General features: G+C 38.5%; 60 protein-coding genes (2 of these 60 cut by a window edge). 24 read left to right on the plus strand and 36 right to left on the minus strand.

The window, feature by feature from the left end; genetic code table 11:
- Positions 1 to 250, minus strand: the 5' end (the start) of a protein-coding gene (locus ACS125_RS16650; RefSeq protein WP_443273432.1) for a DUF3336 domain-containing protein. 1259 nt of this gene lie to the left of the window's left edge; only the first 250 of its 1509 coding nucleotides appear in the window; its start codon is at positions 248 to 250; the stop codon falls past the left edge of the window.
- Positions 251 to 428: 178 nt separating this feature from the next.
- On the opposite strand from ACS125_RS16650, the gene ACS125_RS16655 reads away from it, so the two are divergent.
- On the plus strand, positions 429 to 1310 hold the full coding sequence (locus tag ACS125_RS16655; protein ID WP_151963191.1) for an ATP-binding protein: 882 nt from the start codon (positions 429 to 431) through the stop codon (positions 1308 to 1310).
- 108 nt (positions 1311 to 1418) lie between these two features.
- A complete protein-coding gene (locus ACS125_RS16660; protein WP_443273434.1) occupies positions 1419 to 2522 on the plus strand; it encodes a DUF6670 family protein in 1104 nt (367 codons plus the stop codon).
- A 2-nt stretch (positions 2523 to 2524) separates the two neighbouring features.
- Here ACS125_RS16660 and tsaD read toward each other — a convergent pair whose 3' ends face one another.
- Positions 2525 to 3535 carry a tRNA (adenosine(37)-N6)-threonylcarbamoyltransferase complex transferase subunit TsaD gene (gene tsaD, locus ACS125_RS16665; RefSeq protein ID WP_005306952.1) on the minus strand — a complete coding sequence of 337 codons (1011 nt, stop codon included), beginning with the start codon at positions 3533 to 3535 and terminating at the stop codon, positions 2525 to 2527.
- Positions 3536 to 3680: 145 nt separating this feature from the next.
- On the opposite strand from tsaD, the gene rpsU reads away from it, so the two are divergent.
- Together rpsU and ACS125_RS16675 are read left to right on the plus strand one after the other, a co-directional pair.
- Positions 3681 to 3896 (plus strand): 30S ribosomal protein S21, encoded by a 216-nt coding sequence (gene rpsU / locus ACS125_RS16670; protein ID WP_001136722.1) that lies wholly within the window; start codon positions 3681 to 3683, stop codon positions 3894 to 3896.
- A gap of 25 nt (positions 3897 to 3921) precedes the next feature.
- Positions 3922 to 4368, plus strand: a complete 447-nt coding sequence (locus tag ACS125_RS16675) for a GatB/YqeY domain-containing protein (protein ID WP_004791284.1) — start codon at positions 3922 to 3924, stop codon at positions 4366 to 4368.
- A 91-nt stretch (positions 4369 to 4459) separates the two neighbouring features.
- Here ACS125_RS16675 and ACS125_RS16680 read toward each other — a convergent pair whose 3' ends face one another.
- From ACS125_RS16680 to ACS125_RS16735, 12 genes are all read right to left on the minus strand, one after another.
- Positions 4460 to 5887 carry a M48 family metalloprotease gene (locus ACS125_RS16680; RefSeq protein ID WP_443274014.1) on the minus strand — a complete coding sequence of 476 codons (1428 nt, stop codon included), beginning with the start codon at positions 5885 to 5887 and terminating at the stop codon, positions 4460 to 4462.
- 142 nt (positions 5888 to 6029) lie between these two features.
- Positions 6030 to 6995 (minus strand): 2-hydroxyacid dehydrogenase, encoded by a 966-nt coding sequence (locus ACS125_RS16685; RefSeq protein ID WP_144731705.1) that lies wholly within the window; start codon positions 6993 to 6995, stop codon positions 6030 to 6032.
- Between the two features lie 11 nt (positions 6996 to 7006).
- Positions 7007 to 7657 (minus strand): hypothetical protein, encoded by a 651-nt coding sequence (locus ACS125_RS16690; RefSeq protein WP_443273440.1) that lies wholly within the window; start codon positions 7655 to 7657, stop codon positions 7007 to 7009.
- Between the two features lie 100 nt (positions 7658 to 7757).
- A complete protein-coding gene (locus ACS125_RS16695; protein WP_005306963.1) occupies positions 7758 to 9647 on the minus strand; it encodes a M48 family metalloprotease in 1890 nt (629 codons plus the stop codon).
- Positions 9648 to 9725: 78 nt separating this feature from the next.
- Positions 9726 to 11267, minus strand: a complete 1542-nt coding sequence (gene purF / locus ACS125_RS16700) for an amidophosphoribosyltransferase (protein ID WP_443273442.1) — start codon at positions 11265 to 11267, stop codon at positions 9726 to 9728.
- Between the two features lie 25 nt (positions 11268 to 11292).
- The gene (locus ACS125_RS16705; RefSeq protein ID WP_107882606.1) at positions 11293 to 11880 is read right to left on the minus strand and encodes a CvpA family protein; all 588 of its coding nucleotides are present in this window, start codon (positions 11878 to 11880) and stop codon (positions 11293 to 11295) included.
- 6 nt (positions 11881 to 11886) lie between these two features.
- Positions 11887 to 12891: a quinone-dependent dihydroorotate dehydrogenase gene (locus ACS125_RS16710; protein WP_107882607.1), complete on the minus strand. Its 1005-nt coding sequence runs from the start codon at positions 12889 to 12891 to the stop codon at positions 11887 to 11889.
- Positions 12892 to 12980: 89 nt separating this feature from the next.
- Entirely contained in the window at positions 12981 to 13460 is a 480-nt protein-coding gene (gene gspM, locus ACS125_RS16715) for a type II secretion system protein GspM (protein WP_443273445.1), read from the minus strand.
- Positions 13460 to 14599: a type II secretion system protein GspL gene (gspL, locus tag ACS125_RS16720; RefSeq protein ID WP_443273447.1), complete on the minus strand. Its 1140-nt coding sequence runs from the start codon at positions 14597 to 14599 to the stop codon at positions 13460 to 13462. The genes gspM and gspL overlap by 1 nt, the downstream gene beginning before the upstream one ends.
- A gap of 23 nt (positions 14600 to 14622) precedes the next feature.
- Complete coding sequence (locus tag ACS125_RS16725; RefSeq protein WP_111854341.1) at positions 14623 to 15078, minus strand: SixA phosphatase family protein; 456 nt, start codon at positions 15076 to 15078, stop codon at positions 14623 to 14625.
- Positions 15079 to 15134: 56 nt separating this feature from the next.
- A complete protein-coding gene (locus tag ACS125_RS16730) occupies positions 15135 to 16208 on the minus strand; it encodes an NAD(P)H-dependent glycerol-3-phosphate dehydrogenase (protein ID WP_443273449.1) in 1074 nt (357 codons plus the stop codon).
- 34 nt (positions 16209 to 16242) lie between these two features.
- Entirely contained in the window at positions 16243 to 16818 is a 576-nt protein-coding gene (locus ACS125_RS16735; protein ID WP_199986748.1) for a nitroreductase family protein, read from the minus strand.
- A gap of 209 nt (positions 16819 to 17027) precedes the next feature.
- Between ACS125_RS16735 and ACS125_RS16740 the strand changes: the two genes are divergently transcribed.
- Positions 17028 to 17408 (plus strand): hypothetical protein, encoded by a 381-nt coding sequence (locus ACS125_RS16740; RefSeq protein WP_003650739.1) that lies wholly within the window; start codon positions 17028 to 17030, stop codon positions 17406 to 17408.
- 39 nt (positions 17409 to 17447) lie between these two features.
- On the opposite strand, the gene rhlB is transcribed toward ACS125_RS16740, so the two are convergent.
- Complete coding sequence (rhlB, locus tag ACS125_RS16745) at positions 17448 to 18599, minus strand: ATP-dependent RNA helicase RhlB (protein WP_004791258.1); 1152 nt, start codon at positions 18597 to 18599, stop codon at positions 17448 to 17450.
- A gap of 103 nt (positions 18600 to 18702) precedes the next feature.
- Positions 18703 to 18915: a cold-shock protein gene (locus ACS125_RS16750; protein ID WP_000126912.1), complete on the minus strand. Its 213-nt coding sequence runs from the start codon at positions 18913 to 18915 to the stop codon at positions 18703 to 18705.
- 375 nt (positions 18916 to 19290) lie between these two features.
- Between ACS125_RS16750 and ACS125_RS16755 the strand changes: the two genes are divergently transcribed.
- The 5 genes from ACS125_RS16755 to ACS125_RS16775 all read left to right on the plus strand — a co-directional run bounded on the left by ACS125_RS16755 (position 19291) and on the right by ACS125_RS16775 (position 22024).
- On the plus strand, positions 19291 to 19536 hold the full coding sequence (locus ACS125_RS16755; protein ID WP_004791256.1) for a sulfurtransferase TusA family protein: 246 nt from the start codon (positions 19291 to 19293) through the stop codon (positions 19534 to 19536).
- A gap of 133 nt (positions 19537 to 19669) precedes the next feature.
- Positions 19670 to 20536, plus strand: a complete 867-nt coding sequence (gene rpoH, locus ACS125_RS16760) for an RNA polymerase sigma factor RpoH (RefSeq protein WP_004791254.1) — start codon at positions 19670 to 19672, stop codon at positions 20534 to 20536.
- 112 nt (positions 20537 to 20648) lie between these two features.
- Positions 20649 to 21014 carry a DUF423 domain-containing protein gene (locus ACS125_RS16765; RefSeq protein ID WP_004643452.1) on the plus strand — a complete coding sequence of 122 codons (366 nt, stop codon included), beginning with the start codon at positions 20649 to 20651 and terminating at the stop codon, positions 21012 to 21014.
- A gap of 13 nt (positions 21015 to 21027) precedes the next feature.
- Positions 21028 to 21225: a sulfur carrier protein ThiS gene (gene thiS / locus ACS125_RS16770; protein ID WP_004791249.1), complete on the plus strand. Its 198-nt coding sequence runs from the start codon at positions 21028 to 21030 to the stop codon at positions 21223 to 21225.
- A gap of 13 nt (positions 21226 to 21238) precedes the next feature.
- On the plus strand, positions 21239 to 22024 hold the full coding sequence (locus ACS125_RS16775; protein ID WP_001154366.1) for a thiazole synthase: 786 nt from the start codon (positions 21239 to 21241) through the stop codon (positions 22022 to 22024).
- A gap of 198 nt (positions 22025 to 22222) precedes the next feature.
- Here the strand turns inward: ACS125_RS16775 and yaaA are convergent, their stop codons facing one another.
- Positions 22223 to 23002, minus strand: a complete 780-nt coding sequence (gene yaaA, locus ACS125_RS16780; RefSeq protein ID WP_443273458.1) for a peroxide stress protein YaaA — start codon at positions 23000 to 23002, stop codon at positions 22223 to 22225.
- A 125-nt stretch (positions 23003 to 23127) separates the two neighbouring features.
- Between yaaA and ACS125_RS16785 the strand changes: the two genes are divergently transcribed.
- Together ACS125_RS16785 and ACS125_RS16790 are read left to right on the plus strand one after the other, a co-directional pair.
- Complete coding sequence (locus tag ACS125_RS16785) at positions 23128 to 23760, plus strand: alpha/beta hydrolase (RefSeq protein WP_005306997.1); 633 nt, start codon at positions 23128 to 23130, stop codon at positions 23758 to 23760.
- Positions 23761 to 23955: 195 nt separating this feature from the next.
- On the plus strand, positions 23956 to 24912 hold the full coding sequence (locus ACS125_RS16790; protein WP_443273460.1) for a ribonuclease Z: 957 nt from the start codon (positions 23956 to 23958) through the stop codon (positions 24910 to 24912).
- Positions 24913 to 25019: 107 nt separating this feature from the next.
- On the opposite strand, the gene ACS125_RS16795 is transcribed toward ACS125_RS16790, so the two are convergent.
- The 4 genes from ACS125_RS16795 to pheA all read right to left on the minus strand — a co-directional run bounded on the left by ACS125_RS16795 (position 25020) and on the right by pheA (position 30625).
- Complete coding sequence (locus tag ACS125_RS16795) at positions 25020 to 26480, minus strand: aminoacyl-histidine dipeptidase (RefSeq protein WP_443273462.1); 1461 nt, start codon at positions 26478 to 26480, stop codon at positions 25020 to 25022.
- 170 nt (positions 26481 to 26650) lie between these two features.
- Positions 26651 to 27034 (minus strand): hypothetical protein, encoded by a 384-nt coding sequence (locus ACS125_RS16800; RefSeq protein ID WP_005068294.1) that lies wholly within the window; start codon positions 27032 to 27034, stop codon positions 26651 to 26653.
- A 127-nt stretch (positions 27035 to 27161) separates the two neighbouring features.
- Positions 27162 to 29408 carry a bifunctional prephenate dehydrogenase/3-phosphoshikimate 1-carboxyvinyltransferase gene (locus ACS125_RS16805; RefSeq protein WP_443273465.1) on the minus strand — a complete coding sequence of 749 codons (2247 nt, stop codon included), beginning with the start codon at positions 29406 to 29408 and terminating at the stop codon, positions 27162 to 27164.
- Between the two features lie 107 nt (positions 29409 to 29515).
- On the minus strand, positions 29516 to 30625 hold the full coding sequence (gene pheA, locus ACS125_RS16810) for a prephenate dehydratase (protein ID WP_003650703.1): 1110 nt from the start codon (positions 30623 to 30625) through the stop codon (positions 29516 to 29518).
- 184 nt (positions 30626 to 30809) lie between these two features.
- Between pheA and ACS125_RS16815 the strand changes: the two genes are divergently transcribed.
- The gene (locus ACS125_RS16815; RefSeq protein ID WP_174739140.1) at positions 30810 to 31754 is read left to right on the plus strand and encodes an alpha/beta hydrolase; all 945 of its coding nucleotides are present in this window, start codon (positions 30810 to 30812) and stop codon (positions 31752 to 31754) included.
- A gap of 108 nt (positions 31755 to 31862) precedes the next feature.
- Complete coding sequence (locus ACS125_RS16820) at positions 31863 to 32489, plus strand: hypothetical protein (RefSeq protein WP_174739142.1); 627 nt, start codon at positions 31863 to 31865, stop codon at positions 32487 to 32489.
- A 50-nt stretch (positions 32490 to 32539) separates the two neighbouring features.
- Here ACS125_RS16820 and ACS125_RS16825 read toward each other — a convergent pair whose 3' ends face one another.
- A complete protein-coding gene (locus ACS125_RS16825; RefSeq protein WP_004791229.1) occupies positions 32540 to 33685 on the minus strand; it encodes an acyl-CoA dehydrogenase family protein in 1146 nt (381 codons plus the stop codon).
- A 163-nt stretch (positions 33686 to 33848) separates the two neighbouring features.
- Positions 33849 to 35207 (minus strand): dicarboxylate/amino acid:cation symporter, encoded by a 1359-nt coding sequence (locus tag ACS125_RS16830; protein WP_174759360.1) that lies wholly within the window; start codon positions 35205 to 35207, stop codon positions 33849 to 33851.
- 504 nt (positions 35208 to 35711) lie between these two features.
- Between ACS125_RS16830 and ACS125_RS16835 the strand changes: the two genes are divergently transcribed.
- Positions 35712 to 36728, plus strand: a complete 1017-nt coding sequence (locus tag ACS125_RS16835) for a glycosyl transferase family protein (RefSeq protein ID WP_443273468.1) — start codon at positions 35712 to 35714, stop codon at positions 36726 to 36728.
- A 198-nt stretch (positions 36729 to 36926) separates the two neighbouring features.
- Here ACS125_RS16835 and ACS125_RS16840 read toward each other — a convergent pair whose 3' ends face one another.
- Positions 36927 to 37199, minus strand: a complete 273-nt coding sequence (locus ACS125_RS16840; protein ID WP_004791223.1) for a YeaC family protein — start codon at positions 37197 to 37199, stop codon at positions 36927 to 36929.
- Positions 37196 to 38104: an NAD(+) kinase gene (locus tag ACS125_RS16845; RefSeq protein ID WP_003650688.1), complete on the minus strand. Its 909-nt coding sequence runs from the start codon at positions 38102 to 38104 to the stop codon at positions 37196 to 37198. Before ACS125_RS16845 ends, ACS125_RS16840 begins: the two co-directional genes overlap by 4 nt.
- Positions 38105 to 38289: 185 nt before the next feature.
- Between ACS125_RS16845 and mrcB the strand changes: the two genes are divergently transcribed.
- Entirely contained in the window at positions 38290 to 40686 is a 2397-nt protein-coding gene (mrcB, locus tag ACS125_RS16850) for a penicillin-binding protein 1B (protein ID WP_004791219.1), read from the plus strand.
- A 21-nt stretch (positions 40687 to 40707) separates the two neighbouring features.
- Positions 40708 to 41256 (plus strand): tetratricopeptide repeat protein, encoded by a 549-nt coding sequence (locus ACS125_RS16855; protein ID WP_191899952.1) that lies wholly within the window; start codon positions 40708 to 40710, stop codon positions 41254 to 41256.
- Between the two features lie 22 nt (positions 41257 to 41278).
- Here ACS125_RS16855 and ACS125_RS16860 read toward each other — a convergent pair whose 3' ends face one another.
- A complete protein-coding gene (locus ACS125_RS16860; RefSeq protein ID WP_443273472.1) occupies positions 41279 to 42181 on the minus strand; it encodes an NUDIX domain-containing protein in 903 nt (300 codons plus the stop codon).
- 136 nt (positions 42182 to 42317) lie between these two features.
- Here ACS125_RS16860 and hemP point away from each other — a divergent pair, with 136 nt between their 5' ends.
- The gene (gene hemP / locus ACS125_RS16865) at positions 42318 to 42488 is read left to right on the plus strand and encodes a hemin uptake protein HemP (protein ID WP_004643472.1); all 171 of its coding nucleotides are present in this window, start codon (positions 42318 to 42320) and stop codon (positions 42486 to 42488) included.
- A gap of 72 nt (positions 42489 to 42560) precedes the next feature.
- Here the strand turns inward: hemP and ACS125_RS16870 are convergent, their stop codons facing one another.
- The 4 genes from ACS125_RS16870 to ACS125_RS16885 all read right to left on the minus strand — a co-directional run bounded on the left by ACS125_RS16870 (position 42561) and on the right by ACS125_RS16885 (position 46865).
- Positions 42561 to 43901 carry a sensor histidine kinase gene (locus ACS125_RS16870; protein WP_443273474.1) on the minus strand — a complete coding sequence of 447 codons (1341 nt, stop codon included), beginning with the start codon at positions 43899 to 43901 and terminating at the stop codon, positions 42561 to 42563.
- Entirely contained in the window at positions 43898 to 44560 is a 663-nt protein-coding gene (locus ACS125_RS16875) for a response regulator transcription factor (RefSeq protein WP_443273476.1), read from the minus strand. The genes ACS125_RS16870 and ACS125_RS16875 overlap by 4 nt, the downstream gene beginning before the upstream one ends.
- Positions 44561 to 44667: 107 nt before the next feature.
- Positions 44668 to 45027, minus strand: coding sequence for a NirD/YgiW/YdeI family stress tolerance protein (locus tag ACS125_RS16880; protein ID WP_443273478.1), 360 nt, complete (start codon positions 45025 to 45027; stop codon positions 44668 to 44670).
- A gap of 80 nt (positions 45028 to 45107) precedes the next feature.
- Complete coding sequence (locus ACS125_RS16885; protein WP_443273480.1) at positions 45108 to 46865, minus strand: GspE/PulE family protein; 1758 nt, start codon at positions 46863 to 46865, stop codon at positions 45108 to 45110.
- A 289-nt stretch (positions 46866 to 47154) separates the two neighbouring features.
- Between ACS125_RS16885 and ACS125_RS16890 the strand changes: the two genes are divergently transcribed.
- A complete protein-coding gene (locus ACS125_RS16890) occupies positions 47155 to 48426 on the plus strand; it encodes an MgtC/SapB family protein (RefSeq protein WP_174732431.1) in 1272 nt (423 codons plus the stop codon).
- A 6-nt stretch (positions 48427 to 48432) separates the two neighbouring features.
- Here the strand turns inward: ACS125_RS16890 and tsaA are convergent, their stop codons facing one another.
- Positions 48433 to 49167 (minus strand): tRNA (N6-threonylcarbamoyladenosine(37)-N6)-methyltransferase TrmO, encoded by a 735-nt coding sequence (tsaA, locus tag ACS125_RS16895; RefSeq protein WP_440202310.1) that lies wholly within the window; start codon positions 49165 to 49167, stop codon positions 48433 to 48435.
- Between the two features lie 101 nt (positions 49168 to 49268).
- Here tsaA and ACS125_RS16900 point away from each other — a divergent pair, with 101 nt between their 5' ends.
- Positions 49269 to 50048, plus strand: a complete 780-nt coding sequence (locus tag ACS125_RS16900) for a ferredoxin--NADP reductase (RefSeq protein ID WP_174732427.1) — start codon at positions 49269 to 49271, stop codon at positions 50046 to 50048.
- A gap of 55 nt (positions 50049 to 50103) precedes the next feature.
- Here ACS125_RS16900 and ACS125_RS16905 read toward each other — a convergent pair whose 3' ends face one another.
- Entirely contained in the window at positions 50104 to 50973 is an 870-nt protein-coding gene (locus ACS125_RS16905; protein WP_443273483.1) for a PhzF family phenazine biosynthesis protein, read from the minus strand.
- A 229-nt stretch (positions 50974 to 51202) separates the two neighbouring features.
- On the opposite strand from ACS125_RS16905, the gene ACS125_RS16910 reads away from it, so the two are divergent.
- The 4 genes from ACS125_RS16910 to abeS all read left to right on the plus strand — a co-directional run bounded on the left by ACS125_RS16910 (position 51203) and on the right by abeS (position 54926).
- On the plus strand, positions 51203 to 52669 hold the full coding sequence (locus tag ACS125_RS16910; RefSeq protein WP_443274016.1) for an aminotransferase-like domain-containing protein: 1467 nt from the start codon (positions 51203 to 51205) through the stop codon (positions 52667 to 52669).
- Positions 52670 to 52725: 56 nt separating this feature from the next.
- The gene (gene trhP / locus ACS125_RS16915) at positions 52726 to 54096 is read left to right on the plus strand and encodes a prephenate-dependent tRNA uridine(34) hydroxylase TrhP (RefSeq protein WP_443273485.1); all 1371 of its coding nucleotides are present in this window, start codon (positions 52726 to 52728) and stop codon (positions 54094 to 54096) included.
- Between the two features lie 2 nt (positions 54097 to 54098).
- Positions 54099 to 54362 (plus strand): YfhL family 4Fe-4S dicluster ferredoxin, encoded by a 264-nt coding sequence (locus ACS125_RS16920; RefSeq protein ID WP_151963224.1) that lies wholly within the window; start codon positions 54099 to 54101, stop codon positions 54360 to 54362.
- Positions 54363 to 54596: 234 nt separating this feature from the next.
- The gene (gene abeS / locus ACS125_RS16925) at positions 54597 to 54926 is read left to right on the plus strand and encodes a multidrug efflux SMR transporter AbeS (protein WP_004791191.1); all 330 of its coding nucleotides are present in this window, start codon (positions 54597 to 54599) and stop codon (positions 54924 to 54926) included.
- Positions 54927 to 55001: 75 nt separating this feature from the next.
- Here the strand turns inward: abeS and ACS125_RS16930 are convergent, their stop codons facing one another.
- From ACS125_RS16930 to ACS125_RS16945, 4 genes are all read right to left on the minus strand, one after another.
- Positions 55002 to 55778 (minus strand): ABC transporter ATP-binding protein, encoded by a 777-nt coding sequence (locus tag ACS125_RS16930; RefSeq protein ID WP_004791189.1) that lies wholly within the window; start codon positions 55776 to 55778, stop codon positions 55002 to 55004.
- A gap of 9 nt (positions 55779 to 55787) precedes the next feature.
- Entirely contained in the window at positions 55788 to 56501 is a 714-nt protein-coding gene (locus tag ACS125_RS16935) for an ABC transporter permease (RefSeq protein ID WP_174729584.1), read from the minus strand.
- Positions 56498 to 57187 (minus strand): ABC transporter permease, encoded by a 690-nt coding sequence (locus tag ACS125_RS16940; RefSeq protein ID WP_013197222.1) that lies wholly within the window; start codon positions 57185 to 57187, stop codon positions 56498 to 56500. Before ACS125_RS16940 ends, ACS125_RS16935 begins: the two co-directional genes overlap by 4 nt.
- A 91-nt stretch (positions 57188 to 57278) precedes the next feature.
- Positions 57279 to 57671, minus strand: the 3' portion of a protein-coding gene (locus ACS125_RS16945; RefSeq protein ID WP_443273489.1) for an ABC transporter substrate-binding protein. It continues 393 nt past the right edge of the window; only the last 393 of its 786 coding nucleotides appear in the window; its start codon lies beyond the right edge, outside the window; its stop codon occupies positions 57279 to 57281.

The following is a 57671-nucleotide window of genomic DNA, read 5'->3' on the forward strand; positions in this document are numbered from 1 at the left end:
AAATAAGATCTAGCGTTCGATGTTGCTGGCGATATCTTTTGAGTAAGGTATACCGATAAGAAATGAGCTCGGCATCGAAGTAAGGTGAACTATTATCAAATTTCCACTCTTGCACTCCTGTTTCTTCATCTAGTTTTAATGCAAAAGACTTCCATTCTTCATAAGATTCAGCCATGTCTAATTGACGTTGTAATTTTTTGATACGGTAAGCCTGATGTGGATTCATATCACTTCGTAATTTTTCAAACATATTTCGTCCTCATCTTCACAGATGATTTTACTAAATAGACATGACAACACTATGCTCGGTCTGAACATTTCAATCAATTGCAAAACCGATAAAGTGTATAGGCAATAAGTTTTTTGTCAGCCTGTTAATTTCGGTGTTAGTATCCTAGTAAATTACTGTTTAACATGATTGATTAACCATGGCTACCATTGATTTACCAGAGAATTTAGTTCAAACATTATCACTTGTATTAAATCAGCTACAGCAGGTCTTACCTGAACCTCGAGAAGAGACAGATTTTACTGCACCTGCTTTTAGATGGGAAAATCAACAACTTAAAGCCATCCACACACCGAAAAATATTTATCTTGATGACTTAAAAGGCATTGAACGTCAGAAAGAAAAAATCATTCAAAATACTTTGCAATTTTTAAATGGCTTACCAGCCAATGATGTGCTTTTAACAGGCTCGCGTGGTACAGGAAAGTCATCTATTGTGCGTGCTTTATTGACTGAGTATGCCCCGCAAGGATTACGTTTAATTGAAATTGAGCGTGATGACTTAGCAGATTTACCTAAAATTCAGAAACTCATTCAAAACCGACCTGAAAAATACATCGTGTATTGTGATGACTTAGCGTTTAATGCTGAAGATGAAAATTACCGTAGTTTAAAAAGTGTATTGGATGGTTCATTACAGTCTGGTTCAAGTAATTTTATTATTTATGCAACCAGTAACCGTCGTCATTTGTTACCAGAATTTATGCATGAGAATACGCCTGTAACCAAGGTCGATGTACCACAATATACTGAGTTACACCCACAAGAAGCGATTGAAGAAAAGATCTCTTTATCAGATCGTTTTGGCTTGTGGTTATCTTTTTACCCTATGGACCAGAATTTATATTTAGAAATCGTGGAGCATTACATTCATAAAGCAAACATGGTTTTTAATGATGAAGTTCGTGCTGAAAGTTTACGTTGGTGTCAAATGCGTGGTCAACGTTCAGGACGTGCTGCATATCAGTTTTCTAAGCACTGGATTGGTTTAAATGGCTTAAAAGAACTGTCTAACAATTAAACAAAATGTCCCGCAAAGCCTTAGCTTTGGCCTGAAAACCGCTTAGTTTTGATAGTTGTTTTTCATAACCTAAAACAAAGATAGTCCTATCCTCATTTAGGTTTATATATGAAAAAACAATTGCCCAAAATTTCTATAGGCAGCAAAGTTTTAGGTCAAAGCTTATTGCTCGCGCAAAGTGTTATAGATAAAGCAGAAAAATACTCAACTCTTCCTTTTTCTCAGTCTCATATTATCCAGCCCCGAGTCGATGGAAAATATTATAGCTGGACTCATTACGGTATCTTTTTCCCACTTTTGCCCGAGCCGCATCGCTATTTAAATATTATGATTTTATTAGGCACACCTGGTGCTCTTGCATTTGATCATGATGACATAATTTATGGAAATCCTCGAAAAACTGCGACTTTCTTTTCAAGTACAGCCGCAGTAGAAAAAGCTTTGCTTAAGGCTTATATCATTCCTGAAGATACAAAAATTAATGAAGATGGAAGCTTAATCGAACTAGGTCAAGAAATCTCAATTCAAGGAAAATTCCCAAAAATTCACATTAATGGACATTATGAGGGGCTTGATTTCGACTTTGACATTGATGTTACCTCCCATGTTTCATGGTTTATAAAAACACCGATTTATGATCATTTTAGCTTGTTGGCAAAGTTTAAAGGTTTCCTAACCTATCAAGCAGAACGTATTGAAAGTGAGGGACTCTGCACTTATGAATATGCTCGAGCAGTTGGAGCTCATTCCATCGCAGATAAACTTATTCCTGAAGCCTATAAACTGCCGCTTGATTTTTTTACTTATCAAATTATCAATTTAAATGAGACCACTCAACTTCTTCTTACCAAAGCAGATATTGCCGGTCAGACAGCAGCTTATTCTTTGCATATTAGATATCTTGATCGACCCGCAGAAGTTTATATAGATGTCAGTTTTGATATTATTTCTCACCAAGTTGATGATTACATCTCACCAACTGGGCAAAAGATGCGACTTCCTAAATTCTTTTCGTGGATTGCTCGAAATGAAGCTAAACAAATTATTTTAAATATTCAGGCAGAAATTGACTGCCCACTCCGCTACGGTCATGGGCGAGGTTATGCCAGTGGCTATATATTCACTGGCAATTATTTCGGTAAAGAAGTTCAAGGCCGTGGGTATATCGAATATATAGATATTGAAAACCAACAGGCCTTTGAAGACGAATAGTTTTACTCAGGAATAGACAATTCAGTCATTGGCCAACGTGGTGTTGTGGTTACAGCCAAACCATCATGTTGGCCTGCTTTTAAGCGTTGATAGCCTGCAAAAGCAATCATTGCCCCATTATCAGTACAAAGAGCAGGTTCTGCGTAATAAACTTGTGCCTTAATTTTAGCTAATGAAGTTTCCAACTGTTCACGTAGTCGTAAATTTGCACTTACTCCACCCGCAATAACTAAACGCTTAAGTCCAGTTTGCTTTAAGGCTTTTACTGATTTTTTTACCAAGGTATCTACAATTGCTTCTTGGAATGAAGCTGCAATGTCTGCGTCTCGGTTTTCGCCATTCAACTTTTTCAATTGCACAGAAACAGCTGTTTTTAAACCACTAAAAGAAAAATCTAGACCTTGGTGAAGCATTGGTCGTGGAAATTCAAACGCTAATGGATTACCACTTAAAGCCAATTTCGCAATATTAGGGCCACCTGGGTATGGCAAACTCATCATTTTTGCAACTTTATCAAAGGCTTCCCCAGCTGCATCATCAATAGATTCACCTAAAAGCTCATATTGACCAATACCGTGAGCTGCCATTAATTGTGTATGCCCACCTGAAACCAATAAAGCAACAAATGGAAATTCGGGCGGTTGACTTGAGAGTAAAGGTGCCAACATGTGCCCCTCCATATGGTGAACACCAATGGCAGGTTTATTTAAAGAAAAAGCTAAAGTTCTTCCAAATAAAGCCCCTGTCATTAAGGCTCCCATTAAGCCGGGACCACGCGTATAAGCAACCGCATCAATCTCTTGTTTTGTTACACCACTTTGCTCAAGCAATTGATTCATTAAAGGAATTAATTTTCGAACATGGTCACGAGAAGCAAGTTCAGGTACTACCCCACCATATTCGGCATGAAGTTTAATCTGGCTATAAAGAACCTGTCCCCGCAAGCCGAGTTCGCTATCATAAAGTGCCAACCCTGTTTCATCACAAGAAGTTTCCAAGCCTAAAACAATCATCAAAACTGCCTTTTATATGAGTCAAAATATTGCAATCGCTATTATAGACTTGTGATATGAGTTGTAAATGAGTAAAATACTGACCTTCACTTGTGATCCGGCACAATAGTGTGCTTGATCTTATCCATAATCTAGAGGATTTTACATGCCACAAGTTAAGTTGAAAGAAGGCGAACCAGTTGACGTAGCTATCCGTCGTTTCAAACGTTCATGCGAAAAAGCTGGTGTTTTAGCTGACGTTCGTAAACGTGAATTCTACGAAAAACCAACTCAAGAACGTAAGCGCAAAAAAGCTGCTGCAGTTAAACGCTACCAAAAGAAATTGGCTCGCGAATCTGTACGTACTACTCGCCTTTACTAATTAATTTGTGATTGACTGCTGAATTATGACTACTTTAAAAAACCAAATTACTGATGCATTAAAAACTTCTATGCGTGCCAAAGATATGGCAACAGTGACGGTTTTGCGTAGTCTACAAGCAGCAATTAAGCAAATCGAAGTCGATGAGCGCATAGAGCTTGGCGACGCTCAGGTTCTTGCGGTCATTGAAAAGCAAATTAAACAACGTAAAGAATCGATCAAAGCCTTTGAAGGTGCTGGTCGTGATGATTTAGCTAGTAAAGAACAAGCCGAAGCTGAGATTTTATCTCAGTTTCTACCAGAAGCTATGACTGAGGAAGAGCTTGATTCTCTCATTGAGCAAACGATTTCTGCTCAAGAAGCAACTAGCATGAAAGATATGGGTAAGGTGATGAATTCTCTACGTCCGATCATAGCCGGGCGTGCCGATCCTTCTGTAGTTTCAGCAAAAATTAAAGCTAAATTAGCTTAATCTCTTCTCTTAAAATTTTATATTCTCTCAAACCAAAGTTCCTTTTAGTTTGGGCGTGTTTATATAATTGAATTTTTTGAAAGATATATTTTCAAATTTTCATTCTTCGCTCATCTTGCATTTGTTTCAATCTACTGTCTATTCTAGCTGACATTGCTTGATTGTCTTTTGCTAATCGCTGAGCATGCAACATCGATTTAATTGCATTCTCTTCACTCCCCGACCAATATTCAGCTTCTGCTCGATAGCGTAAAACATTGACTGCTCTCAATGGTCCTGTCTTGTCCAAATTAGCAGCCTGCTGCAAAAATTGCCAACCTTGGATATCTCTTGGGTTTTTATTGATAAACCGTTGAACAAGAGTTTGAACCTGTGAAAATTTTCCTTGGCGCAGCAACACTTCAGCCAACTTATAACTAAAAGCCCTATTTTCAGGCATAGTCATTTGTGTAGAAGCAATTGAAGTATAGGCTTGATCTAACTTGTTTTGCCCCAGATAAATATCGGTCTGCAAGAGTGTAACAAGAGGTTTTCCACTAGATTTGACTTGTTCTAAAGTAGACTGCGCTTGTACATAATCACCTTGTTTTACATAAAAAGCTGCCAAAGCAATAAGACCCGCAATATTTTTTTGTGAGGCTAAACTCTGTAGTTGGTTTTCGGTAGCCTGATTTGAAACTACCATTGTGTACCATTTTAAAATTTCAAAATCAGCATCATATATGCGATTTTTGACTTTAGGCATCTGGTTCGCACGAAGTCGGGCCTCACTCATGCGCTCAGTCGTTAATGGATGGGTCAGCCAGAAATCTGGTAAAAAACTTACCCGACTAGTCGCACGATGCATTGTTTCAAAATAGTCTGCCATACTTTGCGGGTTATAACCCGCTGCATACATATATTGCATACCAATACGGTCAGCTTCACGCTCCTGATTTCGACTGTATGTTAACTGGCTATCCATTAATGCAGCCTGCGTTCCCAACATCACTGCTGCTCCTGCATCTCCACCACCCTGTGCAGCTATGGCCACACCAGCTAAAAGCCCAGCTAAACTTAATAACGTTTGTCCCTTAAAGGCTTCCTCTGAACGACTAAAATGTCTTTGTGATACGTGTGCAATTTCATGCGCCATCACCCCAGCAATTTCATCAATATTGCGAGCTGAAGCAATAAGTCCTGTATTAAGCGCAAATAGACCGCCCGGAACAGCAAATGCATTGATTTGTGGATCTTTAATAACAACTAGACCAATAGGCTGACCAAGTTGAGTCTCACTCAAAATACTTGAAAATACTTGAAAAAATTGGTCTTCGAGCCAGATATCTTGGATAACAGGCATTTGTTTATGAACTTCACGGAAAACTTTTTCACCAATAAATTTTTCTTTTTGTTGATCAAGCAAACCTATTCCACTTCCGATATTCGGAATTTCCACCTGATTCGCAGATGGCTGAGGGTCGAAAGACTGTGCATACGAAGCATTTGCTATAAAAGTCGCACTTAAAAGAACTGGCAAAAATCTCAAAAGTTTTTCTCTATTAAAATTAAACCATAAAAAAAGACTATTGATGTAAACCATAAAAATTGGTTTTCAATCAATAGACTTTTACTATATCACTCGAAATCGACTAGTTTTGCAATGAAGTGTTATTAATCACTTATATAAAGTTTTGGTTTACCAGATATCTAGGTGTTTTATCCTCTAAAGCTTCAACCAAATTTCTATAAGCCAGGTTTGCCATTTTTTTACGGGTTTCAGCAGTAGCCGATCCCACATGAGGCAAAGTCACTACATTCGGCAATTTAAAAAGCCCCGAATCTTGTAAAGGCTCTTTTTCATACACATCTAAACCTGCAGCAAAGATCTGATTTTGCTGTAAAGCTTCAATTAAAGCTTGCTCATCAACCACTGAACCACGAGCAATATTAATAAAAATAGCGTGTTTTTGCATAAGCTCAAACTGAGCTTTGCCCATTAAGGCTTTCGATTCATTATTTAAATCGACTGCAGTTACTACAAAATCAGACTGCTGTAGCAATTGATCCAGACCAAGATATTCTGCATTTAATGGTTCAGCCAATTCAGGCTTTTCACGACGATTATGGTAAACAATATTCATGTTAAATCCATAAAAACCACGACGTGCAATTGCAGCACCAATATTGCCAAGTCCAATGATACCTAATGTCTTTCCAAAAACATCTAAACCAAACTGCTGAGGCCCTACTGTTCTTTTCCATTCACCTTGTTTAGTCCAATGATCAAGGAAAGGTACTTTTCTAGCAGCACTTAGTAATAATGTAAAAGCAAGATCAGCTGTTGTTTCAGTTAAAACATGGGGTGTATTCGCTAACCAGATTTTTCTTTGGTTTAAATAAGCCACATCATAATTGTCATAGCCCACTGTTACAGATGAAATAATTTTTAGTTTTTGGGCAGGTGCAAGGTTATTTTCATTCAGTACCCGTCCTGCACCAATCATCCCATCAGCATCGACAACGTGTTGTCGTATTTGTTCATTAATATCACCCAATTTTGGGTTAAGAACCACAACATGATAATCCTGTTGTAATCGAGACAAAATTTCTTCATCAATTTGGCTAAAAACTACAACTTTTTTCATGTAAATCCCTACTACTCGTTGTTATCTTGCATTAATTTCCATAACCTTTTTTTAAGGAGTGGTTTCTCCAGCATTTCTTTTAAACTTGCCAAATGGATAATATTGGCATGTTGAATATAAGAACATTCACCAAGACATAATATCTTTTTATCCGCTGCAACAGCATCTAAAAAGCCTTGTATATATGAACCAGCGCCCCGCTGATCTTGATACGCAGCTAAAGGAAAAGGCCATTTTAGTTCAGCATACTGCCCTATTTTCGCTTTTTGTATGTTATTCCAGAGCTGTTTTTCTTCTTCAGCTAAATTAGTAACATCTAAAAAAATAACACATTTTTCAAGAGAAAAAGCCTGCAACTCAAATGATGCAATTTTAATGGCAGGTGCTTGCACTTCATTACGAGATTCTATAATGGGTTGAGCCTGTATTGAAACTGGCGCCACAATTTCAGGTTCAATTTTTGGAATATCGTTAATTTTTGGCTTTGCTGGCTGCTGCTCAAGAACTGTGGGTTCTACAGAGGGTAGTATGATCGGTTCTGGTTCTTCTACGACATGATCCCGCCAAAGGCTTTGAGCATTATTTTTTTGGCACACCTGTGTCTTAGGAATCCATACATCAATCCCCAAAGCCGCCAATATATTTCTTTGCTGCCCAATCATGTTTGAATCAATACCTCTACTTAAGCTACATTCTAACGGGCTTGAGTTTTTTTTTCAGTGTTTTATTTCGTTCAGCTGTTTTTATAATCGTAGATGTCTTTTAAATAATCATAACACTATTTCTTTTTTGCATTTGCTCAACAATTTCTTCTGTCTCAAAGCCAAATCGCCAATAAAGTAATTCAAGTACATCTAGTTCGTCTTGTGTGATAATACGATCACTCCACAAGCACATTTCTGCAATCGCAAGAATACTAAGACGGTCACGCAATAATAAACCTGCAATGTCATTTAAAATTTCAGCCAAATCTAAAGGCTCGTCTGAAATCTCATCATAGACATACATTTCATCTGGATTAAGTAGCGAACGCAAAATACGTTCACGTACTTCTAACTGATTTGGACTATTAATTTGCTGGACATGAAGCAAGGCATCAATTAAACGAACAATTTGAGGTTTTACTTCTTCAAATGCTGTTGGCAAATGTAACGGCATTAAATTCAACTCATATTTAACCCGTTCCAGCAAAAGCGCATCTAACAGACCAATCTCGCCATCTTCTTGAATAATAAGCGCTAGTTTTGTTAGAAATTGTCGCGCAATGCTTGCCGGCATATGCCCAATGTTTTTACAAGCATCATGAAATATCTGAATATGGATACGCCCATCAAGATTTAATAAGGCATCAATAATGGCATGACTAACTGGCGCATCTTTTGGGATAAATTCTCGATATTGGCGAATCATCAAAATAGCGACCATTACCTCACGTGAACCCGTAGCAGTTTGTAGTGCGCGCTGAATTAGCTCAGGACGCTTTTTATTACGACGTACATCACTACTAAGAGGCTTAATGGCATCATTTAATGCAAAACTAATGGGTGACAACCTTAATAAAGGCAAAGGTTGTGGAGATGACCAAGGAACATAAATTTCTTTTTCAGACTCTTCTAAAAAATGAAATAAACTAAATAACGGACGATTGCGAAGCTTTTTTAAATTTTCTAATTGTAAATCTTGTAGCAAAGTCGGATTTAACTCGTAAATACGTTCACGAATACTTGGGTGAATATTCATCCAACTTTGCGGACTCAGTGAGTTAGCAAAACACATATGCGCGATTGATTCAGAATAGGCACTATGAATTTGTGAGCCAGAATGGTGAACATAAATACGCAACAAAGTCTGAGTATTAGCACTATTTTTTAATAATCGTACCGTTTTTTGATCATTACGAAATGTGCGTCCACTCAAAGTTAAATATTTAATGAATCGGGTAATTAGTACACCTAGGCTTCCAGCTAGCCAAATAACACCACCCACTGCAACAAATACAGTTTCAAATTTATGTTTATAACCTGGGCTGTAGCGTTTAAAGCCTTGTTTTGCTAATTTACTGCCCCACTGACTAAATGTCGTTAATCCACTATATAAAATCTTTAATTTAGTATTTTCAACAGCTTCACCTGATAAAATCTGATTAAACTCATGGCCCAACAAACCATATAGTTCAAGTTTATCCAGATTTTGCAAAGCTCCCCATGTCAAAATGATCACAATATCTTTAGGGTGAAAACCTGCCGTAAGCGCATTTACACCTACTTCATCAGGTAAAACATATAAGGTTGGAACTTTAAGTGAAAAATTTTGCGCCAAATATTCAGTAATTTTTAATGCTTCAAGCTCTTCTGGCGTACTTTCTTCTTTTACTAAACGACGCGCTTTCAGTTGTTTTGCTAAAGAATGTCCACCTTTACGCAAGATATAAAGCTCAGTAACTACCGACCAAACCATAATAAAAAGTAATAGCGCGACGAAATAAGGGCTTAAGGTATGCCACCAGATGGGCTGGCTATAATCAAAAAAATGGACGAGTAAACCTAAAATTAAATTTAAGATAAAAATAGTAAGCAGCACAGCAACCAAACACATAGTGATGGACCATGCCATATTCTTATTTTCGATTAGATAGTGGCTTACTTCTTTCAATGTAAATATTCCCAATTACATTGTTAGTTTTCATCATAAAAGAAAAAAGCGGGAAACACCCGCTTTTTTCAGCTATTTCTATTCTTCTTTAATGCCTGTTAAATCTACAGAAGCAGCGTCAACATTCACATCAATGTAGCCATCTTTTTTCTTTTTAGCAGAATCATTACGCTTCTGCTCCAAATTATTTAGATAAGCACCATCAATATCGCCTGTTACATAAACGCCATCAAATACAGAGCAATCAAACTCAGTTAGATCAGGTACCTTGCTAGTACGTACAGCATTTTTCAAGTCTTCCAATTCTTGGAAAACCAAACGATCAGCACCAATAATTTCCTGGATCTCTTCTACACTGCGTTCTGAAGCAATAAGCTCAGCTTTAGCAGGCATATCAATACCATAAACGTTTGGATACATCACTTTTGGTGCTGCTGACGCAAAGTATACTTTTTTTGCACCAGAATCACGTGCCATCTGGATAATTTCGTTACAGGTTGTACCACGTACAATTGAGTCATCAACCAGTAAAACATTCTTACCTTTAAACTCAAGTTCTACAGGGTTTAATTTCTGGCGTACTGATTTTTTTCGTTGTTGCTGACCTGGCATAATGAAGGTACGACCGATATAACGGTTTTTCATAAAACCTTCACGAAACTTCACACCTAGAATATTTGCAAGCTCTAATGCTGAAGTACGGCTCGTATCTGGAATTGGAATAACCACATCAATATCATGGTCCTCACCCCAGTCACGTAAAATTTTATGGGCAAGTTTTTCACCCATTTTTAAACGAGCTTTATAAACTGAAATTCCATCAATAATGGCATCAGGACGTGCAAAATAAACATATTCAAAAATACATGGACGGTATTTTGGATTAGCTGCACATTGTCTTGAGAACAATTCACCATCTGAATTGATGAAAATTGCTTCACCCGGTTCAATATCACGCTCAATTTTGAAACCAAGTGCTGTAATAGCAACTGATTCAGAGGCGATGATGTATTCCATCTCGCCTTTTTCAGTCATACGTGAACCATAAATCAGTGGGCGGATACCGTTTGGATCGCGGAAACCAACCAAACCATGACCAGTAATCATTGCCACTACGCCATATGCACCTAGACAGCGCTCGTGTACACGAGAAACTGAGTGAAAGATATCATCTGGTGTAGGATTTAAAGTACCGTTCTTCTGCAACTCATGTGCGAATACGTTCAAAAGAACTTCTGAGTCAGAGTCCGTATTCATATGACGTAAATCTGTTTTAAACAGATCATCATGAATATCTTCGGCATTGGTTAAGTTACCATTATGTGCAAGCGTAATACCGTAAGGTGAGTTCACATAAAATGGTTGTGCTTCAGCACTGCTAGCAGAACCAGCAGTTGGGTAACGTACATGGCCAATACCATAATTACCAAGTAATGCTCTCATATGACGAGTATGAAAAACATCACGCACCATACCGTTATCCTTACGAAGGAAAAGACGGCCTTCATGGCAGGTTACTATTCCAGCTGCATCTTGCCCACGATGTTGCAACATCGTTAAAGCATCAAACAACATTTGGTTCACTGGCGATTTACCGGCTATACCAACAACTCCACACATAGCAACCTCGCAGACAAGCTAGGAATTAATAAAAAGGATTCTTTGTCGAATGGTCGGATCGGTTTTCTAAATCTTCCGATTCGTCCATTGGTTTTGAAGGGGTGCTTGATGCACTACCTCCAGATGTTATTTGATGAAATGCCTCACTTGCAGCATCTTTAGACAATTCGGTCGCTAAAGGTGCATAAGGCAGTAAAAATTGTATAAGTACGGACTGTTTCCAATTTGGTGAACTTTCAACCCAAGGCCCAACGCCTTGCATTGTAATCAACACAACCAACAAGCCCTTTAAGGAACCAAAAGCACCACCTGCTAAACGATTTAATGGCCCCAATTTCAGACTTTTCAAGAGGCCATTTAAAAATGCAGTGACGATCCATGTTAAAACAATGATCATCAGTGCTATAAATGCAAAAGCTGCAATTTTTTGAACAACCGGATCATGACTCAAACCAGACATGGACGGCGCAAGAAGGACAGCATATTTTGCACCCATAATTAATGCAATGATCCATCCTACCAAGTTCGCAAAGGCTTTGATAAATCCTTGTCGCAAACCGTTTAGCCCCCCAATGAGCAAAAGTATCAGAATAATGATATCAATTGTGTTCATATTCACTTAAGTCATGGCTGCAACACATTGTTTTACTAATATAGGACCGGTGTAAATCAATCCGCTATAGATTTGTACTAATGTTGCTCCAGCTTGCTGTTTGACTGCTGCTTGTTCACCCGACAAAATTCCCCCCACGCCAATCAACGGGATTTGTCCTTTTAACGTTTGGGCAAATAAACGTAAGCATTCGGTACTTTTTTCAAAAACAGGCGCACCTGATAATCCACCCGATTCGTTACCATTAGGAAGATTTTCTACACCATCTCTAGATAAAGTCGTATTGGTAACGATTAAACCATCAATCTTAAATTGCAATAATTGTGCTGCAATAAACTCAACATCTTCAACTGTTAAATCAGGTGCAACTTTTAAAACTAAAGGAACATAATGGTTATATTGCTCGGCAAGCTCAAGTTGTCTTTCTTTTAATGTTTGCAATAATTCAGTTAATGCGTCGCCACTTTGTAAACTTCTTAAGTTCTTAGTATTTGGAGATGAGATATTAACAGTAATATAAGAGGCGTAGTTATAAACTTTCTCAAGACAAATCAGGTAATCATCAACAGCCTTTTCTACAGGCGTATCTGCATTCTTACCAATGTTAATGCCTAGAATTCCTTTAAATTTTGAAGCTTTGACATTCTCAACAAGCTTATCAACACCATCATTATTAAAACCCATGCGGTTAATAATGGCTTTAGCTTCAGGAATACGGAACAATCGCGGTTGTGGATTACCCGACTGAGGACGTGGTGTAATTGTTCCAATTTCAATAAAACCGAAACCAAGTCCGGCTAAAGAATCAATATGTGCACCATTCTTATCAAGTCCAGCCGCCAAACCTACTGGATTTGGAAATTCAATTCCCATACAGGTTGTTGGTTTTGACTCTACGCTCTGGCGTAGCAGGCCGAACTTATGTGCTTTATCAAGCATAGATAATGTTAATTCATGGGCACGCTCTGGTGCTAAACTAAACAACATCGGGCGAGCAAGTGAATATAACATACCAATCACAATCTACTGATTTTAGGTAGGCATATTATAGGCACAGGCAGCACAAAACACCATGCTTAAGAACACCATATTTTAATATGTTATTGAACCGTCGCTGTTAATTTAATCTGTCCGTCACTTGAAACCATTTCCATTTTTTGAATACTTAAGCCCATTTGTGCAAGCTGGGTTAAAAAGTTCGCTAAAATTGCATAATTCTGATGAGTAACAACAATTTGTAACTGCTCACCATTTTGTTGAGAAGTGACCGTTAAGCCTTGTTGCTGAGCTACACGTTGTATTTTTTCCGATTGACCCAACTCAAGTTCATTTGCGGGTTTCATGGTAACCGCATTGCTCTGCATCCATACCATCAAATCTTTTAAATCATTTAACCGTTGTTGTTGTTGCTCTGCCAAAGAATGCATTTTCCAAAGTGAAGCTCCGACAATAGCCACGACTACAAAGATTGTAGTAAAGACCACCATAATACGTTCACGTACAGTTAAGCGATCTAAATATTGAACGATCTGTTCAACCCACTGATCAAAGTGGTTTTGCAATTGAGTTATCATTTTCATTATTGTATTTTCACCACCCCGATTGCCCCACCACCATCGGCTTGAACATTACCGAGCTCTGCTTTGAATCCCTGCTGGTTAAGTTGCTGAGTTAAAGCTTGCAAATCATCTGCCGACTTTGCTTTTAATGCCATTGTTAATATTGACGCATCATAATTTAACTGCTGAGCTAAAATTTGTCTTTGCATTAAAATAGGCCCAACACGACTCAATAAAGAAAGTGCTTGTGTATCACCTTGCTTACTCATGCGTAAATGACTTTCAAATTGGCTTTTTATGTTCTGCTCATTCACACGACTAGAAGAACCAAACCAATATTTATATTGCTCTATCGTCTGCTCAGCGGTTTGATTAGCCACATTTTTTAACTTTACCCAGCGCAACAAGTCATAGCTAAACTGAACCAATATAATTGCTAAAATAACAGCCGCACATGCTTTCCAATAACCCGAAACCGTTTGCTCTTGCCCTTTAGCTTTAGGTAGAACATTAAAAGGATGCTGTTTAGGTTTATCTAAAGCCTGAAATTGATAAATAAATTCTGAACGCTGCTCAGCACTTGAGGCTGCCATCAAGCTTTCTAATTGTTCTGATGTCAAACCACTATATTGATAATGTGTTTCAACCGGCTGGAACTCTAAAAACAATCCTAAATCATCTAGCGAATTACCGACCCATTTACTTTCACGCACAAGTAATTTCTGATCAATATTACATAAGACTACTTGCTGATCTTGAGGTTCCGGTAAAATTAAAAAGTCTGGCAATAAAGCAACGAGCTTAATAGGCAGCAAAGCCATTGCATGTTGCCATGTTTCTACTGTTGTTTTTGCTACTCCCAATACGGTCAATTGATCAGCATGAAAATGATGAACCACTTTCATATGATCAATCGGCAAAGTCACAAATTCTTCAAGCAAATATTTAACACCATCTGCCCCGAGTTGCTTGTAATGAGACTTTGCCATGTGCTGCTGGAGTACCTGAGCATGGCGACTAGGGAAAAAGATGACAGCTTCTTTTCCTTGATGTAGTTGCAGATCTTGTATTAATTGATCAAGACTTGCTGCCTGCAACCAGTTTTCTCCGTTAGACCAATGCCATATTCCATTGGTTTCAGGCATCCATAAATACAGCATAATGGGCTAAATGACCTTTTTAATTATATTGTGGGTACAAAACTATTTTTTTGTGTTGATAAACCAGTAGCAATCACAGCCTGATCATAAATTCGAGCTTCGGCAAGTGCAAATGGATTAAAGTTTTCATGAGTCAGTAGTTCAGCAATATGCCCTACTACATTCATATGACACACGACTACAATTGACTCATACGGAACCTGAGACAACCACTCAACCGCTTCTTTCGCATTATCGTCTGGTTTAATTTTATCGCATAACAGCACGGGAACATCTTTAAAGTAAGTTTGAATATGCGCTAATGTTTCTTGAGCACGCAATAATGGACTCACTATAAAAATGTCAGGCTTAACAATATCTTTTAAAAATGTTGCTGTCTGTTCAGCTTGAGCATGCCCACGAGCAGTAAGTGGACGTTTAGTATCATTACCATTTACTGGAGGAGCAGCTTCCCCATGACGAACTAATGTCAGTTGCATAAATATTCCTTGTTAATAATTCTTGCATTATAACCGTAATTTATGACATTTCTTCTTCAGACTTCATGATGAGGTAAAACAAACTCAACATCACTACGGTGCCCATTTTTCATAAGAGATAAGGCAATATTTAAAGGAGGCGCCCCCTCAAAGATAACTTCATATAAAGCGTTGGTAATTGGCATATATACGTCTAGTTCTTCTGCTTTACCGCGTACCTGAACAATTGTATTAATTCCTTCAGCAGTTTGCCCCAATTCTTTACTCGCTTGGTCAAGTGTTTTACCTGAACCCAAAGCATAACCAATTTGATAATTACGGCTTAATGGACTATTACAGGTTGCAAATAAGTCACCAACGCCAGATAAACCTAAGAACGTTAATGGGTTTGCACCCTGTTTAACTGCAAAACGGCTCATCTCGGCCAAAGCACGCGTTAAAATCATACTCTTGGTGTTTTCACCAATTTTGTAAGCTGCACCAATTCCCATTGCAACGGCATAAATATTTTTAAGTGCTCCACCCAGTTCAACACCATGCACATCATCACTACCAAAAACTCGGAATAACGCACTATGCAGAGCATGCTGTACAGCATAACGAACAAGTTCAGAATCACTGGCAATAACGGTACCAGATGGCATTCCCGCCATAATCTCTTTAGCGAGGTTTGGTCCAGACAATACCCCATAAGGAACTTCTGGCAATTCTTCGCGAATAATATCGCTCATGAAGCTAAAAGTTTTAGCCTCGACCCCCTTGGTTAGAGAGACAATCGCTTGTGCAGTAATAAAAGGAGCAATTTGTTTTAAGACATCACGAAATGAATGGCTAGGAATGGCCACTAAAATAATATCTCGATCACATACTGCTTGTTCAAGGTCAGACACAGCACGTAATGAGGGCTCTAAAACAAAGTCTGGCAAATAACGTTTATTAATATGGGTTTTATTGATTTCTTCAGCTGTATCAGCATCACGAATCCAGATCATGGTGTCACAGCCATTACGTGCAGCTAAATTTGCCATAGCCGTACCAAAACTGCCTCCACCTAAAACAGTAATACGTAATGCTGTTTTTTTATCGACCGCAACAGGTTCCACTAAATCTGTAAACTTAAATTCAGTCATGCTTTATTATCCTATTTCTTACTTCTACAGACTTTTATGCCTGCCAAACTTTTACGAATTCTTTACTTTCAATATCTGCACGCGGCGCAATCGCTTTAGCTGCCGTACCCACATAAATAATACCTGAGATTAAATCATGTGGTTGCAATCCTAAATGCTGTTTTAACCAGTTTGACTCGACAACAGCCCCACTACGCCACATGGTAGAAAAACCTTGAACTTGCAAAGACAATAAAAGATTTTGTACAGCAGCCCCAGTACTTAAAATCTGTTCAAAATGTGGAACCTTAGGGTGATCTTGCAGCTGCGTAAGCGCCAAAATGAGTAAAGGCGCGCGGAAAGGATGTTGCTTCACTCGCTCAAGCTGTGCTGAGTCGGTTTCACCTAAATCAGCCAAAGCTTTTGCTAAAACCTCACCAAAAGCACCACGTTGCTCAGCCTCGACAACGACAAAACGTGTTGGTTTAAGTCTATGGTGGTCAGGAGCAGTTAACGCAGCTTGAAAAGCCAACTCTAATTGATCTGCATTTGGAGCAGGCTCAATCAATTGACCAATAGATTGACGTTGGTGAATATTCTGATGAATTATCTGTATTGCTGAATCCGTCATTAATATTGATCTAACTCAAAAAATTCAAAATAGATTAGCATAATCTACAGATAATCCACCATTGTATCTAGAACATAAAAATAACGAGTTCGTGCTTTGACATTTTTTTAAGACAAAACATCAAAACTTATACAACGTCTTCAAAATCAATTAGAAAACTTGTGTTCAAATAGTGAGATCTTTTGACGATTAGCGATATTAGGTGAAACATGAAAAAAATAATTTTAGCGAGTGCGTTGAGTAGTGTTGTTTTATTACTAGGTGCTTGTGCCACTACGCCTAAGAATACTTTGGCAGTTCAAAAAGAAAATAATCAATTTGAAGTCACAGGTATTGGTAAAACGAATCTAATTGCAAAAAATAATGCGATTACTGCCGCTCAAAAAACTTGTTCAAAAAGCACGAGTCCTGTTGTAGTAGATGAAAAAACAACATACAACGGTGTATTAAAAGATGTTGTAAGCGAAAAAACTGGCCAAATGGTTGAAGCAGCGGCTGGTGTAATTGGCACCTTAACTGGCAAAAATGCATCACTTGCAAAAGATGATGATTATCAAACAACCCTTACGTTCTATTGTAAAATTAATTAATCAAAAAAAATCCCAATCAACTGATTGGGATTTTTTTTATTAGCAATAACCGTCTAGACGGGTTAATGGCAATTTCTTACCAATTGCTTTTTCAATCTCGGGCAAGTAAAAAGCATCATCTTCAGATAAGAAACTAATACTTACACCTTGTGACCCAGCACGACCTGTACGTCCAATGCGATGTACATAATCATCTGATTGCTCAGGTAAAGTATAGTTGATCACATGAGATACGCCATCAACATGAATACCACGGCCTGCAACATCAGTTGCGATCATGACGTTATTTTTACCCTGCTTAAACTGCTCTAACATTTTTAAACGTTTATCTTGAGCAATTTCACCTGAAAGCATACCGACCCGATATCCATCTCTCTTTAAATGATCATAAAGACGGCGTACTTGATCACGTCGATTCGCAAAAATCATAACTTTATCGATAGGCTCTTCACGCAAAATATCTTGTAGCAAACGATATTTATCTTGTTTAGCGACTACATAAACGCGTTGCTCAACATCGTTGTTAGTTTTTTGCTCAGGCTCAATCTCAACAGTGATTGGTTCAAACAACCATTGTCTTGCCAAATTAAGCACATCATAACTAAAAGTAGCCGAGAACATGAGCGTTTGGCGTTGTTCCTTACGTGGGGAATAACGCACAATACGTTTTACAGAAGGAATAAAACCCATGTCCAATAAGCGGTCAGCTTCATCGATGACTAAAAATTCAATTTGATCGAGCCAAACTTCTTTTTGTTCTACAAAATCAATTAGACGCCCAGGAGTGGCAACGATGATGTCGACAAAATTAGCATCTAACTGTTTCTTTTGCTTATCGAAATCTACGCCACCCAACAGTGTCACGATGTGTAAATCTGAAAATTTTGTGAGTAACTTTGCATCGCTTTCGATTTGCAATGCCAATTCACGCGTAGGCGCCAAAATCAAGGCACGTGGCTCACCACGAAAACGCTGCTCTTGAATCGGATTATGTAACAAGTCATTAATTACACTAATAAGGAAAGCAGCAGTTTTACCTGTTCCTGTTTGCGCTCTACCAATCGCATCATGCCCGCCCAACGTATATTTTAAAACCTTTTGCTGAATCGGGGTCATTTGCTTAAACCCTAAAGCATCAATCGCCTTTTTAAGTTGCGGATGTAAATTCAAGGTTTCAAAACCAGATGTCATAAATACGTGCTCTAACAAACAATCTCTCTAATGAGAAGATCATTATAAACAAAAACGCCCCAATTCAAAAATTGGAGCGTCCATGATTCATCAAAAAGATGAATTAGTCTAAAGGCTGAACGTTTTCAGCTTGAAAACCTTTTTGACCTTGTACTACACTAAATTCTACGCGTTGGCCGTCACGTAAAGAACGGTGGCCGTCACCAACGATTGCGCGGAAATGAACAAATACGTCATCACCACCGTTACGTTGAATAAAGCCAAAACCTTTAGTGTCGTTAAACCACTTTACTACGCCTTGTTCGCGAGCTGTCATAAGTCAATCCTCAGATGTTGAAAAAAGGACCTTCCGGTGTTGCAAACAGCAGAGCAAACAAGTGTTTAAAATATTTATAATCTTAAAGCTTGTAATCATTCTGTAAAACTATCAACAATTTCCGGTTACATCCATTTGTTATAAGATTTTTAAACCAATTTAAGTGTGTGGTAAATCTTAAAACGGTTCGAGCTTACCACGGGTTTATGACAATTAATAGAATTTTTTTCAATTATTCCCCGTATTTTTAGTCGTTTTTTTAAACAGCTTATTACAATATTTTTTATAGGTAATTGCTTGTTTCTTCTTTTATAAAATGTGCAGCATTTATAAAAAAATTTGTTAGAATAATTTTTTTAGTTGTTTTGATGATGAATGACCAACACTTCTTCTACTACAGCCCCCATTGAAATTAATGCTTTGGGCCAACCCTGTCCGATGCCTTTATTAATGCTAAAACGCGAACTCAAAAAAGTATCGGGTAAACAGCTATTCTTATTAAAATCTTCTGACCCTCATAGTGAAATAGATGTAACTCGTTACTGTGGTTTACATCATTTTATGTGTCAAACAACACATATATCTGAAAGAGAATTTCACTATTTAATTGAAACTCAATGATTCTTTGATAAACTAAAAGATTAGAAATTGCATAAAATTTTACATTTCTCTACCCAATTTTCCTTAATTATGAAGCTGATTCAAATTAAGATGAATTTATTGGTTATCCCATCCGATCCTACAAGGAGAAATCATGAGTGACAGCAGCAATCAATTGATGCCCCTGTCATTGTCTGCGCCCGGTGTAAACCTTGGTGCATATATCAGTACTGTCAATCAGATTCCTATTTTAACGGCCGAGCAAGAAAAAGAACTTGCTGAACGTTATTATTATGACCAAGATCTTGATGCCGCAAAAATGCTGGTAATGTCGCATTTACGTTTCGTCGTTCACATTGCGCGCAGCTATGCAGGTTATGGCCTACCACAAGGCGACCTTATTCAAGAAGGTAATTTAGGCTTAATGAAAGCCGTGAAGCGTTTCGACCCAAATATGGGCGTGCGTCTTGTATCTTTTGCCGTCCACTGGATTAAAGCAGAAATTCACGAATACGTTATTCGTAACTGGCGTATTGTCAAAATTGCAACGACCAAAGCACAACGTAAATTATTTTTCAATTTACGTAGTTTAAAAAAATCGAGTAAAAAATTAACGCTCGAAGAAGCTCAATCGATTGCGAATGACTTAAATGTTACTGCAGAACAAGTTCTGGAGATGGAAGGTCGTTTAACCGCTTATGATGCTGCTTTCGAAGCTCAAGGCGACGACGACGATGACACCCCACATACTGCACCTGCATTGTATCTTGAAGATAATCGCTATGATCCAGCTCGCTTAGTTGAAAATGAAGACTGGGAAGAGCAAAGTACATCTGCCTTACATGATGCAATGGATCAGTTAGATGATCGTTCGCGTAATATTTTACAACGTCGCTGGTTAGATGATGACAAGTCTACTCTCCACGAGTTAGCAGCCGAATATAATGTATCAGCAGAGCGTATTCGCCAGCTTGAAAAGAATGCAATGGAAAAAATTAAAATTGCTATGTCTGCAAGCTAAAAAATAAGTTTAAAAATAAAAGGGCGTTTAGCCCTTTTGTTTTATCTGGCTATGTTTAGCCAACCCAATCTATGATAACGTTGCCCTTCATTATTCATTTGCGTTTTTTGTTATGTGGATTGCCATTTCAGCCCTTAATCTTGCCTTTGCAGTTATGTTGGGTGCTTTTGGAGCACATGGTCTTAAAGCTCATGCGAGTCCTGAGCAACTTGTTTGGTGGCATACTGCAACCGACTACTTTTTCTACCATGCTTTAGGCTTACTAGCACTTGGTATTTTAAGCAAAGTTATCCTGACGTTCCCCATTAAATTGCCATTCATATTGATTCAGATTGGTATTTTATTTTTCTGTGGTTCACTCTATATCATGGCACTTGGATTACCGAGAATTTTAGGGGCAATTACCCCAATTGGTGGAGCATTTATGATAGCTGGATGGCTCGTTTTGGCTTGGAATGCCCTAAAATACGCAAAATAATTGGAATGTGATCATGCAAATTTATTTAAATGGCGAATTAACGGACACGCCTTGTCAAAACCTGTTGCAACTCATTCAGGAAATGGCACTTGAAGGAAAACGCTTTGCTGTCGAACACAATCAGCAAATCGTTTCTAAAAGCAAATTAGAGCAAATCACTATTGCTCAACATGACCGTATCGAAATTATTCACGCTGTTGGCGGCGGCTAAGTCGGAGTTATCCATGCAAGACACCCCTCTCATTATTGGTTCACGTTCTTTTCAATCTCGTTTATTGGTAGGAACTGGCAAATATAAAGACTTAAATGAAACGGATTTAGCTATTCAAGCCAGTGGTGCAGAAATCGTAACTGTCGCAATCCGCCGTGTGAATATTGGACAAAATCCAGATCAACCAAATTTACTGTCTGTCATTCCACCAGAAAAATATACAATTTTGCCAAATACCGCAGGTTGTTTTGATGCTGATAGCGCAGTTCGTACTTGTATGCTAGCACGTGAGCTACTCGATGGTCATAACCTAGTAAAACTTGAAGTGTTGGGTGATGAAAAAACCTTATATCCTAATGTAACCGAGACATTAAAAGCCGCTCGTACTTTGATTGATGACGGTTTTGAGATTATGGTCTATACCTCTGATGACCCAATCATTGCTCAAGAACTTGAAAGTATGGGCTGTGTTGCGATTATGCCTTTAGGTAGTCTAATTGGTTCAGGTTTAGGTATCTTAAACCCGCACACTATTTCAATTATTAAAGAAAATGCAAAAGTACCAGTTTTGGTAGATGCAGGCGTTGGTACAGCAAGTGATGCAGCCATTGCTATGGAGCTTGGTTGTGACGGCGTGCTGATGAATACAGCGATTGCAGCTGCTCAAAACCCTATTTTGATGGCTTCTGCAATGAAAAAAGCTGTTGAAGCTGGACGTGAAGCATTTTTAGCAGGTCGTATGCCACGTAAACGTATGGCAAATGCAAGCTCACCAGAAACAGGTTATTTCTTTAAGTAATTTATTTCTTGCAAGAACACAGCCTTTAATTGCCGTTGTAATTTTAGTGCAACTTGTATAGGTATTTTACTTTTCAAAGAGGAAAAGTAACAAAAATCTTTTGTTTCGCTGATATTACATCCATGTAATACAGCGAAACGGTGGCATCCATGCCACTTCACGATAGTTACCGCTTACGAGAGTTTAACTTGAGTAAGGCTAAGCCACTTGCTCATCACGTTTAAACACCAACTCTTTTGCCGATGAATTATCAGCATCAAAGTAGTAACCCTCGGTATTAAACGCTTTGATGTCCTCAGCTTTATTTAATTGGTTTTCAATAATAAAACGAGCCATTAAACCACGTGCTTTTTTCGCATAGAAACTAATGACTTTATATTTGCCATTTTTCTGGTCTAGAAAAACTGGCTTAATAATTTCAGCCTTAATTTTCTTTTCATTGACAGATTTGTAATATTCATCTGAAGCTAGATTTACCAGCAATTCAGATTTAATTTCTGCTAAGTCTTCATTAATCTGGTTAGTGATGATATCACCCCAAAATTCATACAAATTATGACCACGCGTATTTTTTAATTTAGTCCCCATCTCTAAACGATAAGGCATCATTAAATCTAAAGGACGCAATAAACCATATAGACCAGAGAGCATACGCAAATGCTGCTGTGCAAAATCAATATCTTTGTCTTTTAAATGATAAGAATCTAAACCAGTGTAGACATCACCTTTAAATGCATAAATTGCCTGACGAGCATTTGAAAAATCAAATTCGGGCTTCCAATCTCTAAATCGGTCTGCATTTAATGTGGCAATTTTTTCACTAACACTCATTAAACTCGCAATTTCCGAAGCAGAAAGTTTACGGCTAACATCAATTAATTGTGCTGAGTGTTCTAACAAGCGAGGCTGAGTAAACTCATCTGTAGGTAACGCTGTTTCATAATCCAAAGTTTTTGCAGGAGAAATTAAAGCAAGCATACATAACCTGAAAAAATTATTCTTAATACCAACTATAACAGTAGATATTTTTTAATGCTAACTCGTGTTTTCAATGACGACTATCGGTAAAATAGCATCACGTATTGTTATTTAGCGGTTCTTATATGTCTGAGCAAACTTTCATCCAGGGTCCAGTAGGTAAAATTGAACTTTTCGTTGACCGCCCTGAAGGTGAAATCAAAGGCTTTGCGGTTGTTTGTCATCCGCACCCATTGCAAGGTGGAACCCCTCAACATAAAGTCCCTGCCCTTTTAACCCAAATCTTTAATGAATATGGTTGCATTGTTTATCGCCCGAGCTTCCGTGGTTTAGGCGGTAGTGAAGGCGTTCATGATGAAGGCCATGGTGAAACTGAAGATATCTTAGCTGTAATTGAACATGTTCGTAAGCTTCATGAAGGCCTACCATTTTATGCAGGCGGTTTCAGCTTCGGTTCACATGTTCTGGCAAAATGCTTTGCACAGCTTGATCCAGAATTACGACCTATACAGTTAATTTTATGCGGTTTACCAACGGCTACTGTAGTAGGTTTACGCCACTATAAAACTCCTGAAATTCAAGGTGATATCCTACTCATTCATGGTGAGCAAGATGACATTACCTTACTTTCAGATGCAATTGCATGGGCAAAACCACAAAAGCATCCAATTACGATTTTACCGGGCGCCAACCACTTCTTTACAGGCTATTTAAAACAGCTTCGTCAAATCATTACACGCTTCATTATTATGAAATAAAGTGTATTTGATGGGCATAGATTGTATCTATGTCCATCATCTTATGAGCACTGTAACTACTAAAAATTATTCCAACTTAATCCAAAACGGGCCAAGTATTTTTTCACTCGGTCGCTATCGTCCTCCATTATTCTTATAAAATTTTCATAAGTGTCTATAATACCTTTACGCATTTGACTAAAAAATTCCAACAATATGCTTCATTTTACTTTTTTAGGTACTTCTTCAGGTGTACCTACCCTGACACGTAATGTTTCAGGATTAGCAATTCGTAATAGTAAAAATAAGGACTGGATTTTAGTTGATGCTGGTGAAGGTACGCAGCACCGCATTCAACAAGCCAGACTATCTCTACAAAACTTGGTTGCCATTTGTATTACACACGTTCATGGCGACCATTGTTATGGCCTAATTGGTTTATTGGCAAGTGCAGGTATGAATGCACGCAGCAAACCATTAATCGTGATTGCACCGAAAGAAATTCAACAATGGTTTGAAATCACCGCCCAACTTACAGATTTACACTTACCCTATTCACTGCAATTTATTGATGTGAATGAAGCAACACAGTCGCAACAGATCACTGATGAATTCATTGTTCAAGCACATCCACTAAGTCATCGGGTTCCAAGTTTTGCTTTTAGCATTTATATCAAATCTATTCACAAGAAATTAGATACCCAAGCTCTAACTCAGCTTGGCGTACCCAAAGGCGATATCTGGGGGCATTTAAAACGAGGTTACGATGTTGAATTTGAGGGACAAACTCTAAAAGCTCAAGACTTTATCAAAGTTCAAAACCAGCAAATTCATGCAGTTATAGGTGGAGATAATGACCAACCTGAACTGTTAGCAGACGCTTGCAAAGATGCTCAACTACTTATTCACGAATCAACTTACTTGCAAACGGTTTTAGATAAAGTCGGCAAAGGTCCAATGCATAGTTCAGCAAAAATGGTGGCTCAATTTGCAGAGCAGCAATCTCTGGGTAATTTAATTCTGACGCACTTTAGCCCTAGACATCAGGATAGAACTGGACAGCAAGCTATTGCTGAAGAAGTTCGCCAGTTTTATAAAGGTCATTTTTATTTAGCAAATGATTTTGATGAGTTTACTTTAAGCAAAACAGGACAGCTTTTAAAAATCGAGTAAAAGTTATATTAGGAATGAAATCGAATTTATCGAGTTAGGTAAAAATCATTTTCATGTAAAGGTCAAAGTTTAAGAAGCTCATGACTGAGCTTCTTATTTCTAAAAAATTACTCTACAGATGCCAAAGCCGTTACCAACAGCTTCCAGCATTTATCTACGGTATCTACTTTCACTCGCTCACCCGGCGCATGCGCCCCTTGAATATCTGGGCCAAACGATACCATCTGTAAATGTGGATAATGTTCGGCAATAATTCCACATTCCAAACCAGCATGAATCACTTTAAGATTGGGCTCAATATTAAATGCATTTTGATAGGCTTGTTGTAAGCACTTTAGAGCAGCCGAGTCAGGATTTGGTGTCCAACCTGAAACTAATGGTGTGAGTATAGAGGCGATATTAAATTGACTAAAATGTGCCTGAATTTTTTCTGCAAAATCTTGAGCTTCTTGATTCACCATTGAGCGAACCATTAAAACAGCTTTTCCGCCTTCTCTATTTAGTCTCACCACCCCAATATTATTTGAAGTCTCAACCACATCTGGGAGAGCTTGACTCATACTTGCAACGCCATAAGGACTTGTTGCTAAAGCTTGTAACCACTCGTTTTGCTGTTGTTGAGCAATTACTTCGGTCACTTCAGCACTATTAGGCTGAATAGTTAATTGCAGATTGTCATCAATACCTTGTAGCTGTTTTTTCCATGTCGTTTGATATTCAGCGAGTAATTTTTCTAATTCAGGTAATTGGTTAGGCGAAATTGCAATAGTTGCCAATGCTTCTCGAGGTAAAGCATTACGAGCTGTACCACCTGTAAATTCAACAAGGTGTCCACCCAGCTTTGCTAAATACTCATTTAAAAAGCGGGCCAGAATAACGTTGGCATTGCCACGTCCTAAATGAATATCTACACCAGAGTGACCACCTTTAAGGCCAGCAACCTGAATATTCACAACCATCAAGTTTTCAGGAATTGGTTCATAATTAAGTGGTTGCTCAACTTCAACATCAATACTGCCAGCACATCCGAGATATAGCTCGCCCCACTCTTCTGTATCAATATTAAATAGCCATTTCCCTTTTAGCACACCTGCCTGTAAAAGCCGTGCACCACTCATACCTGCTTCTTCATCAACAGTTAAAAGAACTTCAATTGGGCCATGAGCAATATCATTTGAGTCTAGAACTGCCAAAGCTAAAGCTACACCAATGCCATTATCAGCACCTAAAGTTGTATCTTTAGCAATTAACCAGCCATCTTCAAGAACTGGACGAATCGGGTCTTTAAAGAAGTCGTGTACTGTGCCAGTGTTGGTTTGTGTAACCATATCTAAATGGCCTTGCAGAATGACTCCAGACACATGTTCTTTACCCGCAGTCGCATTCTTACGGATAATTAAATTACCGACTTCATCTACGTAAGTTTCTAAATTCCGACTTTGTGCCCAGTTTTGTAAAAATTCACGAAGCTGCTGTTCATGCTTTGAAGGACGAGGAATAGCGCAAAGTGTTTGAAAATGCTGCCAAACCACTTGAGGAGATAACGCTGCAATATTAACTTGTGTCATGAAAACCACACTCTAATTATGTAAATATCTTAATAATTTCAATATACACAATGCATTAAAGATAGGTAGGAATTTCAGGAAAGATTTTGTATTTTTATCTTTAATCTAAAGAGATAGTACGACTTTTTAAAAGGTCGTACTTCATGAATAAGTATTAACAGGTGTACGTTTTAGTTTTTCCATTCAAATGCTGAAAAGCTATGATCAGCTTTCAAACTATTTTCAACGGCCTGTGCAAGCTGACGAATAATGCTTTGTGTTTCAATCTTTTCAAACCAGTCTTGCTCTTCATCTGGATTGGCAGAGATTTCACACATCAAATGCCCTTCATGGTCTGTTTTCTGACAAGTAATAGATAATGGCAAAAGATGATTATCTATACTGACTTCTACCTTTTCATGTTCATGCACAATGTGCTGTGCATCAAAGCCATAATGTCCCAATTGTTTAAACAGTAAAGCCGCTACATATTCTTGAGTGATATGGCATTCATTTGGTGGATGATCAAGCACTCCATGTTGTGGGCAACTGGCAATAAATTGTAATTTTTTCATCCTTTGTCCTAACACTTTTATCATTATCTGCGCTTAGCATAAGCAATAAACAAACAGCAGCCAAGCCTTTAGCCCGCTGCTGCCGTTGCTATTGTGTTAGCAATTATAAAATGTGTTAGGTCAAAAGTTATTGGCTAACTTCAATTGTTAAGCCTGCACGATTCGCCAACTCAGTGAAAGTTGGGAAACTTGTCGCCACAGTTTCAGTACCATGAATTGTAATCGGACCAGAATTACGAAGACCTGCCATACTAAAACTCATAGCAATACGGTGGTCATGGTGCGATTCGATTTCACCACCAGCAAAGATTGGTGACCAATCACCTGACTTACCCTTACCTTCGATAATGATGCCATCATCAGTTGGCGTGCAGTCAATACCCATGATTTTTAAGCCATCTGCCATGACTTGAATGCGATCAGACTCTTTCACACGAAGTTCTGCCGCACCGGTTAGTACCGTTTGGCCTTCGGCACAAGCTGCTGCAATAAATAAAGCTGGGAATTCATCAATTGCTAAAGGTACTTGGTCTTCAGGCATATGAATGCCTTTAAGCGTGCGTGAACCTTTAATATGAATGTCAGCAATAGGTTCGCCACCAGCAATACGTTCATTTTCAACGGTCAGGTCAGCACCCATTTGTTTTAAAATTTCAATTACGCCAGTACGTGTTGGGTTAATACCTACAGCTTCCAGAATAACTTCAGAACCCTCAGTAATTGCAGCACCCACCATAAAGAAAGCAGCTGACGAAATATCTGATGGTACTTGAATGTCAGTACCTACTAATTTTCCGCCACCAACAAGAGAAATTTTGTTGCCTTCGGTTTTAACATCATAGCCAAATGCACGAAGCATGCGCTCTGTGTGGTCACGCGTTGGTTCCGGCTCAGTTACCGAAGTTTCACCTTCAGCCCATAAACCAGCTAGTAAAATACCAGACTTCACTTGAGCAGATGCCATAGGTAAATCGTATTGAATACCTTTTAATTGCTGAGCACCCGTAATGCTGACAGGTGGGGTACCTTTCTCACCTGTTGTCTGGATTTGTGCACCCATTAAACGTAATGGTTTAGCAATACGCTCCATTGGACGTTTAGAAAGTGATGCATCACCTGTCATCACCGAATCAAATTTTTGTGCTGATAGCATACCTGAAAGCAAACGCATGCTTGTACCAGAGTTACCCATATACAATGCACTTGCTGGTGCTTTTAAACCATGCATGCCTACACCATGAATAGTCACTTCACCATTTTTAGGGCCTTCAATGCTTACGCCCATATCACGGAAAGCTTGCAAAGTTGCCAAAGCATCTTCACCTTCAAGGAAGCCAGTTACATGGGTAGTGCCTTCGGCAATAGCACCAAACATAATGGAGCGATGTGACACAGATTTGTCACCCGGTACGGTAAATTTACCTTTAAAGGCCTTATTTCCCGGTAAGATACTGAATTGCTGTGTCACCTTATTTTTCTCCATTAAAGGTTTTTTGGCTAACATATGATTGAAATGCTGACGTGCAGCTTGAGCATGGCCGAGTAAACCCATTAATGCATGAGAATCTTCGTTTTCAATCAATTTTCTAAGTACGGTAAGTTGCTTTTCGAAGCCATCTACAGCATTTAATATCGCTGTTTTATTGGCAAAGAAAATGTCATGCCACATTTGAGGATCACTGGCCGCAATCCTTGAGAAGTCACGAAAACCACCAGCTGCATAGCGGAAAATATCAAGATTATCTTCACGATTTGCAAGTTGCTCGACCAAATTAAATGCCATTAAATGTGGTAGATGACTCGTATGCGCCAGCACTTCATCATGCTTAGCAACATCCATACAAATGACTTCAGCTTTAGCAGCTGACCAAAGTTGAATTAATTTATCAACAGCCCATTCTGCACTTGTCGGTAACGGCGTTAAAATTACTTTGTGATTTGCAAATAGATCAACCCTACCTGCATGAACACCCGTGTGTTCACTACCTGCAATAGGATGTCCCGGTACAAAACCTGCTGGTAAATTTTCACCAAATACAGCTTTTGCTGCATCAACGACATTACCTTTTGTACTTCCCACATCAGTTACAATCGTGGTTTCTGACAAATAAGGTTTAATTTGCTCAAGCACTTTTTGTGTAGCACGTACGGGCAAGGCTAAAACAACTAAATCTGCCCCTTTCACGGCTTCAACAGGATCAGAAAATCCTTCTTGTATTAAGCCAAGTGATTTTGCATCTTCTAAAGTTTTCTGTGAGCGTGTAGATGCAACAACAGTTGTGGCCAACTTTTCTGCAACAATAACACGAGCTAAACTCGACCCGATGAGTCCTAAACCAATAAATGCAACTTTTTTAAATAGGGGTTGTGACATAACTTCAACTTTGCTTTTGCTCAAAGTTATTTAAACCATTGAGCAATTTGTTTTTAAGCATAATGACATGCTTATCTTGATGCATGTCATTATTCCAACATAAGTGATTACAGAACAGCGGCAGGATAAGAACCTAAAATACGAATCTCTTTCACCATTGGGCGAATATCATTAATCGCAGCAGCAACATTCTCTTGTTCTATATGACCTTCTAAATCGATAAAGAATACGTATGCCCACTTTTCAGGTAATGCTGGACGAGTTTCAATACTTGTTAAGCTAATATTATGTTTTGCAAATGGCGCTAAAATTTCTAATAAAGCACCCGCACGGTCATGTGCTGAAATCAATAACGATGTTTTGTCATTACCACTTTGTGGAATTTTTTCACGGCCAATCACTAAGAAACGTGTCGTATTTTCCGGATTATCTTCAATATTGCTATGTAAGATTTCAAGGTTATACATGCCTGCTGCAATATCAGATGCAATCGCTGCCGAATGCCATTCATTGCGAATACGGCGCGCAGCTTCTGCATTTGAGTTTAAAGCAACACGCTCAACACCTGGATAATGCGCATCTAACCACTGGCGACATTGTGCCAAAGTTTGCTGATGAGCATAAATCTGCTTAATACTGTCTTTACGTGTATTTTCAGAAACGAGGAATTGATGATGAATACGCAATTCAACTTCACCAATCACATTTAAATTCGATGTCTTAAAGCAATCTAAGGTATGGTTTACAACACCTTCAGATGAATTCTCGACTGGAACTACACCGTAATGTGCACTACCTGCTTCCACTTCACGGAAGACTTCATCAATCGTTGGAAGTGGGCGTACAACCGCATCCTTACCAAAATGCTTAAGCACAGCAGATTGAGTAAAAGTACCTTCTGGCCCTAAAAATGCAATACTTTGCGGTGCTTCTAAAGCGAGGCAAGCAGACATAATTTCACGGAACAATCGCGCCATGGTTACATCAGACAAAGGACCTTGGTTACGCTCCATAACTTTACGTAAAACCTGCGCTTCACGTTCAGGACGATAAAACAAAGGATTCTCTTCGGAAGCAAATTTAGCTTTCGCAACAGCTTCAGCAAGGCTTGCGCGTCGATTTAATAATTCTTGAATCTGTTGATCCACGCTATCAATATCTTCGCGAATTTGTTCTAAACTAAGAGAAGTCGTTTTGTTTTGATCATCGTTGATCATTAGAATGCAGCCTCAGTAAAATCATCTTTTAAACGAGAGTATAACAATAGTCTGCTTTGATTTGTTAGGCAATATGGCTGTAAGAGCTTTTTTCATTAACCTTTTTGCACACATTTCTTGAATTGCTTTATTTGATAATGATTTTCATTTATCATTTGTGTAATAAATTTTATTATTCCCCATTATGTATAAATCATTTTTCTTTTTACCTTGCTGTTTCCTTTTGAGCTCATTAATAAGTAGCTCTGTTTTGGCTCAAACTTCTACACAAAATCAATCAAAAATCGTTTTTCAAAATAATCAGGCACAGTTTCAAATTAAATCTAAAAATACAGGCCATGATTATCTTATTCAAATTTATAAACCACCCGTTGCCCCACCCCAACATGGTTATCCAGTACTTTATATATTAGATGGCAATGCAACATTTCCAAGTGCTGCCAATATTGCCCAGTCTATTGGTGCAGGTTCTGCAAAATTAGGCCTAGACCCGCTCATGATTGTCGCGGTTGGTTACCCGCAGCAAAAAACTTTTGATGTGCAAAAACGTGCTTATGATTACACACCAAAACCTTCTGCTGAATTTCAGGCACAAGGTAAATATAAATATGGTGGTGCTGACAAATTCATCAATTTCTTAAATGATGAACTCAAACCAGAAATTGCAAAACAGTTTCCAGTTAATAGTCAACAACAGAGTCTATATGGACATTCTTTTGGAGGCTTGTTGGTTCTTTATCATTTTTTTCAAAAGCCAAATGCATTCCAGCGTTACTTGGCTGCAAGCCCTTCTCTTTGGTTTGACCAAGGCATGTTATTTCAAAAGTTAAATCATTGGCAAAGTCAAAAACAAAGCAATTCTCCGATGCTTTTGACCACGGTCGGTACACATGAGCAAGGTGGGCCTCGTACTCAATTTGATAATAAATTTAACGAAACAGATTTCTTTAAAGCTCTGGAAAATAAACGTTCAGATCAATTTACTTATTGGCATTTTTATAACCCTGCTGAACAACACATTACAAATTTGTATGCAAGTCTACCCAAAGCACTTATGTTTGCTTCGTGCAAAGACCTAGAAAGCTGTAAATCTTTATTTGATGGGCCATCACAGCAGCCAGCCAAGTAAAAACATAATTACATTTGAAGCTGATTATTTCGTTATTCTTAAAGATAGACGTCTTAATGCATAGATTGGTTATACTGACCAAATATGTCATAACAACAGTAAAATAGAATGAATAAAATTATTGTATTAGGCTTACTGGGTCTTACAAGTTTTAGTTTAACGGCTTGTGGCGGTTGTCCCTTAATCGCAGGATGCAATGGTACTGATAATTCTCCGTACTATAGGACGACTGTCAGTAATCAAGTTCGTGGTATTCCAATCCCACCTCAAACCAAGCTGACCTATCAGTCGCAAAATTTCAGACAGAAATTTGAGCAAACACATGCTTTAAAAGAGAAAAATTTATCAGGCATTGCTTTACCAGAAAATACAGCAATCATTTGGGGCGGTATGCCAGTAGACATGTTTATACAGTTTTCTAATCCCGAAATGAAAGGCTTCTCGGTCTATCCAGCACGAGGATTTAAAGCAGAGTTATCAAATGATTTTTTACGTTTATGGAAAAGTTGTGAAAGTGATTTAAACATTAACTTAAAGAATCCAAATGACTGGTCATTTAATCCTGAAAATATGAAAATAACTGGTTGTGGTGTCGTCTTTCAAGAACGTAGTGAATACACCGAAGATTCATTTCATCAAGATGAAGCAGATGAGTTTTTAAGAAAGATGAATCATGCATTACAGCAATTACCGAAACAACAAGACTATCCTGTCATTCAACAGAAGACTAAATAGTTAAAAACAAAACAGCCTGTTCTAAGACAGGCTGTTTTTTATCTGCTTAATTAGGCTTTGCCAATTAATCCACGCGCTACGATTTCTTTCATAATTTCATTTGTCCCACCGTAAATACGTTGGATACGCGCATCTACAAAGAAACGTGAAATTGGATATTCAGTCATATAACCATAACCACCAAAAAGTTGAAGTAAGTTGTCTGCAACCTTCATTTGCATATCACTACTGAAGCTTTTCAATGCTGCAGCTGTTTCTACATCTAGTTTGCCTTCTTGATATAAAGCAACGTTTCTTTCATAAAAAGCCGCTGTTGCAAGCTCATCAATTTTTGCTTGTGCTAAAACAAAACGTGTATTTTGGAATTGTGAAATGGGTTGACCAAATGCTTGGCGCTCTTTTACATAAGCTGTTGCCAAATCAATTGCACCGCGAATTGCACCAATTGCAGTAGATGCAATTGCAGTACGTTCACGAGGTAACTCTTGCATTAAATAAGCAAAACCTTGCCCAGCTTGACCAAGTAACTGATTTTTAGGTACTTTCACATTGTCAAAAAACAACTCAGATGTATCTTGAGAATGTAGGCCGATTTTGTCGAGGTTGGTACCTTTTTTAAAGCCTTCTAAGTGAGTATCTGCCAATAATAATGACACACCTTTTGCACGGGCTTGAGGATCAGTTTTTACTGCAAGCACGACAAGATCAGCATGCTGTCCATTTGAAATAAATGTTTTTGAACCATTTAATAAATAGTGATCGTCTTGCAAAATGGCGCTGGTACGCATTGATTGTAAATCCGAGCCTGCTCCAGGTTCAGTCATACCAATTGCACCAACAACTTCACCTGTTACCATTTTCGGTAACCAATATTGTTTTTGCTCTTCTGTCCCAATATGTAAAATATACGGTGCGGCAATTTCAGAGTGGCAAGAAATAGCTGTTGATAATGCACAAAAGCCAGCACGTGCAGATTCTTCAACTAACATTAATGAATAGTAAGTTGGAACCCCATAACCACCATATTCTTCTGGAACATCCACACATAAATAGCCATTTTCACCCAGTTGATTCCAAACTGAACGAGGCATGATTCCTTCGCGTTCCCATTGGTCGTAGTGAGGCGCAATATGCTCACTCATAAAACGTTTAAAATTATCACGGAATAATTCTAAATCTGCATCGTATGCCAACATAATATTTTCCTTCAGCTTTATTGTTTTATCGAATCTCATTGCTGTGCATGCTAATCATTTTTTTAGCAACTGTCATGGCATAGCTGCTCATTAAAACTGTACTTTTCAGTCAGCCAATAAAAAAGGAAGCTTTAGCTTCCTTTTTTATATAGGTTTGTTTGAATTAATCTAGACCTTCAGCGACTTGAGGACTTTTTGGTTCCATCATTTTTCTGTCGACTTCATCTGGATTATTTAAAGCATCATTGAGCTTATCTTTATCTAAAGCACCGACCCATTTAGCAACAACAATTGTCGCTAAAGAGTTACCAACAAGGTTAGTTAAAGCACGTGCTTCTGACATGAAACGGTCAATACCTAAAATCAATGCCAAACCTGCAACTGGAATATGTCCTACAGCAGACAAAGTTGCCGCCATAACAATAAAACCAGAGCCTGTTACACCCGCCGCACCCTTAGATGAGATTAAGAGTACTAATAACAAAGTGATCTGATGTTGAATATCAAGCTGAGTATTCGTTGCCTGAGCAATAAAGATTGCAGCCATAGTCAAATAAATTGACGTTCCATCTAAGTTAAATGAATAACCTGTTGGAATAACCAAACCGACTACAGACTTTTCACAACCTGCAATTTCGAGTTTACGCAACATGCGAGGTAAAACAGATTCAGAAGAAGATGTGCCAAGTACAATTAATAACTCTTCACGAATCATGCGAATCATTTTGAGAATACTGAATCCACTAACACGGCTGATTGTACCCAAAATTAAGAAGATAAAGAGTAGACACGTAATATAGAAGCAGAGAATTAATTGCCCTAATTGTACAAGTGAACCAACGCCATATTTACCAATGGTGAATGCCATTGCACCGAATGCACCAATCGGAGCCAGTTTCATAATCATGTTCACAATGTTAAAGAACACATGTGCAACTTGATCAATAAATTTTAAAACTGGACGTCCTGCATCACCTAACTTATGTAAAGCAAAACCAAAGAGAATTGCAAAAAGAAGGACTTGTAAGATTTCACCATTTGCAAATGCGCCAACAACCGTATCTGGAATGATGTGCATTAAGAAATCAATGGTAGATTGTGACTCACCAGAACTGACGTATTTTTGAATGCCCGAGGTGTCTAGAGTTGTAGGGTCAATATTCATCCCTACACCCGGTTTAGCAATGTTAATTACAACAAGGCCAATCAGAAGTGCAATTGTTGAAACAACTTCAAAATATAACAACGCGACGCCGCCAGTTTTTCCGACTGACTTCATGCTTTCCATGCCAGCAATACCGCTGACCACGGTACAGAAAATAACTGGAGCGATGATCATCTTGATCAAACGAATAAAGGCATCACCTAATGGCTTGAGTTTCTCACCTAAACCTGGGATATGCTGTTCAACACCATTGACAATTTGCGTTGAGCTTGGGGAAAAATGCCCTACCAAAACACCCGCAATAATCGCAATAATCACTTGAAAATAAAGTGATTTATAAATCGGTTTTTTAGCCATAACTTTACTTCAATCTATATTTCCAAGTCCGTTGGAAATACCAAAATGAAACGTCTATTCTTTACGAATACACAGCCCTAACCTTTCACATGAACACCGCAAAAGGGAAACGGTTCTTTGTAAACAAAAAACCTTCCTACTACCTCAATGAAAACAAAAAAAGTTGTTTTCTAAAACAGGAGAATACCTGAAGTTCCTAACCACTTTGAGTAGTTAGAAATAACCTCTTACTTTTTAATAAAAAGCTGAAGATATAGGAGAATCACAGAAAATTATGATATGAGTGCTCAAAAAAGCACGAGAAAGTGTACTCGAATTAAATAATGATTCGATTAAATTTTTGGCTAATACGCGCAAAAAACACTCATGTGGCCCTAAGACTTTAGTATAAGAAACACTTTTGATATTTTTTCGACAGTTTTTTATGTCATATTGATTAAATACTTGTGGACATTTCATTTTGAGCTGCCTGCATCCCATCATTTTTATTGTTTTTGAACTACGATGAATACTAAACGTAATATCTATAAAGATGCTGAACATCCCTTTGCTCAATATGTCCGTATTTTAGGTAAAGGAAAAAGTGGTTCACGCTCTTTAAGCTATGAAGAAGCGTATCAAGCATTTAGCATGATTTTAAAAGGTGAAGTGCTTGATGTTCAGTTAGGTGCTTTTTTAATGCTACTTCGTGTTAAAGAAGAATCTATTGATGAACTCGCGGGATTTGTTCAAGCCACTAGAGATCAACTCAATTTTCAACCTTTGGAAGTTGATTTAGACTGGTCATCTTATGCGGGTAAACGTAAACATTACCCATGGTTTTTGTTAGCAGTTCTTACGCTTGCCCAACATGGCCATAAAATTGTTATGCATGGTGCATCAGGCCACACGCTTAACCGCGTCTATACCGAGCAAGTTTTAGAATATCTGGGTTATCAAATTTGTCATTCTGAACAAGAAGTACGAACACAAATAGCAGAGCAAAATTTCGCATACTTACCACTAGATGTGATTTCACCAGTTTTAAGTGAACTAATTTCTTTAAGAAATGTAATGGGCCTACGCTCACCTATTCATACCTTAGCTCGCTTAATTAATCCTTTTAATGCTAAAACCACCTTACAAGCAATATTCCATCCAGCTTATCGAACTTCACATCAACATAGTGCATTGCGCTTAGGCTATCAAAATAGTGCTGTCATTAAAGGTGAAGGTGGTGAGTTTGAACGAAATCCAGATGCAAAAACACTCATTTGTGGCATTAAAAATGGTGAGCTCTATGAACATGAGTTACCAAAGCTCACCCCTGAACGCAGTCCAATTGAAGAAGAGTTAGATTTAGCAACTTTTAAAGCAGTATGGTTAGGTCAACAGCACCATGAATATGGAGAAATGGCAGTAACAGAAACAATGGGAATTGCACTATATACCATGGGAGTTGTTGCGAGTTTTGAAGAGGCAATGCAGAAAGCAAAAGTATTATGGGAAACAAGAAATGTAGGGCTAAAAGATAAAATTTAGTTCATACAGCCTTATACGCCATGTCTCTTCGATATTGTTACATAGAGGCAATACTTACTTTTCAAAGATGAAAAGTAACAAAAATCTTGCGTCGAGCAAACAGTACGTTCTTGTACTGTTGCTCAACAGGCGACATCCATGTCGCCCACGCGATAGCAAATGCTAATACGATTTATTTTTTTATTCTAAAATGCTGTTTTAAACAAAACGAATTGGTTTAAATTCTGGCTCATGTTTGTGATGATCATCTTCACAAACCTCACCCTCTTCTTTCGTACCGCGGTCAATATAACCACTACGCTGCTCTTCTGGTAAGTTCTTTAGCTCCCAAGCGATTACAGCTTGCATACAAGTTTCACGCTGCTCTTTTGTTAAAACAACGCCATTTGGCCATTTACCAATTTCTACTGCTGTTTTTAAACGCTCTACAATCTCAGGGTTTAAAATAGATAGCATTTGTTCAATATTCATGATTCATCTCTTTGGAAAGATTCAAAATCTTGGTTCCAACCAAGTTTGGTACGGCAGGCCATATAAAAATCATAACCTGGTGGATGCAATAAACTTAGTTTAAATGGATGTTTGCGGATGTGTAAACTATCTCCAACATTGAGCGATATGCTATGTTGACCATCTGCACTCACCATCGGTAACACCCGATTTTCGCGAATAACAATCTTAATTTCGCTTTGTCCACCGACTACGATAGGACGTGATGACAATGTGTGGGGATGCATTGGAACTAATGCAATAGCATCCATACTTGGATGTAAAATTGGTCCACCACCTGACAACGCATACGCTGTTGAACCAGTTGGAGTCGAAACAATTAAACCATCACTATGCTGGCGATAAACATATTGGCCATCAATGTTGAGTTCAAAGTCAATCATGTGGACCGACTTACCCGAATGCAAAACGACATCATTTAAAGCAATGGCATCATAAATGACTTCGCCATTTGTTCGCACTTCCATTTCAAGTAAGAAACGGCGATCAAGTTGAAAATGCCCTTGAAGCACTTGGTCAAGTTTAAAAATCGCTTCTGACGGTTTGATATCGGTTAAAAAACCTAATCGCCCACGGTTGATACCAATAACAGGGGTATTGTAACGAACCAAAGCTCTTGCCGCGTGGAGTAAAGAACCGTCCCCGCCAACTACAATAACTAAATCAGCAACTTCACCTAATAAATGACGGCTTACTATCTGTGCATGATCATAAGGCACTAATTCAGCAGTTTCCTGATCAAAAATGGGGTTTAAGCCTAGGTTCAATAAATGATCATGAATTAAACATAGTGTTTCTACAACTGATGATTTATCTGGTCGACCGATTAACCCGACGTTTCTGAAGGACTTATGTGAAATTTGCACGAATGAGTAAGCTCCGCTGCGATACTTGCCTATAATAACATTAACCTGATTAATTTAAAAAAACATAACTACAAGATGCTGTAAAATTCAATCTAAGTTTTCCAATTATTCACAGTTTTATCATTGCAAATTGATGACAAGCTATCGCATCATTACAGGCATTGTTAGGGTTTTATCTCATTTTTATGAAGTTTGAACGTGGTATCGGTTTCTTTGCACTAATCTTTTCCATTTTGGTCATTGGTGCTTTTATTGCTCTTAGTATCTATCTGATTCGTTTAGATAATATTATCCGTGAAAAATTTGAAGGACAACGGTGGGATATTCCTGCCAAAGTGTTTGCACGACCTCTGGAAATTTATAACAACGCGCCTATTTCCCAAGCAAATTTCACTCAAGAATTGAAGCTACTGGGTTACAAAACTTCAAGTAATTATGACAAGTCTGGAAGTTATGTTGCTCAAGGCAGCAATATGTATATTCACACACGTGGCTTTGACTACGGCGACAGTGTTGAACCTGAACAAGTCTTAGAGTTAAGTTTTGCAAATGATCAAGTTGTTGAAGTTCGAAGTACCAAGCCTTCTTCAACTGGCGTTGCACGCTTAGAACCGTTACTCATTGGAGGAATTTATCCTCAACACAATGAAGACCGTGTACTCATTAAACTGAATAATGTCCCTAAACCACTTATTGAAGCTTTAATTTCTACAGAAGACCGCAATTTTTATCATCATCATGGTATTTCAATTCGCGGTACGGCTCGTGCACTAGTGAGTAATATCACAGGTGGAAAGCGTCAAGGTGGCTCAACCCTGACTCAACAATTAGTTAAAAACTTCTATCTCACACCTGAGCGCACATTAAAACGTAAAGTCAATGAAGCATTAATGGCTTTACTGATCGAACTGCATTACAGCAAAGATGAAATTTTAGAAGCCTATTTAAATGAAGTGAATCTAGGCCAAAACGGTAGCTACTCAATTAATGGCTATGGTTTGGCTTCACAATTTTATTTTGGTTTACCATTACGTGAGCTTAGTGTTGCACAACAAGCTTATTTAGTAGGTTTGGTACAAGGACCTTCTTTATATAATCCTTGGAAAAACCCTGAAGGTGCAAAAAAACGCCGCGATACCGTATTAAATAACATGCGTGTGATGGGTTATTTAACTCAAGCCGAATATGAAGATGAAATTGCACGTCCTTTAAATGTATTAAGTAAACCAAGTTTAGGGCCTGCAAAATTCCCAGACTTTTTAGATATTGTACGTCGTCAATTGCGTACAGAATATCAAGAAAGTGATTTAACCAATCAGGGCTTACGTATTTTTACGACCTTAGACCCAATTACTCAAACTCAAGTTCAAAACGCGTTTAAAGCTTCAGTAGACCGTTTAGCAAACAGCAACCCAGCACGTTTGAAAAACCTGCAAGGTGCTGTACTGATTGCACATCCTGAAAATGGTGAGCTTGTTGCAGCAGTCGGCTCTACACAAGACTTTACTGGTTTTAACCGTGCTTTAGATGCAAAACGCCAAGTCGGTTCTTTATTGAAACCTGTAATTTATTTAAGTGCGATTGAATCTGGACGTTATAACTGGGCAAGCCAAATTGAAGATGCTCCAATCAGTGTTCCTGTAGACGGCGGTAAAAGCTGGACACCTAAAAACTATAGTGGTGGTGGACATGGTGTAGTAAGTCTGAGCGAAGCATTAGCAAACTCATATAACCTTTCTGCTGTACGTTTGGGTCAAGAGTTTGGTTTATCAACATTTAGCAATAATCTAAGAAAGTTTGGTGTTGAATCAACGATTCCTGCCTACCCTTCTATTTTCCTTGGGGCAGTCAATATGTCACCAATGGAAGTGCTCGGAATCTATGAGAACTTCGCTACAGGCGGCTTTAAATATCCAACTCGTGCAATTCGATCTGTGGTAGACGCGAATGGTCGTTTACTTGATCGTTATGGCCTGAATGTTCAACAAACGATTGATCCAGCTGTTGGCTATATCATGAACTATGGTTTACAACAGGTCATGTCTTCGGGTACTGGTCGTTCAGCCTATAGCAGCTTATCTCCAGCTTTAAAATTGGCAGGTAAATCAGGTACGACTAACGATACACGTGACTCATGGTTTGCAGGTTATTCGGGTAACCATGTCGCTGTAGTATGGTTAGGTTTAGATGACAATAAAGTAACTGGTTTAACTGGTTCATCTGGTGCATTGCCAGTATGGACTAACGTGATGAAACAGTTACGTCAAACTCCTGTGAATATACGTCAACCAGACACTGTACAGTGGCAGTGGATTGATCGTGCAACGGGTGATTTATCTGCTCAGGCTTGTGATGGCGCTATGTATATTCCGATGCTAACGCATACGGTTCCACACCGTGCTACGCCATGTGGAGCACCTTATTATCAAGTTGATCCAACATATACGCCACAAAGTGATAACACAACGCCTGACTCTCAGGATGATAATACCGACAGTTATATTCGTGAAAGTGAAAGTCAGATGCAACAAGATCTGTCAAATAACTCACGTGTAATTTCAAGTGGTAGTTATAACAACTAAGCGTAAACAGGAAATTAGGATATGTTGAAGAAAGGTGTTTTTTATATTGGTGCAGTTCTTATGGTCGGCTGTACAACTTTGCCGGATCATTCTGACTCCAAAGAGAAAACACCTACTCCTCCAGTCAAAAAGACGGAAACTCCATCGGGTGTAAAAATTACACCTTATGATCATCCGGAAATTCAACGCAAAAATTTACAGGTGATCGTTCCTCAACAGAAAAAGCCTCAACATTTTAGTGATGATGGAAGTCAGTTACCTGCATTTAAAGTTTTAATGCAGAAAACACAGCAGGCTTATAAAAATCAGCAATGGTCAGAGGCTGAACGCTATGCACTTCAGGCACAGCGTTTAGCACCGCAAGCAGCTGAGACTTATTTATTTCTTGCACTTACTGCAAATCATAAACAGCAATATTCTAATGCTGAGTCTCTTGCCAGACGTGGTTTGAGTTTTGCCCAAAGTCAGGCAATGAAAAAACAGCTTTGGCTAACTATTTTAAAAGCTGGGCAACAACGTAATAACCAAAAAACTGTTCAAGAAGCACAGCAAGCATTAAAAGCGCTCTAGCTTTTAATGCTTTTATGTTTTATTAAAAATTACGAATACCCGCCAAGCCATACGCACCGTGTTGCTGTGCTGTGGCTAAATCATCAGGACTCATACCTCCCAAAGCGAATACGGGAATCTGGCATTTTTCAATCAAGTCAGTTAAACGATCCCACCCTAATGCGCTCGCATCTGGATGGGTCTCTGTCACTTTGACAGGACTTACAAAAACAGCATCACAGCCAATTTGCTGAGCATGCTGTAAAGAAACGGCATCATGACAAGCAGCAATAAAACGTACTCCCACTTCTAAGTCGCCTTTATGCAACCTCATTAATTGGGATTGCTTAAGATGTACTGTTTTTATATGAGTTTTTAACTCAGGTTTTAGCTTGTGCCAAACATCGAAATTCACGATTAATTTTGAAAGCTGATTAGAATCCAAAAGAGCTAATTTTTCTAGATCTACCTGATCAAAACTATCTTTTTCACTACGCCAATATACTAAAGTGTCATCATTTTCGACTGGTGCCAGTGTAGGACTAATTTTAATAAAATGTGGCCAATATAATCTTTTTATGATGTCTTTATTGGCTTTTGGAAAGTTTAAGTGAAGTAATTGTTCACGTGTGTACCATGCCCATGGTTGATGAATAAGATTTAATAGTTCATCAGGCACATAACTATGGAATAAATGTAAATTGACAATAATGTCGTCATATTCATGATGAATATAATCAAATTGATGCCAATCTTTTAAACCAATACCCACTTCTTCATAGATTTCACGGCGACAGGCTTCTTCGGGTGTTTCACCTTGCTCAACCTTCCCCCCCGGAAACTCATGCTTTCCACCTTGATGCTGCTGCTCTTCGCGCCATCCAACTAGTATTTTTCCACGATGGATCAAGATTGCTATAGCGACATCGACGATTGGTTTGGGCATTTTTTTACTCTCTAAAACTTTTCTCAAGTGTAAGCAAATTTTATCATTTTATAAAATCTTAAAAATCTCATTGACAGATCTATTCGATAATGATTATCATTTAAATCGTTCAAGAACATACCACGGAGCACAACAAATGAACGCACCTTTTAGCTTATTTACTCGTAACAATGAAACAGCTCATGCCTTACCAATGTTACATTCTAATAACCTCTTTGCATTAGGCCGTGAAATCCGCATTATGCATGCTGGCGAGGAATATCGTTTACGCCTCACTCGCAACAATCGTCTAATTTTAACTAAATAGAAAATACACTCGCGTTTCAATAATATTCGTGGGAAAACAAAAAATGGATAGCATGGGTAACCATGCTATTTTTTATAATGGAAGATTAACCTCTACCCTCAAACCACCCTGTTCAGCATGCATAAAATGCAATTCACCATTGTGCAATTCAATAATTTTTCGAGTAATTGAAATTCCCAACCCTGAACCTTGTTGCTGAGTGCCTAATACTCGAAAAAAACGCTGCCCTAAACGTTGCAATACCTCATCATCTACACCATTTCCTGTATCTTCTATAGCGACCTTAATTTGCTGTTCGTCCTGACTAATCTCGACATGAATAGAACCTAAAGTCGGACTATAACGAATGGCGTTATCAAATAAATTTCTAAAAGCAATAAACAGTAATTCTTCATTTGCAAAGGTTTTAGTTTCTGTCGATAAGGTATTTGTCTCTATCAACATCTGTTTAGCTTTCGCATCTAAATCTACAGTTTCAATAACTCTTGCCAATAAGTAATTTAAATCGATAACTGTCTTAGGAAGTTCTGGCTGCTCAGCTTCATTCGGTTCCAAACGAGCTAGAAGTAGTAAATTTTCAAGTATCTTTGTACTTCTAGAAACGTCTTCTTGTATACGTTCAAAATCTTGATGTAGCTCCGGAAGATGCTGGTATTTACGCTGTAAAACCTGAAGACGCATTTGTATGGCAGATAACGGAGAACGTAGCTCATGCGAAGCATCTGCGGTAAAACGCTGCTCAGCAACGAGAGCCCTTTGCAATCTTGCAAGTAATTGGTTTAAAGCATCTATAACAGGTTGAATTTCTGTAATGACATCTGGTTCTTGAATCGGTTCTAAATTTGATGCAGTTTTTTGAGCAATACGTTTTGAGAGTAAATTTAGTGCGGCCAATTGATGCTCGGTACGCCAACTTACAATGACCCATTGTAGTAGCCAGAACAACACCATAAGACCACTATATCCGGCAAGTGCTTTGAGTACTTCTTCAATACGTGTACTCATTGGCTGAAAGACTTCAACTTGTAGTTGAGAGTCTTCTTGTTGTGCAGCCAGACTACGCCATAATTGACCATCAAACCAAAAATATGAAAAACCTTCTGACAAGTTACCTTGTTCAAAAAGTTCATGCTGATAGCTATGGGAATGGGTCAATACTTGGCCTGTGTTTAATAACTCATACTGAATATCAAATTCATCACTCAGCTCATCAAACTGTTTCATGGAGTGTCCAGAAAGGTCAGAAACCAGCAAAGTATCTGAAATTTCATCCATAATTTCGTCTTGCACTGACATGTTGTGATAGATTGAAAATATGGTAAGTAAACTTAAAGCTAACAGCCCCACCACAACGCTACTCCACATCGTGGTTTTAACCAGTTGCGACTGCAAAGATGAGCGATTCGATTTCATTTTAAATCTCCCATACGGTAGCCTAGCCCTCGTATGGTTTTAATACTGCTACTTCCAATTTTTTTTCGAAGCTGATAAATAAATACTTCAATCGCGTTACTTTCAATTTCCTCACCCCATGCATAGAGTGCTTCTTCTAATTGATCACGGGTAATAATATGCTCGGGATGTACCATAAGCTTACGTAGTATCTGAAATTCTTTAGCCGTTAAATCGATAGACTTTCCAGCACTTAATACAACTTTTGCTTGTGTGTCGAGTTGCAGATCGCCCCACGTTAAAATTGATTGCTGGCTCAAAGTTTGTTTACGTAATTGAGCGCGGATGCGAGCCGATAACTCTTCTAAACTAAAAGGCTTAACCAAATAATCATTTGCGCCTAAATCTAGCCCCTCTACCCGATCATGAATGCTGTCACGTGCAGTAATAAAAATAACAGGAACATTTTTTTGTTTATGACGGATCATTGTTAAAACTTTTTCACCAGCCAATTGCGGCAGTCCCCGATCAAGCAAAATACAGTCATAGTTATGCTGTTCGATTGCCGTAAGTGCATAGTCCCCTCTTTCAACCCAGTCTACTTGATAACCGTCTAACTCTAACCATGATTGAATGCTTTCAGCTTGAGAGCGATCATCTTCTGCAAGCAAAATTCTCATCTATTTTTCCTGTTATATCCTGATTTGATCTTGCCAAGCCTTTATAAAAAAAGCAAAGCCGCATCATTTAAATGCGGCTAAAAGTAGTAGATCTACAGACTCATGAATTAAAACTGAACTTGATCCACATCAATTTCTACACGTTTTAAAGGTTTATAGTCGATATCTACTTCACCAATTAGAGTGACATTTGTATTTGCTGAAATAGGACGACCCTGCCAAAGTTCATCATCTACATCAATTGTAATGCTACCTGTCTTGTCACGAAATTGATATTTTTCATCACCTAAAGACTTTACAACCTGACCATGTAACTTGACTGGTGTATTATCTTTCGCCGTTAATGCATGCTTAACAGTTGTCAGAGTTGCTGGAGCAATTGCTGCCTGATTCACAGGCGGGTTTGCCATAGCTACACAAGTAACAGTTAGACCTGTAGTCATCAACATTACTTTAAGTATATTCATATTATTACCCTCTGTTTATGGTTCCCTCTTGGGATAAAGCAATTAAATCAAGCATAAATGAGGTGAATCTTAAGAAAAACTTAATTTAATGGTACAACCCGCAATACCTCTTCTAATGTCGTAAGCCCATCAATGACCTTACGAGCACCTGCAATTCTTAAGGGTTCTATACCTTCTTTTTTAGTTTGCGTTCTCAAATCATTTAAGGTCATATGGCTACTAATAAGATGCTTAAGCTCAAGACTGACTGGCATAAATTCATAAATACCAACTCGCCCTTTATAGCCTGTATGACGACATTGTTCACACCCAACTGCCTGATAAACTTTTTCTGGCATTTCCATAATGTAGTCGAATGTTAAATGTTGCCATTCATCCTCATTAATATGAGTGTGTTGCTTGCAGTGTGGACAAAGTTGTCGTACTAAACGTTGAGCTAATACACCTAAAATAGTTGCTGCCGTTAAAAATGGCTGCACACCTAAATCATGCAATCGAGTCAAACTGGACGGCGCATCATTCGTGTGTAAAGTTGATAACACCAAATGACCTGTGAGTGCCGCCTGAATGGCCATATTCGCTGTATCTTGATCACGAATTTCCCCAATCATAATAATGTCTGGGTCTTGTCGCATAAGTGCACGAACACCGTCTGCAAATCCTAGTTCAATTGCATTATTGACCTGCATTTGGTTAAAACTAGGCTCTAACATTTCAATCGGGTCTTCAATGGTACAGACATTAACCTGATCTGTTGCGAGCTGCTTTAAAGAAGAATATAGCGTTGTGGTTTTACCGGAACCTGTTGGCCCCGTGACTAAAATAATCCCATGGCTATTTTTTGTTAATTGCTGCCACTGTTGTAAGAGGCCCTCTTCAAAACCAAGTTGATGAAAAGAACGTACCAACACATCGGGATCAAAAATACGCATGACCAGTTTCTCACCAAACGCTGTTGGTAAGGTTGATAAACGGAGTTCAGTTTCTTGACCTTTAGGTGTCCGTGTTTTTAATCGACCATCTTGCGGTTTACGTTTTTCCGCTACATTTAAACGCCCTAAAATTTTAATTCGGGAAATCACGGCAGTCAGTGTATTTGAAGGCATGTTATAAATAGTGTGCAACACACCATCAATACGGAACCTGACTTTACCATTGTCTTTACGTGGTTCCATATGAATATCACTGGCACTCTGCTCAAATGCAAACTGTAAAATCCAGTCAACCAATTTCACAATATGCTGATCATTTGCATCTGGATTTTGACTATCGCCAAGCTGCAAAAGCGCTTCAACATTTTTAGTATCACGTTCATGAGCTGCATCTTTTTGAGCGGAATTTACCGCACGACTGACCTGATAATATTCGCGCAAATAGCGTTGCAACTGTTCAGGATTAAGTAATACTCGTTCAATTTTTTTAGGCGCTAGACTTCGCTCTAAATTGTTTAGCCAATCTGTTTGAAATGGTTGATCTGTTCCAATCACGATTCGATCGGCATGAATTTCCACAGCTAAAATATGATTGCGAATGGCAAACTCTTGTGACATTACCTGCGTTAAAGCACTAACATCTGCCTTTAAAGGATCTATCACAAATAAAGGAAGTTGAACCCGATCTGCAAACCATAAACACAAGCGGTTTAAACTTAAATGAGCATGTGTGTGCTGCTGATCTTTTAAATTAAAATGTGCAATCCACTGTAATGGGTGCCACTTTAATTGGTCTTTTTGACGGTGACTTGACTGTACCAGTAATTTATCTCGTTCTGTAATACGACCTTCTTGTAATAATTGTTCTAGACACCAATACGTATCTATTTGTACATGTGCATTCATGCGTTATCCCCAATATATTTTTATAATATAGCAGAGATATTTTTGATTTAGCTCGTCACAAAATTGCTAAACTGTACTTTTAAATATTCTTTAACTTCAGATAATTAAACTAATTCTCAACTTAATATTTTTTTGCGTCATAGTTCATATTTATAAAAAAACTGTGTATGTGGTTTTGTCTAAAAAAGGCACTATGCTCATTATAATAAAAAGCATAAACTGAACGTGAATATATGATTTTTAAAACGATTCAAATCGACTTATAACAATAAACCAAAGAGGAAGTAACATGGAGCTTCCAATGACAATGTCATTACAAACAACTTCATTTGAAGAATTCATTACCGTGATTGCTGCGGCGCTCGGTTGTGGCTTATTAATTGGTTTAGAACGTGAGAGAAGTAAGCTTAAACATGAATACAAAACGTTTGCTGGATTTCGATCTTTTGCAATTAGTTCATTATTAGGCGCCATCTGTTTTTTATTCGGCACTGAAATTGGAATTGTAGGCGCTCTCCTTATTGGCGCGATCAGCATTGCCTCTCTCAAAAATCAGCCCAATGACCCCGGTGTGACCACTGAACTTGCCTTTATTATGACTTACTTTATTGGGGCACTTTGCATTTGGAATATATCATTGGCGGCTGGACTTGCCGTAATCATGACGATTATTTTATTGGCTAAACAATCTATGCATGGCATTGCCAGTCAGTGGATTACTGAATCAGAATTACGTGATGGTATTTTCCTACTTGCCTTACTGTTAATAGCGCTGCCTTTAGTACCTAATAAGCCTTTCTGGGGGCCAGTCCTAAATCCACATGTGATTTTAAAATTACTGACTTTAATCTTATTTGTGCAAGCCCTCGCCCATATAGCAAAGCGGCTTTTGTCATCTAAAAATGCTTTATTGCTTTCTTCTTTAGCTTCTGGATTTGTTTCTAGTACAGCGACTATTGCCAGTTTAGGCTTAGAGGTACGCTCAGGCAAAGCCAATGCAACGACAAATGCAGGTGCTGCATTGATGTCTTGCGTTTCAACACTCATTCAAACTTTAATTATTGTGATTGGAATTAGCTTTGCTTGGTTTAAACTGATTATATTTCCTACACTTATTGCATTAGTAGTTTTAGCAATCTGGGCCTTCATTTTATTACGTAAAGCAGAGCCCAGTACAACTTCGCCCGAACTCGACTCAAGAATGTTCAGCTTAAAAGAAGCAATTATTATTGCCAGCACACTCACTCTCATTCAGATTGGAGTATATGGCCTAAGTCTATATTTGGGAGATGCGGGCTTAATCGCTGGAACCCTACTTGGCTCTTTGTTTGAAATACACGCAGCTATTGCGGCAGTCATTGTGCAAGGTGAACCTGATAGCACGCATATGACACCTTTATTAATTGCATTTTTAGGAGGTTTCGCAGTTCATGCCCTTGCCAAAAGTGTGAACTCTGCAATTTCGGGTGGGCTGCACTATGCACTTGCTTTCGTTCCAGCCCAACTCATTCATATGGCTATTTTTATTAGTTTACTTTGGCTCAACATCCATTGGTTTTAAAAATTCCTATTGCGCAAGCGAAGAAGTCTTCACCACATCAACGACAGTAACTACAAATTGATCGACCTTAAAATGAATATCAAAGTCTGAAAATTTCATTTTATAGATTCGTTCAGCGTCTTCTTGGTAGGCAGGCCGAGGATCTAAAGATAAAACTTGCTCAAGCTCATCAATGTACTGTGAATTCATTTCATTATTTTGCAGAAAATATTTTTGCGCTATTAACGCAGCTTCTGACCAAACGACCGACTTCCGTTCAGGTTCTGCATGTGCATAACCACTTTCTGCATCAATAATTGCATCAGAATACTGAATATAAGGTTTGATATCTAAAATTGGAGTGCCATTTAATAAATCACTTCCTGTGATATAGACGCGGACAGCCTTCCCGACTTTTTCCACTTTATTCAGTTTTACAACTGAAAGCCCGATTGGAGATGGTCGATACATGCTACGTGTAGCAAACACCCCAATTTTCTCATTACCGCCTAATCGTGGTGGACGAACCTGTGGACGGAATTTATCTGCACTCTCCTGATTTTTATTGTCATGAAACTGCCAAACTAACCAGAGATGACTGAACTGCTCAATTCCCTCAAATGCTAATAAGTCATTATAAGGTTCTGCCATTTCGATATAAGACTCAATATTTACCAAATTAGGCTGACGTGGAATGCCAAATTTTTCACGATATGGGGAACACATGTGGCCAATTATGGGGAAGGTGACAGAGTTGATCATCACTTTTTCTTATAAACACAATTAAATATATTCAGTTTATCGGGAATGAAATTAGATTAGAATAGCAATCTGTTTTCTTTTAATCGTGATCGAGACCTTTAATGGCTGCTTTTAACGTCGAACGCATTACTCATGTTCATCACTGGAATGACACCCTTTTCAGTTTTAAAACTACACGCGACACTAGCTTACGTTTTAAAAATGGTCAGTTCGTAATGATCGGACTAGAAGTGAATGGCAAACCGTTAATGCGTGCGTATTCGATTGCAAGTGCAAACTACGAAGAAGAGTTAGAATTTTTCTCAATTAAAGTACAAGAAGGTCCTTTAACTTCGATTTTGCAAAAAGTACAAGTTGGTGATGAAATTTTAATTTCTAAAAAACCGACAGGTACATTGGTTCATGATGACCTTTTACCGGGTAAAAACTTGTACCTTTTATCTTCTGGTACTGGGCTTGCACCATTCTTATCAATTATTCGTGACCCAGAAACTTACGAACGCTTTGAAAAAGTAATCGTTGTTCATGGTACACGCTATATTTCTGAGTTAGCTTATCAAGACCTTATCTTGAACGAATTACCAAACCATGAGTTCTTTGAAGAGTTAGGTATTAAAGACAAACTAGTTTACTACCCTACTGTTACTCGTGAGCCTTTCCACACTCAAGGCCGTGTAACCACTGCAATTGAAACTGGTGCTTTATTTGAAAAAATCGGTTTACCACGTTTTAACCGTGAAACTGACCGCGCAATGCTTTGCGGTAGCCCTGCATTCTTAAAAGATGTTGCTGCATTACTTGATCAACACGGTTTAGTTGAATCACCTCGTATGGGTGAAATGGGTGACTACGTAATTGAGCGTGCGTTCGTAGAAAAATAAGATTTTTCTAAATAAAAAACCGAGGCAAAGTCCTCGGTTTTTTATTTCTGTTTTTTTATAAGGTGATACTGCCATTAATACAGGTAACAGCGGTTCCACCCACTAATATTTTATCTTGATACAAATTTAGTTGAAGCTGTCCGTCACGACCTAAAGCCCGCCCTTGTGAAGAAAGAACTACATCATTTTGTGCTGGTAAAATACCATAGTGACGAATGAAAGACGCCACACTGCCATTACCAGTGCCACAAACCGGATCTTCATTTATTCCACAAGCAGGCCCAAATGAGCGAACTTCTATATGTTTTTGCTCATCATTATTTTCATAAAAACCAAAAACTGTCGCGCCCGTAACTTTCATTTCTAAATCATGTTGTTTTAAGGCTGCAAAGTCTGGTTGAGCCGCTAAAACCGCTTGGGCATTCACCGCTTGTAATACAACCCAACGCGCGCCTACATCAACCAATGTGGCATTCCATTGGGTATTAATTTCACATTTTAAAATTTCTACTAATTTCTCAGTGTGCATTGTATCTAATGGTGTAATTTTAGGCTTAGGGAGTTCAAATGAAATATGCCCTGAGTCACTCACGGTAAGCGTTACCAAACCCGCAGCACATTGCTGTACTAGCTTACTGTCTTTAGCTGTCACGAGGCCCGCTTCAAGCAAAGCATAGGCAGTACCAATTGTAGGATGTCCTGCAAATGGCAACTCACTTTGCGGAGTAAAAATTCGAACCTGATAATCCGCTTGCGAATCGGTCGCAGGGAGCACAAATGTCGTTTCAGAAAGATTGGTCCAGTTCGCAATTTCCTGCATCTGTTCAGACGTTAAAGTACTGGCATCCATAATGACTGCGACAGGATTCCCTTTAAATGCTTGTGAAGTAAAAACATCAACTTGTTTAAATGCAACAACAGACATAGACCACTCCTACTGATTTTAAAATTTAAAAATATGGCTTTTAAGTCCTTACCATTTTTTGATCTTACTGATTTATTTTTAATGGTCACAGTATCAGTTAATATGAAAAATAATAGACACAGTTTTTAAGTTTAGATTTGTGTTAAATGAACTAATCAAAGCAATCACAATATTTGAGTTAAATAAAAGATCACTATAAAGTGTGTCCATTGCTTTGGCTTTTTAATGAATTGACATGTACAAATATAAAAAAGTGAGTGATGACCTAACCCTTCAAATTCAGAATGGCAGGCAGCCTATTGGTTCACGCTTACCATCAATTCGCGACTGCGCAAATCATTATCAGGTCAGCATTAACACCGTAAAAGAAGCTTATCGTCAGCTTGAAGACCAAGGTTTAATTTCAGTTCGTCCACAGTCTGGTTACTATGTTTGCCATGCACCTTCAAACTTACTAGAACTCGAAGAACGTTATGTCAGTGAAGAAAAAGTATCTCTTTCAGGAATTAGCTGTTTTCTCGCACAAATTGTTAAAAAGCAGATGGATCCCGACTATGTTAATTTGGCCTTAGCTTGCCCTACAGGAGAAAACTTCTATCCAATTGAACGCTTAAAACGCTTAACTGCTCAAGTTTTACGAACACAGCCAGACATTTTTAAAAACTATACTTTACCGCCCGGCTCTATACGTTTACGCACTCAAATTGCGAGGCGAAGTTTACAACTTGGTATGTTTCTTTCAGCAGATGATATTGTACTCACTCATGGCACGATGGAGGCTTTAAGTCTCGCGATTATGGCAACCACTCAAGCGGGTGACAGCATTGCACTTGAGATCCCTACTTTTCATAACCTATACCCACTCCTTCATAATTTAGGCCGAAAAATTGTAGAAGTGCCGACCTCACCGCATACCGGTATGTGCTTAGATGCTCTTGAAGAACTGTTAAAATCTAAAAGTGTACAAGCCATTTTAACCATTCCAACAGGACACAATCCTCTCGGTTTTAGCATGCCTGAAAGTAACCGTCGTCGCTTGGCAGAGTTAGCTAATCAGTTTCAAATTCCCGTTATTGAAGATGCGATGTATGCCGAATTACAACTCACTGAACCACTCTTACCCAACATTAAGGCGTTTGACCAGAACGGATGGGTACTCGTATGTGGTAGCTATACCAAGACTGTGGCACCCGACTATCGAATTGGTTGGCTAGAAGCTGGACGCTTTCGTAATATTGTGCAGCAAATTAAATTAACAACGACAGTTGCCGAGCCAGCTTTACTTACAGAAACTTTAGGACTTTTCTTAGAAAATGGCGGTTATGACCTACACTTAAGGCATCTTAAAAAACGCTATCAACAACAAATTGACACCATCAAATCTTATATATGTCGTTATTTTCCACTCGGTACTCGAGTCAGTCGTCCGCAAGCGGGATTTATTTTATGGTTAGAGCTGCCTGAATCGATAGATACATTAGAACTTTTTCACCAAGCAATGGACGAAAAAATTTTATGTATGCCGGGAATTCTATGTTCGGCTGATAAACGTTTTAGTCATTGTTTACGTATAGCTGCGTGTTTCGAGCTAAATCCTAAAATGTTAAATGCTTTGATGCGCTTAGGAGAGTTAGCAAAAAATATGCTGCCCATACAAAAAGATATAGGTCAAATCCCTACTAATTCAGTAGGTTGAATCAAAAATGCAGAGTTAATAAAATAAAACCATATATTTTTTATGCCTTTTATTTTATGAAAACCGAACTCCTCTCTCCCGCAGGTTCACTAAAAAACATGCGCTATGCATTTGCCTATGGAGCAGATGCCGTATATGCAGGCCAACCACGTTACAGTTTACGTGTGCGTAATAATGCTTTTGATCATGACAACTTAAAAATTGGGATTGATGAAGCGCATGCTTTAGGTAAAAAGTTTTATGTTGTGGTGAATATCCAACCACATAACAGCAAATTAAAAAACTTTATTCGTGATCTTGAGCCGATTGTAGCTATGCAACCAGACGCTCTTATTATGTCTGACCCAGGCTTAATTATGATGGTGCGTGAGCATTTCCCAGAAGTACAAATTCATCTATCTGTCCAAGCGAACGCCATTAACTGGGCCACTGTTAAATTTTGGAAAAATTACGGTTTAAGCCGTGTGATTTTATCTCGTGAGTTGTCATTAGAAGAAATAGAGGAAATCCAGCAACACGTGCCAGATATTGAACTCGAAGTTTTTGTACATGGCGCACTATGCATGGCCTACTCAGGCCGTTGCCTACTTTCTGGTTATATGAACAAACGTGATGCCAACCAAGGTGCATGTACCAATGCTTGTCGTTGGGACTATAAGTTGCATGAAACTCAAGAAGATGCAAACGGCGATGTAATTCCAGTCACTCAGCTCAACACGTCAGAGAAGTCTTGCTGCTCATCAGCACAATCAGAAACAACCTCGCCTCAAACTTTGCTTGTACAACGTAATGATGAAGAAATGTTTGCTGCCGAAGAAGATGAGCACGGTACCTACTTTATGAACTCTAAAGATTTACGTGCTGTACAGCATGTAGATCGTTTAACCAAGATGGGCATCGCCTCACTGAAAATTGAAGGCCGTACTAAATCCTATTTTTATTGTGCCCGTACTGCTCAAATTTATCGAAAAGCCATTGATGATGCATTAGCAGGTAAACCATTTGACTCAAGCTTAATGGCTCAGCTCGAAGGGTTGGCAAACCGTGGTTACACCGAAGGTTTTTTAAGACGTCATGTCCACAGTGAATATCAAAACTATGCCGATGGTTCATCACATTTTGACTACCAACAATTTTGCGGAGAGGTTTTAGAACGCCACGGCGATTATATTCGCATTGAGGTGAAAAACCGTTTTGTGGTTGGCGACTCACTTGAACTCATGACACCTCAAGGCAACATCACCTTTACCTTAACCGAAATGCGTGATTTAAAAGGTAACCCGATTACAGATGCTAAAGGTTCTGGGCATTTCGTTGAAATTCCACTCTCACAAAATGTTGATATCAGTTATGCCCTACTCGTACGCAATTTGCCGCATGCGAAAGAAAGTATTACTGCATCTACATTGGCTTATTCAGCGAGTTAAACATGGCGCTTTTGATTACCAGTGACTGCATTAACTGTGATATGTGCTTACCTGAATGCCCTAACATCGCCATTTTTGAAGGGAGCAAAGTTTATGAAATTGATCCACTTCGTTGTACCGAGTGTGTAGGCTTTTACGATGCCCCAACATGTAAGGCGGTCTGTCCAATCGATTGCATAAAAACAGACCCTGCGCATATTGAAAATAAAGAGCAACTGCTAGAGAAATTTAAAGGGTTAAATTTACTCGGCGAATCTATTTCTTGAAAGACTATCGAGGATCAGGCTAAAGTCGCAGATCCTCTTAAATGACTATGCAGCTCAATGATTAAATAAATGAATAAATAGCTGAGAACACTTTGCTAGTGATAAAATCAATTTATCAGTTCAGTTTGATTTACTGGTAATTTTGTACCAAAAAAATTAAACAATCGTTAAAACTGCCAAACCATTTCAACATTTCATGTAGATTGATTAAAACTCATTCTGGCGCAGCTCTCCATGTCTTATCTTTATTTAGCAATTGCGATTGCTTGTGAAGTCATTGCAACTTCAGCTTTAAAAGCATCTCAAGGTTTTACTGTTCCCATTCCATCCATCATTACAGTTGTGGGCTATGCAATTGCTTTTTATTTATTGTCCCTTACACTAAAAACGATTCCGATCGGAATTGCATACGCCATTTGGTCGGGCGCGGGTATTATTTTAATTTCTGCAATTGGCTGGATATTTTACAAACAGCATTTAGACTTGGCGGCCTGTATTGGTCTTACTTTGATGATTGCAGGTATTGTGATTATTAATGTGTTTTCTAAAAATACTCATCTATAAAATATAATTAAAAAAGTAACCGAGTAAGATGCAAATCCTTTTTTAAAAAATTTCACCTTACTCGGTATGAGCAGCTTATTTCAAACTGCCAGTCAAAAATTGTTTTAAACGCTCACTTTTCGGATTGTTGAGTACTTCATCAGGATGGCCTTGCTCCTCAATTTTCCCTTGATGCAAGAAAATCACTTGATTAGACACATGACGTGCAAAACCCATTTCATGTGTCACCACAATCATGGTACGGCCTTCTTCAGCCAAACTCTGCATAACCTTGAGTACTTCACCCACCAGCTCCGGATCAAGTGCACTGGTTGGCTCATCAAATAGCATCACTTCCGGTTCCATTGCCAAAGCACGAGCAATCGCTACACGTTGCTGCTGGCCACCAGATAAAAATGCTGGATATTTATTCTCAACGCTTTCAGGCAATCCAACTTTGCGTAGATATTTCCGCGCACGCTCTTCGGCTTCAGCACGCTTCACCCCAAGCACATGAATTGGCCCTTCAATGACATTTTCAAGCACTGTCATGTGTGACCATAAATTAAAGTGCTGAAACACCATCATCAGTTGAGTACGCATTTTTTGTAGTTGCTTGGGATCAACCACTTTTAAATTGCCTTTTTTATCAAAGACTGTGCGTAATTTTTCACCATTGAGTTTAATGGTGCCATTGCTCGGTTGTTCTAAAAAGTTGATACAACGCAGCAAGGTGCTTTTACCTGAACCGGATGAACCAATAATACTAATTACATCGCCAGCATTTGCATCAAGTGATATTCCTTTCAGTACTTCATGATCACCAAATGTTTTGTGTAAATCACGAATCACTAGTTTTGCAACGTGTTCCATTTATGTCTCCTAATGATTCGATGGCTTTAAAAATGCCAACCAACGTTTTTCCAACTTTCGAAATATCCAAATCAAAATGAATGCCAACATCGCATATAACACCGCGGCAATTCCAAAAGCATTGAAGGTGTCATAGGTTGCCGCATTTACATCACGCGCAATTTTCAAAATATCTGGAACAGTGGCTGTAAATGCAATGGTTGTCGCATGCAACATCAAAATGACTTCGTTACCGTAAAATGGCAAAGCACGGCGTAACATCGATGGAATGATAATACGTGTGTAGAGTTTCCATTTTGACATTCCAAAAGCTTGAGCGGCTTCAATCTCGCCATGTGGAATAGAACGAATCGCTCCAGCGAAGATTTCAGTCGTATATGCACCAGTATTGAGCGCGAATGCCAAAATAGTGCAATTTATGCCCTCTCGAAAAAATGCATCGAGTGTTTGATGTTCATGGATATAATCAAAGCTATAAATGCCCGAGTAAATAATTAACAGTTGGATATACAGTGGTGTGCCACGAAAGACATAGGTAAACAGCCAAACTGGACCACGCAACCAAAGATTTTCTGATACTCGTGCAAGTGATAAAGGCACAGCAAGCACAAACCCAATACCAATAGAAAGTACCAATAACCAAGCAGTCATCGCGACACCGGTCATTTGCAGGCCATCGGTCCAAAGGTATGCCTGCCAATACTGTTGAAGGATTTCAATCATAATTGTCCCTTCCTCACACCAGCAGAATAACGACGCTCAAGCCACATTAAAATCAGGTTCGATACGGTGGTAATTGCCAAATAAATCGCAGCAGCCACAATGCTGAAAAAGAACAATTGCATGGTACTTCTACCTGCATCTTGCGTAATTTTTACAATATCAGTCAGGCCAATAATGGAAACAAGTGCGGTTGCCTTAATCAAAACTTGCCAATTATTACCAATACCCGGCAGTGCAAAACGCATCATTTGAGGGAATAAAACACGTCGAAAAACCTGCCAAGGGGTCATACCATAGGCCATTGCTGCTTCAATTTGACCCGTTGGAACCGATTGAAATGCACCACGAAAGGTCTCTGTAAAATATGCACCATAAATGAACGCCAAAGTAATCACACCAGCCACGAATGGGTTGATATCAATCTGGTCCATTTGCAGTGCTTCAGTAATTTGGTTCAAACCTAACTGCAAGCTATAAAATAACAGCAGCATAATTACCAAATCAGGCACACTACGAATGAGCGTGGTATAGGCAGTCGCAATATAGCGTAAAGCTTTAATATTAGAGAGTTTTGAACTCGCACCAATTAAGCCAATAATGACAGAAAGCAAAAGTGACAACAGCGCAAGCTGTATGGTCATCCATGTTCCGCTGAGAAGGAGTGGCCCATAGCCAGATAAAAACATGACTCATCTTCTCCTTAAAAACAATATCTAATATTGATGAGATGAGAATAGATCTAAAAATGTCGGCACTCAGCCGACATTTTTCACATCATTAGTAAATGTTAAAGGAGAAATATTTTTTCTCGAGTTTCTTGTATGTACCATCCGCAATGATTGCTGCGAGAGCTTTATCAATATTGGCTTTCAAATCTGCATCTTCTTTGCGTAAACCAATCGCTGCGCCTACACCCAGTGTTTTTGCATCAACCACATTGCTACCGACAAAAGTAAAGTTTTTGCCTTTTGGTTGTTTTAAGAAAGCACCATCAACCATGATTGCATCTTGTAAAGTTGCATCCAAGCGACCAGACATCATGTCTTGGTAAATCAAGTCTTGAGTTGGATAAGGAACAATGCTCACACCTTTTGGTGACCAATAAGCTTTAGCGTAAGTTTCTTGAATTGTGCCCTGTTGTACCCCTACACGCTTACCTTTCAATGATGC

Origin of the sequence: Acinetobacter sp. PFS20 (assembly GCF_052261015.1) — a bacterium.
Lineage (GTDB): Bacteria > Pseudomonadota > Gammaproteobacteria > Pseudomonadales > Moraxellaceae > Acinetobacter.

Coding starts and splice junctions, on each gene's coding strand:
- ACS125_RS16830 (WP_174759360.1), bottom strand. CDS start 35,207: ATGGCTAAAAAACCGATTTATAAATCACTTTATTTTCAAGTGATTATT.
- ACS125_RS16775 (WP_001154366.1), top strand. CDS start 21,239: ATGCAAGACACCCCTCTCATTATTGGTTCACGTTCTTTTCAATCTCGT.
- ACS125_RS16705 (WP_107882606.1), bottom strand. CDS start 11,880: ATGAACACAATTGATATCATTATTCTGATACTTTTGCTCATTGGGGGG.
- ACS125_RS16690 (WP_443273440.1), bottom strand. CDS start 7,657: ATGATTGGGCAGCAAAGAAATATATTGGCGGCTTTGGGGATTGATGTA.
- purF (WP_443273442.1), bottom strand. CDS start 11,267: ATGTGTGGAGTTGTTGGTATAGCCGGTAAATCGCCAGTGAACCAAATG.
- ACS125_RS16785 (WP_005306997.1), top strand. CDS start 23,128: ATGTCTGAGCAAACTTTCATCCAGGGTCCAGTAGGTAAAATTGAACTT.
- ACS125_RS16860 (WP_443273472.1), bottom strand. CDS start 42,181: ATGCCCAAACCAATCGTCGATGTCGCTATAGCAATCTTGATCCATCGT.
- ACS125_RS16750 (WP_000126912.1), bottom strand. CDS start 18,915: ATGACAGCTCGCGAACAAGGCGTAGTAAAGTGGTTTAACGACACTAAA.
- ACS125_RS16900 (WP_174732427.1), top strand. CDS start 49,269: ATGGCTGCTTTTAACGTCGAACGCATTACTCATGTTCATCACTGGAAT.
- gspL (WP_443273447.1), bottom strand. CDS start 14,599: ATGCTGTATTTATGGATGCCTGAAACCAATGGAATATGGCATTGGTCT.
- ACS125_RS16755 (WP_004791256.1), top strand. CDS start 19,291: ATGACCAACACTTCTTCTACTACAGCCCCCATTGAAATTAATGCTTTG.
- ACS125_RS16885 (WP_443273480.1), bottom strand. CDS start 46,865: ATGAATGCACATGTACAAATAGATACGTATTGGTGTCTAGAACAATTA.
- ACS125_RS16800 (WP_005068294.1), bottom strand. CDS start 27,034: ATGAAAAAATTACAATTTATTGCCAGTTGCCCACAACATGGAGTGCTT.
- ACS125_RS16820 (WP_174739142.1), top strand. CDS start 31,863: ATGAATAAAATTATTGTATTAGGCTTACTGGGTCTTACAAGTTTTAGT.
- ACS125_RS16825 (WP_004791229.1), bottom strand. CDS start 33,685: ATGTTGGCATACGATGCAGATTTAGAATTATTCCGTGATAATTTTAAA.
- gspM (WP_443273445.1), bottom strand. CDS start 13,460: ATGAAAATGATAACTCAATTGCAAAACCACTTTGATCAGTGGGTTGAA.
- trhP (WP_443273485.1), top strand. CDS start 52,726: ATGAAAACCGAACTCCTCTCTCCCGCAGGTTCACTAAAAAACATGCGC.
- yaaA (WP_443273458.1), bottom strand. CDS start 23,002: ATGCTTGCTTTAATTTCTCCTGCAAAAACTTTGGATTATGAAACAGCG.
- ACS125_RS16840 (WP_004791223.1), bottom strand. CDS start 37,199: ATGAATATTGAACAAATGCTATCTATTTTAAACCCTGAGATTGTAGAG.
- ACS125_RS16675 (WP_004791284.1), top strand. CDS start 3,922: ATGACTACTTTAAAAAACCAAATTACTGATGCATTAAAAACTTCTATG.
- ACS125_RS16930 (WP_004791189.1), bottom strand. CDS start 55,778: ATGGAACACGTTGCAAAACTAGTGATTCGTGATTTACACAAAACATTT.
- ACS125_RS16730 (WP_443273449.1), bottom strand. CDS start 16,208: ATGACTGAATTTAAGTTTACAGATTTAGTGGAACCTGTTGCGGTCGAT.
- mrcB (WP_004791219.1), top strand. CDS start 38,290: ATGAAGTTTGAACGTGGTATCGGTTTCTTTGCACTAATCTTTTCCATT.
- rhlB (WP_004791258.1), bottom strand. CDS start 18,599: ATGACATCTGGTTTTGAAACCTTGAATTTACATCCGCAACTTAAAAAG.
- abeS (WP_004791191.1), top strand. CDS start 54,597: ATGTCTTATCTTTATTTAGCAATTGCGATTGCTTGTGAAGTCATTGCA.
- ACS125_RS16935 (WP_174729584.1), bottom strand. CDS start 56,501: ATGATTGAAATCCTTCAACAGTATTGGCAGGCATACCTTTGGACCGAT.
- rpsU (WP_001136722.1), top strand. CDS start 3,681: ATGCCACAAGTTAAGTTGAAAGAAGGCGAACCAGTTGACGTAGCTATC.
- ACS125_RS16805 (WP_443273465.1), bottom strand. CDS start 29,408: ATGTCACAACCCCTATTTAAAAAAGTTGCATTTATTGGTTTAGGACTC.
- ACS125_RS16870 (WP_443273474.1), bottom strand. CDS start 43,901: ATGAAATCGAATCGCTCATCTTTGCAGTCGCAACTGGTTAAAACCACG.
- ACS125_RS16765 (WP_004643452.1), top strand. CDS start 20,649: ATGTGGATTGCCATTTCAGCCCTTAATCTTGCCTTTGCAGTTATGTTG.
- ACS125_RS16725 (WP_111854341.1), bottom strand. CDS start 15,078: ATGCAACTGACATTAGTTCGTCATGGGGAAGCTGCTCCTCCAGTAAAT.
- ACS125_RS16855 (WP_191899952.1), top strand. CDS start 40,708: ATGTTGAAGAAAGGTGTTTTTTATATTGGTGCAGTTCTTATGGTCGGC.
- thiS (WP_004791249.1), top strand. CDS start 21,028: ATGCAAATTTATTTAAATGGCGAATTAACGGACACGCCTTGTCAAAAC.
- ACS125_RS16710 (WP_107882607.1), bottom strand. CDS start 12,891: ATGTTATATTCACTTGCTCGCCCGATGTTGTTTAGTTTAGCACCAGAG.
- ACS125_RS16880 (WP_443273478.1), bottom strand. CDS start 45,027: ATGAATATACTTAAAGTAATGTTGATGACTACAGGTCTAACTGTTACT.
- ACS125_RS16655 (WP_151963191.1), top strand. CDS start 429: ATGGCTACCATTGATTTACCAGAGAATTTAGTTCAAACATTATCACTT.
- tsaA (WP_440202310.1), bottom strand. CDS start 49,167: ATGATCAACTCTGTCACCTTCCCCATAATTGGCCACATGTGTTCCCCA.
- ACS125_RS16890 (WP_174732431.1), top strand. CDS start 47,155: ATGGAGCTTCCAATGACAATGTCATTACAAACAACTTCATTTGAAGAA.
- ACS125_RS16795 (WP_443273462.1), bottom strand. CDS start 26,480: ATGACACAAGTTAATATTGCAGCGTTATCTCCTCAAGTGGTTTGGCAG.
- ACS125_RS16740 (WP_003650739.1), top strand. CDS start 17,028: ATGAAAAAAATAATTTTAGCGAGTGCGTTGAGTAGTGTTGTTTTATTA.
- ACS125_RS16905 (WP_443273483.1), bottom strand. CDS start 50,973: ATGTCTGTTGTTGCATTTAAACAAGTTGATGTTTTTACTTCACAAGCA.
- rpoH (WP_004791254.1), top strand. CDS start 19,670: ATGAGTGACAGCAGCAATCAATTGATGCCCCTGTCATTGTCTGCGCCC.
- ACS125_RS16920 (WP_151963224.1), top strand. CDS start 54,099: ATGGCGCTTTTGATTACCAGTGACTGCATTAACTGTGATATGTGCTTA.
- ACS125_RS16685 (WP_144731705.1), bottom strand. CDS start 6,995: ATGAAAAAAGTTGTAGTTTTTAGCCAAATTGATGAAGAAATTTTGTCT.
- pheA (WP_003650703.1), bottom strand. CDS start 30,625: ATGATCAACGATGATCAAAACAAAACGACTTCTCTTAGTTTAGAACAA.
- ACS125_RS16875 (WP_443273476.1), bottom strand. CDS start 44,560: ATGAGAATTTTGCTTGCAGAAGATGATCGCTCTCAAGCTGAAAGCATT.
- hemP (WP_004643472.1), top strand. CDS start 42,318: ATGAACGCACCTTTTAGCTTATTTACTCGTAACAATGAAACAGCTCAT.
- ACS125_RS16735 (WP_199986748.1), bottom strand. CDS start 16,818: ATGACGGATTCAGCAATACAGATAATTCATCAGAATATTCACCAACGT.
- ACS125_RS16790 (WP_443273460.1), top strand. CDS start 23,956: ATGCTTCATTTTACTTTTTTAGGTACTTCTTCAGGTGTACCTACCCTG.
- ACS125_RS16815 (WP_174739140.1), top strand. CDS start 30,810: ATGTATAAATCATTTTTCTTTTTACCTTGCTGTTTCCTTTTGAGCTCA.
- ACS125_RS16660 (WP_443273434.1), top strand. CDS start 1,419: ATGAAAAAACAATTGCCCAAAATTTCTATAGGCAGCAAAGTTTTAGGT.
- ACS125_RS16835 (WP_443273468.1), top strand. CDS start 35,712: ATGAATACTAAACGTAATATCTATAAAGATGCTGAACATCCCTTTGCT.
- ACS125_RS16940 (WP_013197222.1), bottom strand. CDS start 57,187: ATGTTTTTATCTGGCTATGGGCCACTCCTTCTCAGCGGAACATGGATG.
- tsaD (WP_005306952.1), bottom strand. CDS start 3,535: ATGATTGTTTTAGGCTTGGAAACTTCTTGTGATGAAACAGGGTTGGCA.